Origin of the sequence: Rufibacter immobilis, from assembly GCF_003721565.1 — a bacterium.
Lineage (GTDB): Bacteria > Bacteroidota > Bacteroidia > Cytophagales > Hymenobacteraceae > Nibribacter > Nibribacter immobilis.
The window spans coordinates 1-56924 of the sequence record NZ_RJJE01000001.1 but is presented as its reverse complement, the minus strand read 5'-3'; the positions used below and the strand labels follow the sequence as shown (position 1 = coordinate 56924).

The window sequence follows — 56924 nt, the reverse complement described above, 5'->3', positions numbered from 1 at the left end:
AACCAGCAGCAGCAGGCAGAAATAGGCGATGATGATGCCCAGCGTGAGAAGTGGAGACATGCGTAATAACCTCAAACAAAGCTGGTCTGGAAAAGTGTGACCAACGCGCTGCAAAGGTACGGCCCAAAACCGAATTTGGCTTATTTAAAAAGGCTTGCGTTTAGGGGCTCTTTTTGGAAAAAGAGCCCCTAAACGCAAGCCTTTACATGTTCTTTATACCTGATTAAACAGGCGTGGTGGCGTCAAGCAGATCGGTTTTCTTGCGGGAGATGGAGTATAAGCCCATAAAGGTCAGGAATCCGTTCAGGATCAGGACCTCAAACCCGAACTCATACCCCCAGAACCAGTCTACGGAATTAAGGCTGATGATGTAGGTGAGCACCGGGGCCAGCACACAGATGAACGGCACGAGGTTGTCGCGCACCGGACGGTTAGAGAATACCCCGAAGGAGTAAAGCCCCAGCAGCGGGCCGTACGTGTAACCGGCCACTTTGAACACTGCCTGCACCACGCTTTCGTCGTTCACAATCCGGAAGATGATGATCACAATCCCCATCAAAAGAGAGAAGCCCAGGTGCACCCAGTTTTTGTATCGGATGCGCTGCGTCTCGGGCCGGTTCTTGAAATCCAGGAAGTCTACGCAGAAAGAAGTGGTAAGCGCCGTCAAAGCGGAGTCTGCCGAGGCATAGGTGATAGCGGTAATGCCCAGAATAAAGGCGATGGCCGCAAACGAGGAGAAGTGGTTCAGGGCCAGGAACGGGAACACGTTATCGCCTTTCTCCGGCAGGCCAATGCCCTTGGCTTCAGCGAAGAGGTACAGCAAAGCGCCCAGGCTCAGGAACAGGATGTTCACAATCATCACAATTACGGTGAACGAGAACATGTTTTTCTGGGCCTCCTTCAGGTTTTTGCAGCTCAGGTTTTTCTGCATCATGTCCTGGTCAAGACCCACCATCACAATGGAGATGAAAGCACCGGAAAGAAACTGCTTGAAGAAGTAACGCGGGTCCTTTACATCCCAGAAGAATACCTGTGAATATTTACTTTCGCTGATGGTGTCTACCATGCCTTGGAAGGAAAGGTTCAGCTCGCTGGAGATCATAGAGATACTGATGCCCACGCAGATGAGCATGGCCAAGGTTTGGAAGGTATCGGTCCAGATGATGGTTTTCATACCGCCTCTAAACGTATACACCCAGATAAGCGCGATGGTAATGGCCACAGAAACCTCAAACGGCACGCCCAGTTCGTCAAACACGGCCAGCTGCAGTACGCCTGCCACCAGGAACATACGCAGGGAAGCTCCCAGCGTGCGCGATAGCAGGAAGAATGCCGCCCCAGTTTTGTAGGACCAGAAACCGTACCGCTGCTCCAGATAGGTGTAGATGGAAACCAGGTTCAGGCGGTAATAAAGCGGCATGAGTACCATGGCCACCACAAAATACCCCAGCATGTTCCCCAAGATGAGCTGCAGGTAAGAAAACTGCGCTTTTTCCACCATGCCCGGAATAGAGATAAAGGTTACCCCAGACAGGGAAGTCCCAATCATCCCGAAGGCCACCACATACCACGGCGAAGACCGGTTTGCCAAAAAGAAACTGTCCGTAGATTCGCCTTTTTTACTCGTTATAAAAGAAATCAGGATGAGAATGCAGAAATAAGCGGCAATGATGCCCAGAATTAGGGTTGAAGACATGGGTGAGCTGGGAAGATAAGTTTTGTCTTGGTTAGGTGATGGGGCAAATATAACCAAAAAACGATATGCCCAATTTATAAAATTAGCAGCATGAGCGGCGGCAATGGGCGTAAAAAAGCCTTTCCGCCCACAAGCGGAAAGGCTTTTTTATGAAACAGATAAAGAAAGTCTCTTTTTATTAATAGCCCCACATAGAGTTAAAGCCGCTGCCCGGGTACCCGTACCCGTAGTGGCCGCCGTTGCCGTACCGCACCCCACCGGAGATGGTCACGTTGGGAGCCACCTGGTACTGCGCCTGGAACTGGAACCCTTGGTTAGGAAACCTACCGTACAGAAACGGGTTGGCATTCCATCTGTTGGTGGCGGAAGGGGTTAAGTCTTTCCAGACACTGCCGCTCAACTGCAGCCGTTCGCTCATGGCGTAAGTGCCGCCCACGTGCAACAGGTACTGCCGGTCTGGTGCCCCCGATAAGGTAGTGGCCGTTCCCTCTGGAGTAGTGGTTCTGAACGTAGGACCGCCCCAGGTCTGGAGCACCGTTAAACTGCTGAACACCTGAAACCGAGGGCTTACCCGGTACTGTACCCGTGGTTCCAGATAGGAAAACGAGCCCAAGTTGCTGAATGCCGCGCCCGCGTTAAGGCCGTAGCTCACACGTGGAACAAAGGGTGCGGTGTGGTGCAGAGAATCAGCCCCGGATGGTAAACCAGTTTCCAGTTCCTGCGCCTGACTCGTTAGCAGAGTAGTTGCCCAGATCAGGAGAAAAAGAAACGTATATCTATAAAATCGTTTTGCCATTTGTCTTACTTTGAAATGCCGTGCCTGAGAAACACAGGTGGCGGCACTACTAAGATAGTGTATTTCTACCTCTAACGAAACAACCGGCCGCTTAGTCTCTTGGTTCCATTCCGTTTAGGGGCTGTTTTTCCAAAACAGCCCCTAAACGGAAATCCTGCCTTGTATAAAGTCCATTGCTTTTAGAGCGTCCGGCAGAATAGGAACCTGAAAATTTACTTTGATTTACCGCTTAACCAAGCTTCCCGGCGGGCTTTTTCTGTTTTGGAAGCTTTTTCTAACGGCACCAGTTTTAGGTCAGGGTCTTGGGCTAAGGTAAGGGGCACCGTTTTCTTAGTGCCCTGCTGCAGAACCTCCAGTTGCACCTGGTCTCCGGGTTTGTGGTGGGTCAAGAGGCTATCCAGGGTTTTCTGTGAGGTGAGTTTCTGGCCGTTCAGGGTGAGGAGTGCATCGTCCCGGTCCAGGCCAGCTTTATACAACGGACTGTTGGCGAAGGTGCCCTGGGCAATAGTAGCCTGGTCGTTCTGGAATCTAAGTCCCTCCCAACCCAGCACGGCATTTTTAGAGGACTGTAACGCCAGCCCCATTTGGTTGGCCAACGCGGCGTACGGAATCATCTCCTTGCCATAAATGTGCCGCTTAAAGAAGTCCTGCGCGAAACCGGGGTCTTTGGTAAGGTCAGCGAGGGCTTTCTCCAGGTCTGGGAGCGTGTACGGTTTCTCCGGCTTGCCGTGGCGCTGCCAGAGCAGGCGCATGTAATCGTCTAGGCTCAGGTTTTTGAACTTGGTGCGTAGGGTGAAGTCCAGGCCAATGGCGATGGCGTTGCCGTAGGTGTAATAGGAGATGTAGGTATTGGTGCGGTTAGTTGGGTCTACGGAGCGGGAGGCATCCACGAACGGGGCCTGCATGCTCATCTCCACCGGCGAGAAATAGTCTTTCCCCGGAGAAACCGTTACGGCCAGAATTGGGTAACCGGCGCTTTTCAAATAATCGGGTTGGGAGGTAACGCCGGCCCGGGCCATCAACAAGGTGCCGTAATAACTGGTGAAGCCTTCGGCCAGCCACAGCTCGCCGCTCATGTTGGCGTCTGCGAAGTTAAACGGCTCCAGGCTCTGCGGCCTGATGCGCTCCACATTCCAGGCGTGGAAGAATTCGTGGGAAAGTGTACCTAGGTTAGAGTTCATGCCATTCTTGAGCGGGCGCGAACTGGTGATCACGGTGGAGTTGCGGTGCTCCATGCCGTCGCCGGGCGTGCCGGGAAGGTAGCAGGCAATAAAGGTGTACTCGCCAAAGTCAAAGGTGGGAAGTTCCCCGAAAACGGCCTGGGCTTCCTGCACAATGCGCTTGGCTTTCTGGGTGTACTCGTCCAGTTCCTGGGCGGTGCCGCCGTGGTGCATGCCAATCCTGATTTTCTGGCTTCGGCCTTTGTCCTGTACCGTCCACTCGCGCCACTGCAAATTAGCCAGTTCAATGGGGCTATCCATGAGGTACTGGAAATGCGGGGCCGAAAAAGTGAACGGCGCCGTCTCTGGCTTCAGCTGGGTGGCAGCGGTCCAGTTCTGTCCCGCCGGAGGCCGAAAGCTGATTTGCACCGGGGCCTGCTCCATGCCGTTGGCGTACATAAACGTAGCGGGCGCGTTGAGGTGGGCATGGGTAGGGCTTACGCCGGCGTAGGTACCGTCAGGGTGGTCAGCGAAGAGCGTATATTTCACGGTGACCGTTCCGTCATGGCCCGCCACGTTCCACTGGTGCAGGTTAGGCCGGTTAGGCGTCAGCGGTCGGCCCTGGCCGTCGGTGACCTGGATGTTGTACACGTTCTTGGCGAACTCATGCAGCGCGTAGCGGCCCGGCGAGGAGCGGGCCATGCGCACTTCCAGCACCGGGGCCTGCACGCCTTTGAAGGTAGCCGTGACAGAGGCCTCATGGTGGGCTGCGTTTTCAAAAGAAACTTGGTAATTGACGCTCTGCTGCGCCATAGCGGGAGAAATGAACGCCATCGCCCCAAGGGCGAAAGCTGCGAAGAGGGTTTTCTTCATGTAAAGGGAGAGTTTGGCCGCCCAAGATACACAGGAAAGCCAAAAACAGCTACTGGCCAGATAAATACTTCTGGCTTAGGAACCAAGCGGCTTCTGCAGCACCTGCGCCCTGATGAAGAAATGGAAGAAAAAGGCTTCCTGCTTGGTAACAAACCCCAACTGGGAGAACAGAGCCTCAAATGGAGGCAAGCCGGTGCCCGAAATGCCGCTCACCTGCCTGAAGAAACGGTACATGGCCCACAGCAGCGGTTTCTGCCAAATCTGTCGCCGTTTTTCCGGAGCCAGGTAAAAATCGGTGTGGAGCCAGAGGCCGCCGGGGAGCAGGGCCTGGGTTAGCCGTTGCATCATGTGCAGAGCCTGGGGGGCGGTGAACAGATCCAGCACGAAGGGCGTGAGCACCACGTGGAACTTCTCTTCTGGCAGCAGTTGGTCCTGGGTACCGTGCCGGAACTCCACCTCGGCCCCGGCCGAAGAAAAGTTTTGATATCTGGTGCGGGCTTGGCGCAGCATCTGGGAAGAGGCTTCCAGGTACAGCACATAAGCCGGGTTACTTTTTTGGAGGAGCCGGGCCAGAAGCCAGCCGCTGCCGCCCCCCAGCACCAGCACGCGCGCTCCCAGCGGGATTAGCTCCAAAAACTGCGCCTGCGCTTTTTGCTGCGCCTTGCCAAACACCAGTTGGGCCAGGGCGTCATACACGGGGGCAATGAAGTCAAAGTCTGGGGCGGGAGCAGTGGACATGGGCAGGCAGGGAGTTGAGCGTTTAGCGGCTGTTTTTCCAAATTAAGGCAAAAAACGCTAGGCCTGTACACGCCAACTCGCTACCGGTAAATGATGACAAATGGCTGGTTTAAGCCCGTTTTAGGAAAAACGGCCGCTAAACGGGAGGGTGAAGGGTTCTTCTCTTACTCGTGCTGGAAGTGCCGCTCCACGGTTTCCTGCAGCTTCTGGAAGATGAAGTCCTTAGCTTGGTCGCGCATCTTTTGGGCATCGCCTTTGAAGACCTGGCGGTACTCCTCCACTTTGTCTTTGAAGAGGATGGAGACGAAGGTGGTGCCCACGGGTTTTTCGGCGGTCTCTGAGCCGCCTTCGCCAAACAAGCCGGTCACGGCCACGCAGACATCGGCTTTGAGGAGCTTCTGGAGGCCCTGCACCATTTCATTGGTCACCTGCTGGCTCTCGGCGGTGTAGAGTTTGAGGGTTTCGTTCTTCACGCCCAGCACCTTGTTTTTGGCCACGGCGTTATAGGTGACCATGCTGCCCAGAAAGACGTCGGCGGTACCGGTGGCTTCGCTCAGGGCGGCGGCCAGGCTTCCGCCGGTGCAGCTTTCGGCGAAGGCAAGCGAGAGGCTTTTGTCTTTCAACTTCATCATCAGTTGGGTCAACTCTTCTGGTTTCATAGCATTCTGTTCTGGCTCTGAGAGGTCTTACTGGTTTTGGGGGCGCTAAGTTGTATGGGGCGGCATTTCCAACGCCAGGCGCGGGGGCTACGTATTTTAAGCATCTTGCCGTTTTGGGCCTGATTCCTGAAAAAGGGCCGCTAAACGGAAAGCTGTAGACAAGACACTATGAAAAAAGCAATTCGGAAATTTGTGGCGGCCTCTGCGCTGTTTACGGTGGAGCTGGTGGTGATATGGGCGGTGTTCCTGCTGTGCCTGGTCCTGTTTTTCTGGCTGGCCCGCGAGGTGCTGCCCGGCCGCGAGCTGCGCTTTGACAGCCTGGCCTTCGCCTGGGCCGATGAGCGGGCCAACCCAGCGCTTACAGAATTCATCAAGGGAATCACGTTCCTGGCTTCGCGCAATTTTATTACCGGGGCGGGCTTTATGCTCATTGGGTATTTCCTGTTCGTGAAAAAGCACAAGTGGTACTCGCTCAAAGTGCCGGTGATTGCGGTGGGCAGTATCTCCCTGAACCTGCTGCTCAAGTACCTGTTCAACCGGCCCCGGCCGCTGGTGCCGCACCTGGTAGACTCCTACGGGCTCAGTTTCCCCAGCGGGCACGCCATGATCAGCGCTTCTTTTTATGGGTTGCTCATTTACCTGGTCTGGAAGAACGTGGAGGTGCCCGCCTGGCGTTTTCTGCTCATTACGCTGCTCTCGCTCCTGATTCTGTTCATCGGCTTTAGCCGGGTGTACCTGCACGTGCACTACGCCACCGATGTGCTGGCCGGTCTGGCCGCCGGTCTGGGTTGGGTCATTCTGGCTATTTTCCTGCTCAACCGCATGGAGAAGTTCTCCAAACGCAACCTGCACCCGGTGGTGAAAGGGGAGCAGCCGCCCACCTCCTGAAATTTTTTTGCAAAAATTTGCCCCAGGTATTGCATAAAAATAAAAAGTAGTATCTTTGTGCACCCTAACGCAAGAAGGGGATAAATAATGCGCAGGTGGCGAAATTGGTAGACGCACTGTCTTCAGGCGGCAGCGCCTTCGGGTGTGGGAGTTCGAATCTCCCCCTGCGCACAAAAGGCCAGCTTCATATGAGGCTGGCCTTCTTGTTTTACTCCGGTCTGGAGCGCAGCAGCGGGTTCAGATTCAACGGGGTGAGGTACGCCTCAAAGTCCGGTTGCCGGGTAACGGCGCTAATTTTCTCCATCCGGTTCCTGGTCTGCGAGAAGTACACTTCGGCAAAGAAATTCTGGGTCCAATACAACTGCACTTCATACTCTCCTTCGTTTCTGGAAACCAGCCGGCGGCCGTGCGCCTGTAAAAACTGGGCGCGGCCCGCGAAGTCAAGGTACAGAAAGCCCAGCAGGTACAGCATAGTCAAGGTACGTTTTTAGCCTTAGTGTCGGATTTTGAGGAGGTTAGCCGCTGCCGGGTGCCGGCGGTGAATCTTTGGGGCTACTTTTTTGCGTACACTTCCCAGAATACAGAAAGGCGTATGCAGCAAGAAGTGAAGCAGGCGGGTAAAAAGGCGGGAATGGCGCTCACGGTGGTGTCAGGGCAGATGGTGGTGGCCTGGCTGGTGTTTGTGGGCTCGGCGCTGCTGTTTTTCTGGATGACCCGGGTGGTGTTTGTGGAACAGGAGAAAGAACTGGACCAAGCGGCGTTTGCCTGGGCTGACCAATTCGCCAACCCAGAGACTACCCAGGTCATGTACTTCATCACCTTCTTCGGGTCCAAGAATTTTCTCATCTACGGGTCTTTGGCGCTGGCGGCTTTTTTCCTGCTTTTCAAGAAGTGGCGGTTCTACTCGCTCAAGGTCATTGCCATCTCGGCCACTACCACGCTGTTCAACCAGACCATGAAGTGGCTGTTTGGGAGGCCCCGGCCCGAAACCGCCTTTCTGGAGCAGGGCGGCAACAGTTTCCCCAGCGGGCACGCCATGATTGGGGGCGCTTTCTGGGGACTTCTGGTGTACCTGGTCTGGACCAACGTGCCGCAGCGCTGGGCCCGGTGGCTTCTGTGCGGGCTTCTGGGGGCTTGGATTCTGCTCATCGGCTTTAGCCGCGTATACCTGAACGTGCACTACGCCTCAGATGTGCTGGCCGGTTGGGGAGCGGGTTTCTTCTGGCTCATGCTCTCCATTTTCCTGCTGAACCGGCTGCGGCAGCGCAAAGGCCGAAAAGCCGGGCAAGTTCTGGAAGAGTAGAAAGCTACTGCGCTAAGCTCTTATTTTTGCCCCTGAAAATAGCGGCTTTACCGCCTACAGGCGCCTAAACAGCGGCGGCAGGTATGTTTTGTTAAGAAAAATACCCAATTTACGACTGCAAATCTTACGATAGCCATACAGAGGTATTCTGTGAAAACCATTTGACATGATCATTACACCAAAAGTACGCGGGTTTATCTGCTTAACCGCCCACCCAGAAGGCAGCGCTAAAAACGTAGAAAACCAGATTAACTATGTGAAATTCAAAGGTTCTATAGACGGGCCTAAGAAGGTTTTGGTGCTTGGGGCTTCCACCGGTTTCGGGTTGGCCTCCAGAATCACCAGCGCCTTTGGAGCCAACGCCGCCACCATTGGGGTTTACTTTGAGAAGCCTTCGGCCGAAGGCAAACCGGGTTCACCGGGCTGGTACAACACCGCCGCCTTTGAGAAAAAAGCCCAGGAGGCCGGCCTCTACGCCAAAAGCATCAACGGCGATGCGTTCTCTGATGAAGTGAAACAGAAAACGCTGGACCTGATCAAAGCTGATCTGGGGCAGGTAGACCTGGTGGTATACAGCCTTGCCTCGCCGCGCCGGGTGCACCCTAAAACCGGGGTGATTCACAATTCGGTCCTGAAGCCCATTGGCCAGACCTTCTCCAACAAAACCGTTGATTTCCATACCGGCAAAGTGTCTGAGGTGTCCATTTCACCGGCCAACGAGGACGACATTGCCAACACCGTAGCCGTGATGGGCGGCGAGGACTGGGCCATGTGGATTGATGCTCTTAAAGCCGAGAACCTGCTGGCGCCGGGCGCGGTGACTGTGGCCTATTCCTATATTGGGCCGTCACTCACCGAAGCCGTTTACCGCAAAGGCACCATCGGCCGCGCCAAAGACCACCTGGAGGCCACCGCTTTCACCATCTCAGACTCCTTGAAGGATCTGGGCGGCAAGGCGTACGTCTCTGTGAACAAAGCTTTGGTAACCCAAGCCAGTTCGGCCATTCCGGTGATTCCGCTGTACATTTCGCTGCTCTACAAAGTGATGAAGGAGCAAGGCCTGCACGAAGGTACCATTGAGCAGATGGACCGCCTGTTCAGAGAGCGTCTGTACACCGGTGGCGAAGTAGCGGTAGACGAGAAAGGCCGCATTAGAGTAGACGATTGGGAAATGCGCGATGACGTGCAGGCCCAGGTGGCCACCCTGTGGGAGCAAGCCAACACTGAGAACCTCTCTGAGATTGGCGACCTGGCCGGTTACCGCACCGATTTCTTCAACCTCTTCGGGTTTGAGGTGGAAGGCGTGGACTACGAGAAAGACGTGAACGAAGTGGTAGAGGTACCGGGTCTGGTATAAACTGCTTTTGTTTCTAGAGATGACGGTGCATTCACCTGGCTCTCTATTCTAGACACATTACTATTACAGAGCATCTCGCCTGCGACCGGAAAAGCGATTCCGGTTACCGGCGAGATGCTTTTTTTATTAGATATCCAAAGTGCGTTTAGCGCCTCTTTTTCCCAAAACAGGCGCTAAACGGAAGAGGCACAAAGATCTAAGCAGCTCAGGGTGCTAACCTGTTTAGGGACTGTTTCTGGAAAAAGAGCCCCTAAACAGCTAACACTTCACTTTCACGCGCAGGGCTTTGAGTCCGCTCACTCCCTGAAGATCCTCAATCTCCAGCTGTTCCACGCCATCGGTTAAAATATTCTTGTTCTGGAGGTATTCTATGTATTCCAGGTACTCATTGGCCTCACGGGCCTGGGAGTAGACAATGGCGATTTTGCCGGGCTGGGTGAGGCGTTCCTCGGTGCCGCGCACCAGGGCTTTGTCTACCCGCTTCTTCACAATCTCATACCGGATGTTGTAGGCCCCGTCTACGTCAAACTTGCGCTCGTCTTGCCGGAACCGGATGGCCAGCGGCTGGCTGTGGATTAAGATGAGTTGCGTGGTTTCCAGGGGCACTTTGAGCTGCGGTTTGAGGGCGGCGGCACGGCGGGTCACCTCGCACATGACCATGAGTTGCCACAGGCGCAGGTTGCGCAGGAACATGATGTCAAAGGGTTGCCGCTCTTCCAGAGACGCGCCCACGTAGATGTTGAACTCCACGCCATCGGTCTTGAACTTCTCAAAGTAGTGCGGGTACATTTCCTGCGCGTTCTGCTCTTCCTGCTCTATGTACTCAGAAATGGTCTCATTGATGAGCGTGAGGCTTTCCTCAAAGGCCTTGCGGCGTTTGTACAGGATGCCCAGCTCAGGGTCCATGGCGTCACGGTAGTTCTGGATGTAGGGCAGCAGGTCTGGGTGGGTGGCTTCCAGAAACTCAAACATGGGCTCTACCTGCGTGCGCAGCATCTCAAAAATGAGGATACCGTCCTGAGACAGCAGCCCTTTCTTCAGTTGTCGCAGATGTTTGGACACCGAAAAGCGCAGTTCATCCAGAATGGGCAGCGAATGAACCTCAATGGCTTTTTTGAGAATGCGTTCGGCCAGGTGGAGGTGCTCCACCAGGTCGCCCAGAATGGCGGTATTCCGCTCAGTGCTGGAGCCGCGCACATCGGCGGCGGCGTAGAGTGGGTACACATCTGGGAAAACGATGGGCTCCATCTCCACGGGGCCGGTGTTGTTGTTGATTTTGTCCAGCATGTTGAGGGCCGCCTCCCTGAACCGCCACTCCAGCACCGGGTGAATGGCGGTGAATTTCTCCCTGATCACGGCCTGCACCCGCGCCTCAATCTCCTCTGAGTTTCGGTTTACCGCCACCGAGAAAAGCGGCAGGAACTGCTCCATCTTGGCCAGCGAGAAGTTATCCAAATCGCCGGGGTTGGGGGAGCCCAGTTCTAGGATGCCAATGGGTTCGTCGCCGTAGCGGAGCAGGGCCAGAATGATGTTCCGGATGCCCATGCCCAGCATCTCCTCGCGCACGCCGTCTGGTAACTGGTTTGTTTTGGCCACGTCTTTCACCACCAGCGGCTGACCGTCGCGCACCAGGGTGTCATAAATGGATTTGAAGCCCACGTAGCTGCTGCTGCCCGGCTCGCTCTGCAACAGAAAGCTGTGGTTGATCTTGTTCCCGAAGTTCACGAACGTGCTCCGGTTCTTATGGAAGGCGGCCACGCCCAACTGCAAATGCGGCCGCTTAAAGAAGATGCGCACTTTCTCCTGCAACTGCTCAAAGCGGTCGGGCGCCAGCATCACGTCACGCTCCAGCAGGTCGTTCTTGAGCGAAGACAAGACTTCCTGCACGGTCACGTCTACCAGGTGCAGCGTGTAAAACCCGTTGATCTCAAACAGCTCGGGCGGCAGGGCCTCCATCCAGACATCCATGTTCCGGATGTTGTCCAGTAGGTGCTGGAGGTCTGCCTCGCTCAGTTCGGGCAGCGGCTGGGTGTTGGTGATCTCCAGGAAATGCGTGTTGATCTCCACGTTGTAGTGCCGGTAAAGGCCCAACTGGTAATCTGGAACAGTGTAGATCAGGAATTCCTCATGCGGTACCTGCACCCCGTAGAATTTCTCTAGAATGAGGAAGTATACCATGCGCACCCGGTTGAAGAGCATACGTTGCTCATCTATGTTGAGCGGGCGCTTGAGATGGTTATGGTCATTGAGGATGATCTGCTTGAACAGGTCTGTGTGGTAGAAGCTCACGTCATAATTGGGCCCAACGGTGCCAATGGCTTCCACTTCACGGGTAGCCGCCGGAAAAACGGCCGTCATGAGCAAGTCAAGAATGCATTCGTGCTGTTGCAGAACACTAAAATCAATGATGGGCTCCAGGAGTTCAGGGGCCTGCTTTAACTGCTTGTTAATTTCCTTTGCGCACAAAAGCGCACTGGTTCTGCAGCCATCTTGCTGTTGTTGCCAATAGCGGATAATGGGGGCAAAACTCAAATGGGCTTTAAAGGGAAACGAGGTAACGCTGATCAGATGTTCTTGGGAATGCATACACGGCTTTTAACGCAAAAAGCCTCTGGCAGATACAAAAAACGGCAGGAAACGCACCACGGGAAACCAGTTATTTCTCCGCTGAGCGGAGCGGCCTACTAGGAAGCCTTTACGGTAAATTTTTCAGGACCAGCTCCCGCTGTTTTGGGCCTGTTTTCAGAAAAAGAGCCGCTAAACGGAAGACGCCTAACGCGTTTCAAATCTATTCCTGAAAAAGAATCAGCATTGACACCGGCGGAATGTGCACGGAACCGCTCACGTTGCGGCTACCCTTCAGGTGAATGTGTTCGCCCTCGGCGGCTACCGTCCAGGTGCCTTGCAGGGACACTTGTGTGGCGGATGGGCGACCGTTGTAGTACACCAGAATGTTTTTCCAGGAATCGCCGTTGGCATGGTCTTTCAGCAGGTAGCCCACCAAACCGGGTTCTGTGATCAGGAACTGGAGGTGTTGGTTCACCAGTTGGGTGGTGGGCATCCGGAAGGCGGGGTGGGCTTTACGGAGGGAAATGAGGCTTTGGTAGTAGCTAAATACGTCTTGGTGCGTCTCTTTCCAGCCCCAGTTGATCTGGTTGATGGCGTCTGGTTTGTTGTAGCTGTTGTGCTCGCCGTTTTTGGTGCGCATCATCTCCACGCCCGCGTGCAGAAAGGCAGTTCCCTGGCTGGTGAGCACAATGGCGTTGGAGAGCAGGTGCATCTTCTTCAACTGATCAGGGGAGGCGTCTGGGGCAGAGGCTTTCAGTTTGTCATACAGGGTGAGGTTGTCATGGCAGGAGACATAGGAGACCGCCTGCCACGGCTCCCGAGCCCAGAAGTCTTTAGAGTAATTGACCTTGCCTATGTTTACCTGCGGGTGCTGCACGCTGCCCACCACTCCAAACTTGATGGACTCTTCGGTGTCTGCGGCGCCGCTCACAAAACCTTTGGCTTTTTCGTCAAAAACAGAGCCTTTGATGGCATCCCGAAGGTCATCTGAGAAGGCAGCCGTATGGGTAAGCAAGCGGGTATTGGCTTTGAGCGCCTTGGCGTTGTCGGGCAGCGGACTGGTGCCGGCGGTCCAACCCTCGCCGTAAATGATGATGTTGGGGTTGATTTTCTTCAGCTCGGCGGTGAGAAGGTTCATGGTTTCCAGGTCATGGATGGCCATGAGATCGAACCGGAACCCGTCTATGTGGTATTCCTTAGCCCAGAACTTGCAGGACTCAATAATGAATTTCCGGGCCATGGCCCGCTCGCTGGCTGTTTCGTTTCCGCAGGCCGAGGCGTCTGAATAGGTACCATCTGGCTTCTGCCGGTAGTAGTAATCCGGAAACTCCAGGTTAAAGTTGGAGCCTTTGGTGAGGCCCGTATGGTTATACACCACGTCCAGCACCACGCCCAGACCTTTGTCATGGAAACCCTTCACCATCTGCTTAAACTCCCTGATGCGTACCTCGGCGCGGTAAGGATCTGAGGAGTAAGAGCCCTCAGGCACGTTATAGTTCTGCGGATCATAGCCCCAATTGAATTGCGGTTTATCCAGAGCGGTCTCGTCAATGGAGCGGTGGTCAAACGCAGGCAGCAGGTGGATGTGCGTTACGCCCAGTTCTTTCATGTGGTCAAGGCCTGTGGTCACACCTTTGGTAGTTTTGGTGCCGGGCTCCACCAAGCCTAAGAATTTGCCGGGGGCAGAACTACCTGAACTGAGGTGGGAGGTAATGTCGCGGACGTGGGCTTCCCAGAGTACCACCTCATTAGGCGTTTTCACGGTTGGACCTTTGTCCTGTGCCCAGCCGGTGGGGTTGGTAGAGGATAAATCCAGTACCATGGCCCGTTGCCCGTTTACTCCTACGGCGGTGGCGTAGATGCCGGGTGTCTCTTCCTGCCATTTCGTCCCAATCTTGACTTGGTAGGTGTAATAAACGCCTTGAAGATCTCTCTTTACGGTAAGTTGCCAGAGTCCTTTCTCACCTTTGAGCAGCGACAGCTTTTCCCGGGCGGTACCGCCGTTCCCTTTCTCATACAGCTTGAGCACCACTTCCTCCGCCACCGGCGACCAAATCCTGAACGTGGTGGCAGCGGGGCTGTACTCTACCCAAAGATTAGCCTCTACCGGGGTAGGGTACTGGTCAAATTTCTGAACGGGCATGGCCCAAAGGGTGGTAGAACTCATCAGGTACAGAAGGATAAGATACACAGAGAAGGTCTTACGGCGTTTCATGGCAATTGGTAAAGGGGGATGAGAACCCAAGGTGAATTCTTAAGAAAGTGGTTTTCAGCTAAGAAGTTAAACTTCCTCTGTTTTAATCCGGCTGGAGAGCAAGGCTACACTTATGCCCATCAAGGCGATCACGGCAAAAGACAGACGCAAGCTACTGATACCGGCCAGCAAGCCAATCAACGGTGGCCCCACCAGGAACCCGGCAAACCCAATGGTAGATACAGCCGCCAGCGCCATGCTGGGAGCCATGGTTTTGGTTTTGCCGGCCACGCCATACACCAGCGGTACCACCGCAGACACACCGGCACCCACCAGCAGAAACCCAAGGATGGCAGTCACCATGTGAGGGAACAAAACTGCAATTGTTAGTCCAACCGCCGTTACAAGCCCGCTGAACTGCAAGACACGTTTCAGGCCCAGTTTGGTGGTGAGCCAGTCGGCGATGAAGCGGGTGAAGGCCATGGTGCTCATGAAGGCGGTATAACCGGCGGCAATCCAGGCTTTCTCGGCCTGCACCACTTTCTGGAAGTACACGCCGCTCCAGTCAAACATGGCCCCTTCGCAAATAAGGGAGCAGAAAGCAATGAGCCCCAGCCCCATGAGGGCTTTGTCTGGTTTCACGAATATAGGCTGGTTGGCCGGGGTCGGAGCGTCTTTTGGGACAGCGAACTGATAGGCCACGGCCACGCCCGCCATAACCACGGCCGCCATGACCAGGAAGTGCTGCAAGGGTTGTACCTCCAGGCCAATCATGAGGGTGCCAACGGCGGCGCCCGCAAAGCCGGCCAAACTCCAGAGCCCATGGAAGGAAGCCATGATGGATTTCTTGTAGAGATTCTCTACGCCCACCGCCTGGGTGTTGACCGATATGTTGGCCATGTTGCTCGCAAAACCGAACAGGAACAAGGTACCCACCAACTGCGCAGTAGTTTGGCACAAGCCTATCAGTACTAAAGTGGTGCTGTACAGAAATAGCGCGATGGTCACTACTTTTCGGCTGCCAATTTTAGAGGTAAGCCAGCCGGTAAACGGAAGTGAAAGCATGAGGCCCACCGGCAAAGAGAAAAGGACTGCGCCCAATTGGGCCTCAGACAGGTGTAATTGTTGCTGAATAGAAGGAATTCGGGAACCCCAACTGGAAAAGCAGAGGCCCTGCAAAAAAAACAGAGCACCTACCGCTATTCTGTGGGTAGTTCTGGAAAGGGGGGAAGTAATGGAAAAAGTCATGTATTAATTGTAAATCAGACAAAAATAAACCATTCAGATGGAAGGAACTATTGTGGAACGGTATCTGTCACGCCAGTGAGCATTTCTGTCTGCCACCAGACTCTTTTGGAGCATTGGCTAGCTGAAGAATTTGCGTATATTTGATTGCCACCTACCTAGGATTTTTAAGTACTGAATGAACAAGCAGTTCCCTGCACAGACACACTCTACGCGGTTAGAGGAAATGAGCTCCACCACTGGCAAGGTATTTCTACAAATAGAACTGGAGCCCGGGCAACAGTGGATCTACGCTAACTGGATTGGGTACCCCACGCCAGATAACGTGGCCAAGGGAGCGTTCGCGTACCTGGACTGGATGCAGGCCAAAGGGTGCACTGCCGTCTTGAACGACAACCGCCAACTGGTAGGCCGCTGGGATCAGTCGCTGGACTGGCTGGAGAAGCAATGGATTCCCCACGCCTTGAAAACCGGCCTCAAACACTGGGCGCACTTAGACAACTTAGCCACTTTCTCTGCCAGTTCCGCTGATCAACTCCGCGAACGCGTGAAGGGACGGTTTGAGATACAGCTCTTTGATGACCAGGCCGCCGCTGAGGAGTGGCTGAGAAAGCATCAGAAATAAAGAGGAATAACCTCTGGAAATAAAAGTATCGGCGCTGGCGAACGCATTCTTCTTGAGCGTTCGCCAGCGCCGATCTGTTTCTCAATTTCCGTTTAGGGGCTCTTTTTCTAAAAACGGCCCCTAAACAGAAAGCTGTGTTACTTGGTGTCTCCTTTGAGGATGGTGAGCATGTTCATTTCCAGGGTAGGATAGGCGGTTTCTACTATGCGGCCCACCTCTTTGCCATCGCGGTACAGGATAAACGTGGGCACTGCGGTAATGCTATCCCCTTTTTCCTCTCCCTTCAGGCTGGATTTGTCTTCCCGCAAGCTGATCAGCTGCAAGCGGGAGTGCGGGAAGCGGGCCTGGTCAATGACCTTGAAGAGACGGGGCAGATCTCGCTGTGAGTCTAGGCACCAGCTGCCTATATAGCCTTTCACGGTCACGTTTTCCAACAAGGGTTGCAGCTCATCCATGATCTTCTGGTTAGGCTGGTAGCGCAGGTACGCCGGGTGGAACCATGTGTTGTACGGGGCGTTTTCAAAGGCTACCCGGGTGGTGGGGCCAATGAGGATATTCTCTGTGCCGGCGGCGTTTTTCTCCTCGCGGTTCTCGCTGGGGTCAAGCCCAGACTGTTCAGAAGCGGAATATGTAGCCCGGCGGGTGCAGGAAATGGCCGCAAACGCCAGCATCGCGATGATCAATAATCGGAAAAGCATCTTCTACAGTATTTTAACAATGGGTAACTAGGCAGGGTCCATGCAGGAGAAACGTAAAATAGGGGCAACAGGTATATGTGCCGCCCCAAACCGCTGCCTTTAGATAGACTCTATAGGCCGAGGCGCGTCCAGATCAACGAATTCACCTTCCCAGCGCGCAATAACGGCGGTAGCCAGACAGTTTCCTATCACGTTTACGGAGGTGCGGGCCATGTCCATTAGTTCGTCAATACCTAAAATAATGAAAATAGGTTCTACCGGAAGGTTAAAAGAGGCGGCCGTTCCCATTAGAATCACCAAAGAGGCGCGCGGTACCCCGGCAATTCCTTTGCTGGTGAGCATGAGCGTGAACACCATCAGCAACTGCTGTTCCCAGGGCATTTCAATTCCAGCGGCCTGCGCCACAAAGATGGAGGCCAGCGACAGGTAAAGGGTAGAACCGTCCAGGTTGAAGCTGTAGCCCATGGGCATCACGAAGGCCACAATCTTACGCGGTACCCCAATGGATTCCAGTGCTTCCATGGCCCGTGGCAGGGCGGCTTCTGAGCTGGTGGTGGCAAAGGCAATAGAAACCGGACCCGCAATGGCATTAATAAACATTTTGATGGGAATCCGGAACATGAGCGCCACCGGCAACAACACCAATACCAGGAAGGCGAGAAGCGCCACATACAGGGTAGCCAACAGCTTGAACAGGTTCACCAGAATCCCGAAGCCCATGTGCCCCACGGTGTAGGCAATGGCGGCCCCCACGGCTATAGGCGCGAAGAACATGATGATGTTGGTGAACTTGAACATGGTTTCGGCCAGGCTCTCGGTTACTTCCAGCAGCGGGCGGCGCTTGCGCTCGTTCAGCATGGCCAGGGCAATCCCGAAGAGCACACTGAAGACCACAATCTGCAATACCTGTCCTTCGGCCACTGATTTGGCAATGTTCTCTGGGAAAATATGCAGGATGATGTCTTCAAAAGTTTGCGCCGGTGGGGCGGTAATCTCGTTGCTGGCCTGTCCTTTGAGCACAATGCCGTCGCCGGCGCGGCTCAGGTTAATGGCCGCCAGACCAATGAACAGGGCAATAGTGGTTACTATCTCAAAGTAGATGAGGGCTTTTATCCCCATTTTGCCCACCTGTTTCAGGTTTGAGTGTCCGGCAATGCCCACCACCAGCGTGGCAAAAATGAGCGGCGCAATGATGGTTTTCACCAGTTTTAGGAACACCTTGCTCAACACGTTCAGGTGCTGGGCGAAATCTGGGAAGCTGTAGCCAATTTCGGCGCCAATGACCATGCTCACCAGAATCCAGGTGGTGAGGGATTTTTTCTGGGTGGCAAAGAGTACTAAGGCGGCGATGCCTGCCCAGCGGGTAGCCGTGAGCAGTATTTCCGGAAGAGTGAACAGGCCGTAGTTTTGGGCAAGCGTGAGCACAATAGCCACCGTGAGAATCACAAAAGCCAGAATAGCGAGCGTGGATTTTTTCATAAAAGAATCAACTTCCCTCCCGGTGAGGGAAAGGGAAACGCAAGGGTTTAGTTTGGTTGGGTAGAATGCCGCTTGGGCTGGTTAACGCATTGGAAAGAACAAATATAGGGTTTTCTTCCGGTTCCTGAAAGCGCCCTCTCCCTGGGCTTTGGAGCGAAAGAATAACTGCAAACTCGGTTTTTTATTGGCCTTTGCGTCTTTTTTAGTACACTTGGGGTTCCCAAACCCCACATTTTACTATGCTACAATGGAATCTGGAGGCGCTGGACCTCACCCTGCGCTATACCTGGAAAATCTCCCGCAACGCCTCTGATCTTAAAACCAACCTGTTTGTGACCGTAGGCGATGGCCGGGTGCAAGGCAGGGGCGAGGCCGCTCCCAACGTGCGCTACGGTGAAACCCCCGTGCTGCTGCAGGAGCAGTTTGCCGCGCTGCAAGCCAACGGAATAGACCAGGTGGCGTCTGTAGATGAGCTACAGCACCTGATGGGGCAGCACCGGGTACTGCCGGCCCTTCGGTTTGCCATTGAGTCTGCGTTTGTGCATTATCTCTGCCGCAAGAACAACCAGACCGTGACCGAGTTTCTGGGAGTTCAACCCGTATCTTCAGCTCCCACGGCCTATTCTTACCCTATTATGGAACCGGGCAAGATTGCCGCCTTTACCCAGGAGCACGGTCTGCACCGCTTTGAGTACCTCAAAGTGAAGGTAAACCAGGAGAGTGGCCTGGATATGATGACCCAGGTAGCCAAAGCCGCCCCGCAGCAGCCGCTTATGGTAGACGCCAACGAAGCCTGGCAAGACCCAGACGCCCTCATGCGGTTCTTTGAGAGCCTGAAGAAGCTCCCCATCATCATGATTGAGCAGCCGCTTCCCTCAGCCCTGCAAGACGAGTACCTGTACCTGAAGAAGCGCACGCCCTATGATTTGTACGCCGATGAATCTGTCACCGACCACGCCGACTGGGAGTTGCTGCAACAGCAGTTCCACGGGGTGAACATGAAACTGATGAAAGCCGGTGGCTACCTCAACGGGCTGTCCATTTTACAGAAGACCCGCGCCATGGGCCTCAAGACCATGATTGGCTGTATGATGGAAACATCCATGGGTATCTGGTCGGCGCTGCAACTGGCGCATAACGTAGACCTCCTGGACCTGGACGGAATGCTGGTGGTGAAAGACGAGCCGTTTAAGTTGGTAAGGGAAGAAGCCGGCAGGTTATATCCGGTGGAGCAGCCGTAATGTCAAAAAGCGTTTAGGGGCTCTTTTTGGAAAAAGAGCCCCTAAACGCTTTTTATTTTGTAGAACACGCCTCGCCTATTTTCGGCGCGAAGCCCTAAATCCTACTGCCACTGAGCAAGCGGAGCGAATATCCTGCTCCCCAGACTTCGGCGCCTGTGATTACTGTTTTTTCTACTCCTGGGCAGCTATCTGTTTTTGCACAGCGGAGATGTCTGCGTCTAGTTTCTTGAGAGAAGCTGCGTCTGGTTTGCTTTGAACGGTTTGTTGCAGCAGTTCGCTTTTGAGTTGCAGCACGCGTTGTTTCTCTTGCAGAAGCTTGAGCCGCTCGTTCATCTGTTGGGCCTGCAACAGCTGTTTGCCAATGCCGGTGGTGTCTCCGGTCACGGTGCTGCTGCGCTGGACCACCACGGGAGAACGGGTCAGGTTGCCCTGCAGGTCCATACGGTCACCTTCGTTGAGCTGGAGGACCTCGCCGCCCGTAACCGTAAGGGTGCCGTTTGGTTGCAGCGTAGAGCCGTTGGGAAACGTTCTGGCCTTGGTGAGGGGCGCATAGCCTTTGCCCTGTATTTCCATCATTTTCCCGTTGCGCATGAGCACGCCCTGCCTGACCGGGGTGACGCTGGTAGTGGTGGTACGGCCACTTTCTCTTTTCTCAACAGACCCGCTTTGGGCTTGGCTCACCGCCGGCAGCAGCATGGCGGCAAAAATCAAAAGACCGATAAGGTGAAAACGCTGGCGCATCTTTTATAGGGTTAAGGTAATTGCTGGTTTTACGTTATTTTCAGAAAAAGAGCCCCTAAAGGGAAACTGCCTAGGCATGCGCTTCTTTTTTCCGCTCTTTCAGGTACTGGATGATACCCGGCAGCACCGACAGGAAAATTATGGCAGGAATGGCGTAGTGCAGGTAGTCTTTCATCTGCGGGAATTGCTGCCCCAGGAAATAGCTGGCCAAAACCAGCGAGCAGATCCAGAGAGTGGTCCCTATCACGCTCAGCAGGAAGAATCTTCCCAGCTCCATACCGGTCACACCCGCCAGCAGCGGGTTGAACGTGCGCACCACCGGCACAAATTTGCCCAGTACTACGGCCAGTTTCCCTTTCTCGCGGTAGAACTTCTCGGCGCGTTCCAGGTTCTTGCGTTTAAAATACCAGGTGTCTTTTTTGTGGTACAGCCTTTTCCCCATTTTCTTGCCAATGCTGTAGCCCAATAAGTCACCGGCAATACCGGCGGCCACCATGCTGGGCAGCAGTACGGGCAGCGGAACGGTGAAGACATCGGCGCCAGCCAATAGTCCAGTGGTGAGCAAGAGGGAGTCGCCGCCCGGGATCACCAGGCCAATGAGAAGGCCGGTTTCCACAAAAACCACCGCCAGAATAAGGGTCAGGCCGCCGTACCGGATCATGTTCTCTGGGCTGGCAAACAGCTCTGACCAGGAAACCAGAAAAATATCTGTCATTGTGTATAGAAGCTCGTTTCAGGGTGGATACGCACAAAAGAACTTGTATGTTGGTTGTATCTTTGTAGCAGGTTGTCTAAAAACCGTTTGTATGTTGCTGATTTTACGGTAGGTACATATCTTTGAGTATCCCCCACGTTTTTTAGTTGAAACATGAAGATTGAAGAAGAAATAAAACAGAGTGCCTTTAAAGATCCTTTCCAGAAAGCGTTTATCAATGTGGTGTTCACGGCTAACTGGGTGCAGCAGAAGCAGTCTGCCTTGTTTAAGCCCTACGGGGTCACTTTGCCCCAGTACAACATCCTGCGTATTCTGCGCGGGCAGTATCCCAAGCCGGCCACGGTGAACCTGCTCATTGACCGCATGCTGGACAAGACCTCCAACGCTTCCCGCATCGTGGACAAACTGGAGGCCAAAGAACTGGTTACCCGTAAGCAATGCCCCACCGACCGCCGCACCGTTGACATCCTGATCACGGAGAAGGGGCTGCACCTGCTCCAGGAGATGGATGCCCTGGGAGGCGGTAACCAGACCGGTATCCAGAACCTAAGTCCCCAGGAGGCCGAGCAGCTCAACAACCTCCTGGATAAGATCAGAAGTTAACCTTTTCATTCTCTATTTTTACCGCTGTAACTCCTACATCTTTAACCAGAATATACCCATGAAAAAATTGTTTCTTTCTGTTGTGGTAGCAGCCGCTTTAGGAGCTTCTGCCTTTAAAACCGTTACTTCCACGCCAGAGCATACTGCGCCTGCCGCGGTGGCGTATGCGGTTCAGACATTCAAGGTGAACACGGAGGAAAGCAAAATCACCTGGATTGGCCGTAAAGTAACCGGCGAACACAATGGCAACATCAAGCTAGCCAGCGGTACCATCCTCATGGAGAAGAATAGCCTGCGCGGCGGTACTTTTCTCATGGACATGACCTCCATTACCTGCAATGATCTGCAAGGCAACTCCAACAAGAACCTGGTGAATCACCTCAAATCAGATGATTTCTTCTCTGTGGAGAAAAACCCTACGGCGGTGTTTGCCATCACGAACCTGACCCCGAAGCAGAACGCCAAATCCGGGGCCGCCAATTACACCATTACCGGTGACCTCACCATCAAAGGCATTAAGCACGAGATTTCTTTCCCGGCCATGGTGAACCTGAAAAAAGGCGTGGTAACCGCTAAGGCCAACCTCAAGTTTGACCGTACCAAGTGGGACATCAAATTCCGTTCTGGTAACTTCTTTGAGAACTTAGGCGACAAAGCCATTCAAGATGATGTAGAACTGAATCTGGAGTTGGTGGCTAGGGAAGAGGCCGTGGCTAAAAAATAGTTTCAGGATAAACGCTCCTGCAGAAACAGGTTGGTGCCAAACATCAACCTGTTTTTTTATGCCTGTATAGTTTCTAAACAAGAAGCCCGGAAACAGCGTGGTGCTGCTTTCCGGGCTTCTTGTTTACGGAAATGGGAGCTACTAGACCAGGGGAGTAGTCTTTACCCGTGGCGAGCTGTAGTCAGGTTCCCAGTCATTAATGGGCAGGCAAATGCCTGGTGGGAGGTCAAGGTCGGGCAAACCATCGTTCAGTGGCTCGCCGCCGTCGTCGTCATTGTCGTCATGCGGGGGCACACTTAGTTTTTTCCGCGGGGCCAGCGCTAGAAAAGCGATCAAGGCAAACATGGCCAAAGCGTATACAATCATCATAAGAACAGATGCATTAGAAGTCTCACATCACATCCACAGCCACGCGGGCGTCTCTTCTTGTTCAACGTATAGCAGCCTTTCGATGTTAGCCCTATTCTGAAAAAAATAAGCAGGTTCTTGAGAACCGGTTGGTTAAGAACATTGGGGGGTGTAGCTTTGCCTCAGTTTAGGGGTGCCTTAAGATAACGGGCTGAGATCATACCCATTGAACCTGATCCGGGTAATGCCGGCGAAGGGAAAAACAAGGGAAACAAAACAGAGTGGGAGCACCGGCCCCGGGTGGCTTCTGTATGTTTTACCATTTTCGTCTTTTTTTCACATGAAAAAAGTTCTGGCCCTCTTGCTGGGCTGCCTGCTGCCGTGGTATGCCATGGCACAGATCACTTTGTCTGGCCGTGTCATAGACGCCGCCACTCAATCACCGCTTACCGGAAGTACCGTTACGCTTACCGCGGGCAACCGCGCCACCCTCACTGATGCCGCCGGCCGTTTCACTTTCCCTAACCTATCTGCCGGCGAGTACACCGTGCAAGTGAGTTACCTGGGCTACGCCAATGCTACGCAAACCATTGCCTTGGAAGCCTCGCAAACCTTAGACTTTGCCCTTACCCGCACCAGTGTGGCTACCAAAGAAGTGTTGGTGACCGCCACCCGCGCCAATGAGAAAACCGGGACCGCGTTCACCAACGTGGGCAAGGAAGAACTGGAGAGCCGCAATTTTGGGCAGGACCTGCCGTATCTGCTGGAAAACACGCCTTCATTAGTGACCAATTCAGATGCCGGGGCCGGGGTAGGCTATACCAACATGCGCATAAGAGGCTCAGACATCACCCGCATCAATGTCACCGTGAACGGGATTCCGGTGAATGACGCCGAGAGTCACGGGGTGTTCTTCGTGAACATGCCAGACTTTGCTTCCTCCTTGCAGGATGTGCAGATCCAGCGCGGGGTGGGTACTTCCTCCAATGGGCCGGGTGCCTTCGGCGCGAGCCTGAACCTGCAGACCCAGGATGCCAGCCCCGAAGCCTATGCCCGCACAGACAACGCCTACGGCTCTTACAACACCTGGAAAAACAACGTGCAGTTTGGCACCGGTCTGTTGGGCGGCAAATTTGCCGTTGACGGACGCCTTTCCCGCATCACTTCAGACGGGTACGTAGACCGCGCCAGCTCCAACTTAAAGTCCTTCTACCTGTCTGGCGGATACTATGGAACCAAAAATTTCCTGAAAGCGGTGGTGTTTGGGGGACATGAGAAAACCTACCAGGCCTGGAACGGCGTGGACGAGGAGACCCTGAAAACCAACCGCCGCTATAACTCAGCGGGGACTGAGATGGGCGATGACACTCCCTACGGAAATGAGGTAGATGATTACCAGCAGTACCACTACCAATTGCACTACGGCCACGAGTTCAGCCCGCTGCTGTCTCTGAGCGCGGCCCTGCACTACACCCGCGGTTTCGGGTTCTACGAGAATTATAAAGCGGGCGAGGATCTCTCAGATTACCTTATTCCGCCTGTAACCATTGCAGGAACTGCCGTGGAGGAAACGGATCTGGTGCGTCAGAAATGGCTGGACAATCATTTCTACGGAACTACGTTCGCGTTGCAGTACCGTGGCGCGGGCAAACTTTCGGCCGTACTGGGCGGAGGGTGGAACCGGTACACCGGCGCGCATTTTGGGGAGGTGATCTGGGCGCAATATGCAGCCACTATTCGGCCGGGGCACCGTTACTATGACGGCGATGCCCGCAAAACCGATTTCAACGTGTACGGTAAAGCCACCTGGCAGGCCACGGAGAAGTTGAGCTTCTTCGGGGATGTGCAGTACCGTACCGTGGACTACAGACTGGACGGCACCGACGATGACCAGCGTGATGTGACCACCCGCGCCGACTATGGGTTCTTCAACCCAAAGGCCGGGGTAACGCTGGCGCTCTCAGAGGTGCATCAGTTGTACGGATCAGTGGCGGTAGGGCACCGCGAACCCACCCGCTCCGACTTCACCGACCGCCCGTTGAACGACCAGGCCAAAGCCGAGCGCATGGTAGATTATGAAGCCGGTTACCGGTTAAATCAGCCTTTGGGCGAATGGAACGGCCTGCCATTGCGCCTCACCGCCGATCTCACCTACTTCTACATGGATTACAAAGACCAACTGGTACTTACCGGGCAGGTTAATGACGTAGGCACCGCCCTGAGAACGAATATCCCCGACAGCTATAGAACCGGGGTGGAACTGTCGGCCGGCATTGGCTTAGGTCAATTGGCCCGTTTCACCAGCAACCTATCTTTGAGCCGGAACCGCATCGAGAACTTCGGGGAGACGCTTTACCGCTTTGATGAGGACTACAATCCGGTGGAAGAACTGCGCACTACCTATCAGGAGACCACCATCTCTTACTCGCCCAGTGTGGTCACGTCTAACCAAATAGAGGTGCAGCCGGTGAATGGTCTTCGGTTCCAGTTCCAGTACAAGACAGTGAGTGAGCAGTTCCTGGACAACACGGCCAGCCAGGAGCGCCGCATTAAACCCTATGAAGTAGGCGATGTTAGGGTGTTTTACCGCTTCAGACCCGTGAACTGGATGAAGGAAGTGGAATTAGGCTTGCTGGTGAACAACGTGTTCAATGAAGTATACGAGGCCAACGGCTTCACTTTCTCTGAATACTACGTAGGTGATGACACCCGCTACCACTACAACTATTACTTCCCGCAGGCACCCCGCAATTATATGGCCCAAATCAGCCTGCGTTTTTAAGCTTTTTTGAGAAAAACGGCCGCTAAACAGAAGCCAACAGTTGTACGCTGTTGGCTTCTGTTTTTTCAGGAAGTAACTTAAATAGCAGTGTTTAATTATACCATCTGAGCTGGGCCACCCTGCCTTTCCCCAAAGAGAAGTTCCCCTGCTCCTGTTGCAGATGATTCCCCTCCTGGGAGGGGTAGGGGTGGGTTACAGACAGCTCAAGTCGGCAGATCGCAAATAAAGCTAATTAGTGCATGGGCGGTGACGGCTGCCGTTTAGGGGCTCTTTTTCCTAAAACGACGCCAAAATAGAAAAATGGCCGCTGGGAATGCATAAGGTTTTGGGAGATGTGCTTGGCGCATGCCGGGTTTCTTGTTATGTTTGGCTAAAGACATCTAACCTACAAACTATGGCTGTAGATAACTCCGGCGCACCAGATTATTTCAACGTAGATGACCTTCTCACCGACGAGCACAAGCTCATCAGGCAGACCATGCGGGACTTTGTGAAGCGTGAGATTTCCCCCAACATTGAGAAATGGGCGCAGGACGCGCACTTTCCGTCTGAGATTGTTCCCAAGTTCGGCGACGTAGGAGCCTTCGGGCCAACCATTCCCACCGAGTACGGCGGCGGCGGCCTGGATTACATCAGCTACGGCATTATCATGCAGGAAATTGAGCGCGGCGACTCTGGTATGCGGTCTACGGCTTCGGTGCAGGGTTCTCTGGTCATGTACCCCATTTACGCCTACGGCTCAGAGGAGCAGCGCAAGAAGTACCTGCCCAAACTGGCCAGCGGCGAGTGGCTGGGCTGCTTCGGGCTTACGGAGCCAGATTTCGGGTCTAATCCCGGCGGTATGGTCACCAACATCAAAGACATGGGCGACCATTATTTGCTCAACGGCGCCAAACTCTGGATCTCCAATTCGCCGGAGTGCCAGGTGGCCGTGGTCTGGGCCAAGAACGAGCAAGGCCGCATCAAAGGGCTTATTGTGGAGCGCGGCATGGAAGGTTTCACCACCCCCGAGATACACAACAAATGGAGCCTGCGCGCGTCTTGCACCGGCGAGTTAGTCTTTGACAACGTGAAAGTGCCCAAAGAAAACCTGCTGCCTAACGTAGACGGCCTGCGCGGTCCGCTGGGTTGTCTGGACTCGGCCCGTTACGGCATCGCATGGGGAGCCATCGGCGCAGCCATTGACTGCTATGAGAGCGCGCTGAACTATGCCAAACAGCGCATCCAGTTTGACAAGCCCATTGCCGGTTTCCAGCTCATCCAGAAGAAACTGGCCGAAATGGTCACTGAGATTACCAAGGCTCAACTGATGGTGTGGCGTTTAGGCGTACTCAAAAACGAAGGCAAAGCCACCACCCAGCAGATTTCCATGGCCAAGCGCAACAGCGTAGACATGGCCCTGCACGTGGCCCGCGAGGCCCGTCAGATTCACGGCGGTATGGGCATCACCGGTGAGTACCCCATCATGCGCCACATGATGAACCTGGAGAGCGTGATCACTTATGAAGGTACCCATGATATTCACCTGCTCATCACCGGGGCAGATATTACCGGTATTCAGGCGTTTAAATAGAGATCAGTCATCATCAGATGGAAGAAAGTCAAACCCATGTTTCCTCACCTTTTGAAGCATTACAGGAGACAAAAAGTAGAAGACGTGATCTGTTGCCCTGGTGGATAAAGACCTTTACCTGGCTTTTCATGTTGATGGCGGCGGTAGTGCCTATAGGAGTGGTCATGGGCTTGATGGGTCTAAGCTTTACTATGTCTTTATATGGTTTTGAGACCACCAACCCCATCTCGCCCACAGGTATTGCCCTAACGTTGCTGATCTTATTTAAAGGAGTAACTGCCTATGGCTTATGGACCGAAAAAGATTGGGCCGTCAGACTAGGAATTATTGATGCCATTATTGGTCTTGTGGCTTGTGGGGTTGCTATGTTTGTACTTCCGCTGGTGGATAGGTCCGAGGGGTTCGTGCTTAACTTCAGATTAGAGCCTATACTTCTAATTCTGTATCTGTTGAAGCTGCAAAAAATAAAACCTACTTGGGAGGCGCTTTAACGGCTGAATAAAGTATGCCATAGTTCTACTTAAAAGACAGTCAAACAATATCAAGAAAAGCAGTTGCGGAAACGTAACTGTTTTTTGTTTAATGTCGATTTTCGAGAAATACGCCTAGTATGTTATTGCTAAAAGAATTGGTTATCTGTGAGGCTGCTGGTAAAAATAATAGCAAAAAGGGAGCTTTTTACAGCTGTTCAAGGACCGTTTTTAGCCCCGCATGTGTTATCTTTACGATTGAATCTTTGCTTCACGCCAAGAGAGTTTACACATGAGAGAAGACTATTTAAACGGTTCCGCCGACCATCTGTCGCCCACAGAGCGTGAGATAGACCGTGCCCTCAGGCCGCTGGATTTCGGTGACTTCACCGGGCAGGAGAAGGTGGTGGAGAACCTGAAAGTATTTGTGGGCGCGGCCATTATGCGCGGCGAGGCGCTGGACCACGTGCTGCTGCACGGGCCTCCCGGTCTGGGCAAAACCACGCTGAGCCACATCATCGCCAATGCGCTGGGTTCTAATATCAAGATTACCTCCGGTCCGGTGCTGGACAAGCCCAGCGACCTGGCGGGCCTGCTCACCAATCTGGAGCGCAACGACGTGCTGTTCATTGACGAGATCCACCGGCTGAACCCTATTGTGGAGGAGTACCTGTACTCGGCCATGGAAGATTACAAGATTGACATCATGCTGGATTCTGGGCCTAATGCCCGCTCCGTGCAGATTTCACTCAATCCGTTCACGCTCATCGGGGCTACCACACGGTCTGGCTTGCTGACCTCGCCGTTGCGCGCCCGCTTTGGCATCAACTCGCGGCTGGAGTACTATGACTCCAAACTGCTCACTACCATTGTGCAGCGGTCATCGGAGATTCTGGGGGCGCCCATCCATGAGGATGCCGCCTTTGAGATTGCCCGCCGTAGCCGCGGAACGCCTCGTATTGCCAACAACCTGCTGCGCCGTACCCGTGATTTCGCTCAGATTAAAGGCGACGGTACCATTACCGTAGAAATTGCCAAGTTTGCGCTCAATGCTCTGGACGTGGACCAAAGTGGTCTGGACGAGATGGACAAACGTATCCTGAGCACCATCATTGACAAGTTCAAAGGAGGTCCGGTTGGTCTTTCCACCATTGCCACCGCCTGCGGCGAAGAGGCCGAAACCATTGAAGAAGTCTATGAACCGTTCCTGATTCAGGAGGGATACATCAAGCGCACCAGCCGCGGCCGCGAAGCCACCGAAGCCGCCTACCGCCACTTAGGCAGAATTGCCCCTAACCACGTGCGCAGCGGCACCTTGTTTGACCAAGCCGAGTAATTGCGTTTAGGAGCCGTTTTTCTGAAAACAGGTAAAAAGCGGTAGGCATTTGCAGAAGCTGCGCACACTGCGAGGTCATAGAAGTAAACCTCACAGGTTTTAGAAACCTGTGAGGTTTTTTGTTTCTCTAAAAACTGGCGCGAGTCTCCAGACTCGTGCCGCTGGATGGATGGAGTCTCCAAACTCCAGAGATTAAGAATTTGCTCTTGGTTTCCGGCGAGTCTGGAGACTCGCAGCATCCTTTGTCACGAGACGGAAGTCTCGCGCCAGTTTCCTTTATTAGTAGATTCAGATAGCCAGCTCAAAACTCCTTCCTGCTTTGCACATGTTTTTCCGTTTAGGGGCTCTTTTGGGAAAAACAGCCCCTAAACGGAAAAAATGCTTTATGTGAAATTCTTTTCCCCCAATTTTGTTCTCTGGCTACAGCCTCACGCAAACCCATGTTCAACCTCGCCCCAAAGCATACACAACTCATCAAGCAGAAAGCCCAGGAGCTGGGGTTTATGTACTGCGGGGTATCCAAGGCCGATTTTCTGGAGGAGGAGGCCCCGCGGCTGGAGAACTGGCTCAATCAGAACATGCACGGCCAGATGCACTACATGGCCAATCACTTTGACAAACGCCTGGACCCGCGGCTGCTGGTAGACGGGGCAAAGTCAGTGGTGAGTTTACTGCTGAATTATTATCCGGAGGAAACCCAGCCTGAGGATACCTTCAAAATCTCTAAGTACGCTTATGGGCAGGACTACCACTTCGTGATCAAAGACAAGCTCAAGACGCTGTTCCAGTACATTCAGGAGGAGATTGGCGAAGTGGGTGGACGTGTGTTCGTGGACTCGGCGCCGGTCATGGACAAGGTGTGGGCCAAGAAAAGCGGCTTGGGCTGGGTAGGCAAGAACAGCAACCTCATCAGGCCGGGGGTGGGCAGTTTCTTTTTCATCGCGGAGCTTATTCTGGACCTGGAACTGGAGCCGGACGGACCTATCAAAGACTACTGCGGCACCTGCACCAAATGCATGGATGCCTGTCCCACAGACGCTATTTCAGAGCCCTACGTGGTAGACGGCAGTAAATGTATTTCTTACTTCACCATTGAGTTGAAAGACCAGATTCCGCAGGAGGTAGAGGGGAAGTTTGGGAACTGGGTGTTTGGCTGCGATATCTGCCAGGATGTGTGCCCCTGGAACCGGTTCAGCAAACCGCACCGGGAGCCGGCGTTCGCGCCCCATCCGGAGTTGCTCCACCTTTCCTCTTCAGATTGGCTGGAGCTAACTCAGGAAGTTTTTGGGCATATTTTCAAAAAGTCGGCCGTGAAACGGACAGGCTTCGCGGGCTTAACCCGCAACCTGCAGTTTGTGGCAGAGGAACCAGCGGCCTTAGGCGGCCATCACGTTCCCGAAGACCTTGTCTAGAATGTTGTTGTATGAACCGGAGAAGCGCTTGTAGCACCACTCACGCAGCGTTACTAACTCCTTCCGTACCAACATGCGCAGGCTTTTTCTCAGTTCTTTCTCAAATAAGTTTGAGTCAAAGCTTACTTTATCTAAAATCAGTTTAACGTACTCTAACATGGTTGTAATAGGAATAAGTGTATGTGTTTCTGTAAGGATTAACATATACGCAACGGACCTATTTTTGATGCCTGTTTTTATACTGATTTTATAAAATAATTGCACGAAAAAAGGCAATCTGTTAAAGATTGTCCTTTTCTGTTCTATATGAGTGAGTTACGCCAGGAACGGAGCTACAATGGCGTTCACCTGAGCCACGGTGAGCGGCTCATCAAAGGCCTCAGAAGCGGCATTGGCATCTATGGCCACCCCGCCAAATGTACCCGTAATAGTGACGCTCGCCTGTGAAACCGCCTCTTCCCCGTCATAGATCCCCTGAAATTCGGGAGGAATGCCGCCCCGGTCTTTCATGGTGATCCACGGTTTCAGGTTGGCTACGCCGCTGGGCATGTCTCGGCGCATGCGGCGCAGGTGGGCGGCGTGGCGTGCTTCCACAGAGTGAATCTGCAGAGCTGCCTGCAATACGTCATTGTTGCTGATGAGGGCCGGGGCTGCACCTTTGTACGCGCGTACGCCGGTGTCTTCAAAAGCCTGGGCCACGGCCAGCATGGTGGGGTAGTCAGTGAAGGTGTTGTTGCCCAGGAGGCCGTCGGCGGTCCAGTCAAAGTTAGCGTCTGTATATGAAGTAGGGGCTGCCCCACCCAAACCGGTAATGGCCGTACGCAGGAAGTTGACGTGGTCTTCCTCATGGTCCCTGATGACCCCAAAAGCAGTTTTGCCCGCCGGGGTAGGGAAAATATTGGTATCGGCGGCGCGTTTATAGAAGTAGTATTCCAGGTTTTCCAGCTTAAGGGCAAATTCCAGCACCTCGCGCACCGAAGGGGTAGTGCCGCTTTGGCCGTAAGCTTTGTTCAGCATGGAGCCAAACGCCAGCGGAACCGCTGCTGCTACCAACTTTTTGCCGAAGCCCCCAAAATGCTTGAAAACAGCCCGGCGCGGGTCTAGACGGTCAAATACGTTTTCATCTACTTTTTCTATTTCTTTGAGTATGTGAAAAATATTCATGGCTTTCTGGAGGTTAGTTAGTTGGTAAGTTGTTGCCGTTAATGGTTTCCCTGATGAAAGGCTGGGCGGCGGCAAGTACTTGGGTTGGCGTTAAGGCTACATCCAAACCGTTGGCGTCTACAATGTTACCAGCCGTGATGCCGGCGGCCCCGCTGGCGAAGGTTCCGTTCTCAATCATGTCTCTGATCTCGGCCGCATGGCGGGCCTCCACAGACACAATTTTACCGGCTATGCCCAGATAAGTAGGATTGGTGATGAGTTTGCCCGCTCCGTTGTACGCCGCTACGCCTAAGTCTTCAAATGTTTTAGCCAGGTTCAGGATAGAGGCACGGCTGGACAGGGCGTTGGCTGGCAGGTTAGGGGTGAGGCTGGGAATAATCTGGCTGGCGGCGGCGCCGGTAATGGCGGCCTTGAAGAACTCACGGTGCGCAATCTCGTGGTTCCGGATGTCGGTGAGTACTTGTCTTTCAGTCGCGCTGGTGAAAAGCGTGGAGAAATTAGGGAGCGCCACAACGGCGGTGTAGAAAGCGGCTTCCAATTGTTCCAGCGCATACGCATAGTTAAGTACGCCTACATCGCCAGAGCCCAAGTTCACGGCCCCGGGCATGTTGTCTGTCACGGTGCTGTCATCGTCGTCATCGCAGCCGGTGAGCAGAATAGCTGATGCCGCAACTCCTGCCCCGGTGTATCTCAGAAAAGAGCGGCGGTTCAGGGGATTCTTCCAAGCTTGCAGTACCTGCTGCTCAGAATCAGAATTTAAGTTTTTTGCCATAGTTTTAAAATTGAGGGTGAACATTCTTCGCCGCCGTAAGCCACCAGTTCCTGATAAAGTCTCCCAAAGCGGCGCAATCAGCGAGACCTACGACGGGCACTGGGCAACCGGATTTTGGCGGTGAGAAAAAAGTGCAAATATTCTGTGGTTAGGAGCTCTGTGGGCGTTACTTGAAAGAAGATGGAGGGCGCTTGGCTGCTTCTTTGTACTTTTGAAAAATCATGCGGGCCGTTTAGCGCCCGTTTTTCTGAAATCAGATGAAAAACACGGTGGTTCTCTTTTTGTGCTTTCTGTGCTGGGCGGTAGGTGCACGCGCGCAGGAGCACACCATAGAATACGGCCCCACCACTATTCCCATAGAACAATACTTCACCATCTCCCTGAAATCAGGGGGGACTAAACCTACTAAGGTGGAAGGTTTCCCAGAGATTGAGGGAATGCAGAAAAGCACCCAGAAATCATTCACCACCACCTACACCCGGGGAACGAAGAAGTCTGTGGTGTACACGCTCACCCAACAGTATGCGCCCCTGCGCGAAGGCGAGTTCACGGTGAAGCCCTTCACCTTGACCGTTGACGGGAAAAGCATCCTGTCGCCGGGCATAAAAGGACGCGTGGGGGCTACACCGCCAGCCGGCGCAACCCCCGGAGACAGTTTACCAGTGGTCCCCGGAGGAGCGGGCGCCCCAGAATTTGTGGAGGTGAAGGAAAATGCCTTCTTAACGCTGCACGTACCCAAACAACGCGTGTATGTGGGGGAGGCAGTACCGGTTTCACTGTGGTTCTATGTGGCAGACTCTGATTTGGGCTTGCTGGATTTCTATGAGTTCAATACCCAGATCAGCGGCATTATTGGGCAGCTGAAACAGCGGAGTACCTTGGAGGAGGTGGTGCAGCAGGACGAGATTACCCCTGAGAAGCTGAAAATTGGCGGCAAAGATTTTACCCGGTACAAGTTACACGAGGCGGTTCTTTTCCCAATTACGCCGCAGCCGCTCCGTTTCCCTACCGTTGGCCTCCGGATGATCAAATACAAGATCGCCAAAAATCCTTCTTTGCTCACCCAGAACCGTTTGCCGGAGTACAAAACTTATACTGCCAAAGGCAGCGAGGTAACCGTGAGGCCGCTGCCCCCGCATCCGCTCCGCGATCAGGTGGCGGTAGGCGCATTCCGGCTGGAGGAGCAGGTGTCACGCAACACCATTTCCCTGAACCAGAACCTGGTCTATCTGCTCAAGATTGTGGGCGAAGGAAACATCAGGACGCTGCCCACCCCGCAGCACATTGCGGTTTCCAGTGAGCTGGAAATCTATACCCCAGAGATACGGCAGAACGTGCAGGTGCAGCAGGGAAGAATGACCGGGCAGAAAACCTTCCGGTACTTTATGGTGGGGCACCAGGCCGGGGGATATCCGCTGCGCGAGCTGTTTCAATGGGTATATTTCAATACCGTTACCGCCCGCTATGACACCCTTCGGCCTGCCTTTACGGTGCGGGTGCGGGGGCAGGAAGATCAAAATACCTTCATAAGGGCCCAAGATGTGGGCGAATTTTACAATATTGCCGACACAGAAAGCAACCAGCTAGTGGGCTTGGACCAATTCAAGGAGGTGCGCCTCTACATAAATGTGGTTCTGGCCGTGATGCTGGGGGTTGCTTTAGTTATTTTCATAGTAAACAGGAAATGAGCAATTCGTACGGGTCCATCTTCCGGATCACCACCTTTGGGGAATCGCACGGTACGGCCGTAGGCGTTATTATAGATGGCTGCCCCGCCGGACTCCCTATCACCGTTGAGGAAATTCAGGCCGCGCTAGACCGACGCCGCCCCGGGCAATCAAAGATCACCACGCCCCGTGATGAAAAAGACCAGGTGCAGATTCTTTCGGGTATCTTCAACGGCCACACGCAGGGCACGCCCATTGCGCTCTCGGTGTTCAACAAAGACCAGGCAAGCCATGACTATTCACACATAGAAAAGGCGTATCGGCCCTCGCACGCAGATTATACCTATACCGCCAAGTACGGCTCCCGCGACCACCGCGGCGGCGGAAGAAGCTCGGCCCGCGAGACGCTTGCCCGGGTAGCGGCCGGCGTTTTGGCCCAGAAATTTCTGGCCTTGCAGGGTGTTCAGATCACGTCCTATGTGTCGCAGGTGGGTAACATCTATGCCCCGGCAGATTATAGTCAATTAGATCTGAGCCAGGTAGACAGCACCATTGTGCGGTGTCCGCACCCAGAAACTGCCGAGGCCATGATCAAGCTCATTGAGGAAACCCGCGACCGACTGGATACCATTGGCGGGGTGGTTTCCTGCGTGGTGAAAGGCGTGCCGGCGGGCTTGGGCGAGCCGGTTTTTGACAAACTCCACGCCGAGCTGGGCAAAGCCATGCTCAGCATCAACGCCGTGAAAGGCTTTGAGTACGGCAGCGGCTTTACCGGCGTGAGCATGTACGGCTCCCAGCACAATGATGTCTTCTACACCGATGAAGACGGCCACGTGAGAACCCGCACCAATCACTCGGGCGGCATCCAGGGCGGCATTTCCAACGGGCAGGACATTTATTTTAAGGTTGCCTTCAAGCCCGTGGCTACCATTTTGCAGCCCCAGACCACCATTGACCAGACCGGCGAGGAGGTTACCTTGCAAGGCAAAGGACGGCATGACCCCTGCGTGTTGCCGCGCGCTGTGCCTATTGTAGATGCCATGGCGGCACTGGTACTCGCTGATTTTGTGCTTCGGCAACGGGCTAATAGAATTGACTAGTGCTTTTGCGTTTAGGGCCTGTTTTTCCAAAAACAGGCCCTAAACGTTTTTTAATTGGCTGTTGCCTGGGCTTTGCGGTTGTCTATGACTTCATGAGCCTCTTTGTTCCATCTTATCCGGTAAGCGCTCACGGCCGCGAGGCCCCGTCTTCCCCTCTCGCACTGCCCTTGCGGCCAAGCCAGTGTAATTCTCTCTTAGTTTCTTGCTTGCTTGGCCACAAGCGAGGCGCTCGAACGAAAGACTGGAATAGGTGCGGGTAGTAAGGCCGTTGTCGTGTCTCAGTGAACTTAGTAAATCAAGGCCGATGAGAATCAACGGTATCTAGCACGCATTTCGTCCCCCTTTGAAGGGGGTAGGGGGATGAGCACCTGTGGAGAATCTAGGAGCAATGCGTTACTATCAGAAATAGAAAAGCCGTTTAGGGGCTCTTTTTGAAAAAAGAGCCCCTAAACGGCTTTTCGTTGGGACAAAGTGGGGAAGCTACCGGATCACGATCAGCCAAATCAAGGCAAGTACCGGGAGCAGGTACACCACAGAGTATTTGAACATGTACTGGAAGAACGGCGGCATTTTAACGCCCGCTTGCTCGGCAATGGCTTTCACCATGAAGTTAGGGCCGTTGCCAATGTAGGTCATGGCGCCAAACAGAACAGCTCCCACCGAGATGGCTTCCAGCACCAACAGCGTTTCGGGAGATTGAGCCAATCCATAGGCGAAATCGTGCACCTGGGCGGTGTCTGCGTAGTTGAGGTGGTATTTAGCCATGCCCAAAGACAGGAAGTTGGCGTAAGTGGGCGCGTTGTCCAGCACTCCGGAGAGCGAACCAGTTACCCAGTAAAATACGGTGGGCGTGAGTTTGGCCGCAAATTCCGGCGAGGAAGCCAGCTCCGCTGAAAGTTGCAGGGCGGGCATCATGGTGAAGAAAATCCCGAAGAACAGGAACACCACCTCCATGATAGGGTCAAACGAGAAGTGATTACCGTTGAGGGCGGTGCGGCTGGCAAATTTGAAGCACAGCAGCGCGGCCGTCAGCTGCACTAACTCGCGCACAAATGATACCTTGATGCCACCTTCCAGGGGAATGTACGGCAGCCAGTCAAAAGAAGCAGGGTTCAGGAACGTGGCCCCAATGATCACAGACAGCCACAGCAGGTTGCGTTTTCCGGTAAAGAAGAACTCCGTCTTAGCCTCAATTTTGGCCTTCACTTCGGCTTTAGGCGTAAATCCTTCCTTGTTGCGGCTGTCCAGCACAAAGAAGATAAGGCAGAGTGTTCCCACGGCAATTGCCCAGGGCGTGAACAGGTGCTGGAGGGTCCAGAAGAACGGCACGCCCTTCAGGAAGCCGATGAACAGCGGAGGATCGCCCAAGGGAGTCAGCATGCCGCCCGCGTTGCTCACAATGAAGATGAAGAACACGATCTGGTAAGGCTTAATGCGGTGGTTGTTGAGCCTAATGAACGGCCTGATGAGCAGGAGCGAAGCCCCGGTGGTACCAATCACGTTGGCAATAATAGCCCCGAAGATCAGAATTCCCACGTTGATGAGCGGGGTGGCATTGGCGTTGGCGTTAATATAGATGCCGCCCGCGGCGATGTAGAGCGAACTGAGCAAAATGGCGAAAGAGGCGTACTCGGCCAGGGTCTCGGCGGGCAGGTGGGTGTCCTGCAAGACAAACAGGTAATAAGCCAGCACCAGCAGGCCCAACCCCACCGAAATGGTCTTGAAGTATTTGTGCCAGAAGTGGGGGAAAAAGATGGGGCCGGTGGCAATAAGGCCAATCAGCAACGCGAAAGGGGCAATCAAATAGCCCGGTACGCTATGGGGCGTAGAGGCTAATAAGACAGTGGCTTGTAGCATAGAGGCATGGTTGGTGAAAAAATCAAGCAGGGTAAAGTTACGTTTTCTGTTTTAAAGCACGGGCGTTTTGGCCCCGGTTTCAGAAAAACGGCCGCTAAACGCAAGAGGCGCAACGGTTCCCCCAAGGGAACTAGAACGTATTGGATTTTTACCTAATTTTGGAAACTTAAACCCTAGGCAGTAGGTTTTTACTATAAATCAAGAATAGCCATGACTGAAAATACAACTAAAGCCGTGTCGGTGTACGCAGAGGCGAACCCCAATCCGGAATCTATGAAATTCGTGCTCAACACCACCTTGTTGGGCGAAGGCGGCAGCGTGGACTACCCAACTCTGGAGAGCGCGGTGGAGTCTCCGTTTGCGCAGGAGTTGTTTAATTTTGACTATGTGTCCAGAGTGTTCATCGCGAGCAACTTTGTGACCGTGACCAAAAACAGCCCGGTACAGTGGGCGCAGCTCATCCCAGAACTCAGAACGTTCATCAAATCCTATATTGAGGCAGGCGGTCCTATTTTCCTGGGAACCCCTACCACGTCAACGGCAGCATCGGCGGCCGCCGAAGTGCCCGCAGACCTTTCGGCCGAAGACACTGAGATCTCCCAGAAAGTAATTGACCTGCTGGAGAACTACGTGCGCCCGGCGGTGGAGCAGGACGGCGGTAACATTACCTTTAAATCTTATAAAGAAGGCATTGTGACTGTGAACCTGCAAGGTTCCTGCAGCGGTTGCCCCTCTGCCACCGTTACCCTCAAAGCCGGTATTGAGAACCTGCTCAAGCGCATGGTACCGGAAGTACAGGAAGTCGTTGCTGAAGGCGTGACTCTGTAATTGATCCCATATCTAGATAAAAAAAGGCTTTGGCTTTGCGCCGAAGCCTTTTTTTATGCCCCTACGGCATGGATGGAGGTGGGAAATCCATTCGGGAGAGGCAGAGTCAGGGCAGTTCAGATATAGCAGTTCCAATATTTTTTGCTACTTTCAAAGCTGACTAAACAAGAATACCTGAATGTCTACATCAACTTCCAAGCACCCTAAGGGCTTGTATTTCCTTTTTCTGGCAGAAATGTGGGAGCGTTTCGGCTATTACCTCATGATCGGGATTTTCTTCCTGTACATGACAGATACCCAGAGCGGCGGCATGGGCTTGCCCAAAGACCAAGGCTCTGATATTTATGGCACCTTCATCGCGCTGGTGTTTTTAACGCCTTTCATTGGCGGCCTTTTGGCCGATAGATTATTGGGTTACCGGCTGTCCATCACCATTGGCGGATTGCTCATGGGGCTGGGGTACTGTGGCTTGGCGCTGCCCGGCAATACTTTCTTCTTCATTTCACTGGCGCTCATCATCATTGGGAACGGTTTCTTCAAAGCCAATATCTCTACGCTGCTGGGCAACCTGTACTCAGAGCCGCAATACCTGCCCCAGAAAGACGCGGGCTACAACATCTTCTACATGGGCATTAACGTGGGGGCGTTCATCTGCAACTTTGTGGCGGCGTACCTGCGCAATACCTACGGCTGGGGCTTCGCGTTTCTGGCCGCGGGCATTGGGATGTTCATTGGCCTAATCATTTTCTGGGCCGGCAACAAAACCCACCGCGACTATGACATCCGGAAGCCCGCGCAGCCGCACGACATGCCTCTCTGGAAAGTTTTCGGGTTGGTGATTGTACCGGCCGTTCTGGTAGGTATCCTGAGCTGGGTGCTTATCCCCGGCGATGTGTTCGGGTCAGACTCTACAGACGCGTTCATCTTCGGCTCCATTCCCATCATTCTGTTCTACGTGAGCCTTTGGGCCAAAGCCTCTACGGAAGATAAAAAACCCATTGCCGCCCTGCTGTCCATTTTTGCGGTAGTAATTGTATTCTGGGGCGTGTTCAAGCAGAACGGTACTGCCCTCACCACCTGGGCCGAGTATTATACAGACCGCGGCCTGCCCGAATCTCTGGAGAAACCCGCTGCCTCTTTGGGAATGGTGCAGAGCATAGACACCACGCCTAAAACCGTAGCCGATTTTGACGCCGCCTTCCGTACCCGCACCGACGCCGAGGGGAAAGTGGTGACCAAAGAAGGCGTTGACCCTTACTTCAACAACCTGCCGCAGGAAGAATGGCCGCAGGAAGGCAATTCACTGTCTCTTATCTCCACGGAGCTCTTCCAGTCTATTAACCCATTCTTCGTGATTATCCTTACCCCGCTGGTGGTGGGTGCCTTTAGCCTGTTGCGGCGCAAGGGCAAGGAGCCCAGCACGCCGGCTAAGATGGCCTGGGGGCTGTTCATCACGGGTTTGTCCACGTTGGTGATGGTAGGTGCCGTGTGGGCCGGCGATAACGGTCAGGATAAAGTTTCCAGCCTGTGGCTAGTGGGTACTTACTTTGTGGTGACCATTGGCGAGCTGTGCCTCAGCCCTATGGGACTTTCCCTGGTGTCTAAGGTGAGTCCGCCGCGGTTAACGGCTTTGCTCATGGGCGGCTGGTTTATCGCCACTTCCATCGGGAACAAACTGTCCGGGATTCTGGCCAGCCTCTGGGATACCTATGATGACAAGCAGTTCTTCTTCTGGGTTAACTTCGCGGTGACGGTTTCGGCGGCTCTGGTGCTGGTGCTCATGCTCAAGTGGCTCCGCCGAATCATGGAGAAACCGGTTGTCTAGCGGCCAATAGTTTCTTCTTGCTGTAGAGTGCGTTTAGCGCCTGTTTCTGGAAAAAGAGCCGCTAAACGCACTTGCATCAAAGAGAAATGAACGATGCCTTAGACAACTAACTTAGAAATAAATAGAGTGCCCGTTTCCGTTTAGGGGCTGTTTTTGAAAAAGCAGCCCCTAAACGGAAACGGGCACTCTTGCATAGAAGCGGTGCTGCTACATCAAAATACCGGCCAGCGTAGCCGATAGATAAGAGGCCAAGGTTCCGCAGGTCAACGCTTTCAGGCCTAGTTTAGCCAAATCCTGTCGCCGCTCCGGCACCAACTGACTGATGCCGCCCACCTGAATGGCAATGGAGCTGAAGTTCGCGAAACCGCACAGGGCGAAGGAGGTAATCAATAGGGTTTTGGGTTCCAGAGTGCCTTTGAGAGCCGTCAGGTCCAGATACGCCACAAACTCGTTCACTACTATTTTAGTGCCCATCAGGGAACCGGCCGCGAACATGTCTTTGGCAGGTACTCCCATCGCCCAAGCGAACAAGGAGAAGACGCTGCCCAGAATGCTCTTCAGGCTCAGGTGCTCCAGCGGAATGCCCACGGCGTCCAGGGAAAGCCCCAGTCCGGCCAGAAAGCCGCCCAGATACCCCAGGAAATAATCTACCAGGGCAATGAGCGCGATGAAGCCAATGAGCATGGCCACCACGTTGAGGCCCACGCGCAGGCCGTCTGAGGCGCCGTGCGAAATTGCGTCTACCAGGTTGGCGTCCTGCTTTTTCACCTCCAGCGCCACCTTGCCTTTGGTCTCTGAGACCTCGGTCTCCGGGAAAACGATTTTGGAGATGACCAAAGCACCCGGCGCGGCCATGATGCTGGCGGCAATGAGGTACTCGGCGGGTACGCCCAACGCAATGTACACCGCCATCACGCCACCCGCAATACAGGCCATGCTGCCGGCCATGGAAGCCAGGAGCTCTGAGTTGGTCATGGTTTTGAGGTAAGGCTTGATCATGAGCTGAGCCTCCACCTGGCCCACAAACACGCTGGCCACATTGGAAACTGCCTCGCTGCCGCTTACCCCCATCAGTTTATGCACCCCGCGGGCCATTACGGCCACCACGCGCTGCATGAGGCCAATGTGGTAGGCAATGTTCACCAGTACCGCCACAAAAATGATGGTAGGCACAATCTTGAAGAAGAAGATCACGTCATTGCCCACGCCAAAAGCCCGGTCCATTTTCTCCTTGTTCACCAGCGCGCCAAAGACAAACTCCGCCCCCCGGTCAGAGAAGCTCAGGATCTGGGTGATGAAGTGCCCGAACTTCTGGAAAATCATCTGCCCGAAGGGAATCTTCAGGATGAAAACCGCCATGACCAGTTGGAGCAGCAGCCCCACGGACACGAGCCTCAGATTAATGGCTTTCCGGTTGTTAGAGAGCAGGAAGGCAATGCCCAGGATCAGTACAATGCCAATCAGGCCGGTAAATCGGGTCATAAAAGAAAGAAAGGGTTTAGGTGAGTGTTAATTCGATTTCTCCGTGGCGATGACCATCTGGAGCTTGTTCCGGTTGATGATGTCCACCACTTTCACCAGCTCGTTCACCTGGATGGTGCGGTCTACCCGCAGCACCACGGTAGGTTTGGCAGGCGCGGAAGCGTACCGCTCCAGAGATTCCTCCAGCCCCGCGAACGAAAGCGGTTCCTTCTCCAGAAAATAGTCCAGCTGGGCATTCACAGAGATGTTCAGGATCTGTTTAGGGATGTTCTGGGTGTGTTTGGCCTGCGGCAACAGCAGCTTAATGGCGGTGGGGCTGGCCAGCGTGGAGATGATCAGGAAGAACAGCATGAGGAAGAACAGAATGTCTGAGAGCGAGGCCGCCTCCACCGCGGCCGCGTGCCGCTTAGTTTTCCTGAAGTTCATACTGCGGTACTTTGAAGAGTAAATCCATGAACCCGATAGACACCACTTCCAGCTTGTTCACGGTCTTGTCAATCTGGGCGTGCAGCAGCGTGTGGAACACGTAGGCCAGCATGCCCACCACCAGACCCGCCGCCGAAGTGATCATCTTCTCATAGATTCCCCCGGCAATAATGCCGATGCTGATGTTATCGGCGAGGGAGATGTGGTAGAAGGCCTTGATCATGCCCGTAACGGTGCCCAGAAAGCCCAGCATAGGCGCAATGGCCGCAATGGCTGAGAGGTAGCCCATGTTCTTCTCCATGCTGTACACTTCCACGTGGGCCGTGTTTTCAATGGCGCTTTCAATGTCACGGGTAGAGGAACCCACGCGGCTCAGGCCCTTGGCCAGCAGGCGCCGGGGTAGGCGTTACCTCGCAGAGGGAAGAGGCCTCGCGCAGCTGGCCCTGCAGGATTTTCTGCTCTATGGTCTTCAGGAAAGCAGGATCAGTTTTACCCGCCGACTTCAGGTAGAGCATGCGTTCTATGAATATATACAGCGCCGCCAAAGACAAAAGGGAAATAGGAATCATGACCATGCCCCCCTTCAGGAGCAGATCAAGCAAAGACATGCCGGCCTGGCCCGGTTCTGTGGCCGGTACCTGGGCTAAAACGAATAATGATAACATCTTGAACTAGAATATAATGAGATAACAGGTGGCGGGTGCCACCGGAATAAAATGACATAGGAGAACCTTACGCTGCCGCCCGGCACCAATAGGTGCCAGCAACAGGTAATGCGCAGGGGAGGTGGCTCTGTGGGCCACAGGCTTTATTGGCGTTTAGCGGCTGTTTTTCTGAAAATTAAGCCAAAACGCACCGGCTCTCACCTCTGTTCAGCACTTGGCTAAACCAAAGAAAGCGTAATGATGAGCCGAAAAGGAAGGGGGAAACTAGGGGGCGTTGGGGAGAATCCTGAAGAAATCAAAGATTTTGTAGGTGCTGCTGGAATAGGTTACCCTGGTGTTCTGAAGGATGGGGAAAAACAGCAGGGCTACGAAGGCAAAAAGCAGAGGGAGCAGCGAAAGCTCCGCCTCATGCAGAATCCCCGAAGGATCCAGGGGTTCGCTCGCTTTCCACACGTAAGGAGCCGCGGGCGTTTGGTCTGTCCCGGTAGTCAGCACCACTTTTTCCGCCTTTGGCGAATAATGCACCTTATGGACCGGAGTGGCCGAGAAGAAGCACGCAAACAGATACAGCAGGGCCGCCACCGCGAACGAGGCTTTGAAAGACGGGCCGTTGAATCTGCTCATTGTCATAGGCACAAAAATAATGATATTTTGCCTGACAGGTACTTCGGGCATAAAATATTATATATGCGCTCCCGGCACTAGGATTTTTGGAAGAGACCTTTATCTTTAAAGAAACTTTCCTGTAAACATGAGCAATACAAAGCAGCTTCATAGGTCTCTGGGCCTGCGCCTGGTGGTAGTGGTGGTGATTGGAAACATCATTGGGTCTGGGGTTTACAAGAAAGTGGCGCCCATGGCCGCCGAGCTGCACTCACCGGGCTGGGTGCTGGTGTGCTGGGTGCTGGGCGGCATCATCACCTTGTTTGGGGCCTTGAGCAACGCCGAGGTGGCCGGTCTCTTAGCCGATACCGGCGGAGAATATTCCTATTACAAGCGCATTTACAACCGGTTCTTCGCCTTTATCTATGGTTGGTCTCTGTTCACGGTTATCCAGACGGCGGCTATCTCTTCTTTGGCGTACGTGTTTGCCCAGTCATTGCACAGTCTGGCGGCGGTGCCTCCTTTGCTCAGTTCCTGGGCCGAGGTGAGCATTGGCGGGGTGTTCTATCCCTTCGCCGATTTCAGTGTGAAGCTCACGGCCATCCTGCTCATCCTTTTTCTGACCTGGATCAACAGCCGGGGCATTAAAGCGGGCGCAGGGCTGGGCACGGCTATTCTCCTGTTGGTGTTTGCCGGTATTTTCCTGATCATCTTCTTCGGGCTGGGCAGCGGGCAGGCCAACCTGGGCCAGAGCTTCAGCTTACAGACCACCAACAACACACCTGTTACCTTCAGCGCGATTTTCACGGCCATGCTGTCGGCGTTCTGGGCGTACCAGGGCTGGGCGGCCATTGGGTTTCTGGGCGGCGAAATCAAAGATGCCAAGCGCACCATTCCCAGGGGCATCACCATTGGAGTTCTGACGGTGATCAGCATTTATCTGTTGGTCAATGCCACGTATCTCTCGGTGCTGTCGGTGCCGGCTTTGGAGGAGCTGTACCAGGCCGGGAACAAGATTGCCGCCATTGAGGCTGTGAAAAGCTTCTGGGGTGCCGGGGGCGGCTTCTTCATGTCTGTCCTGATCCTGATCACCACGCTGGGCTGTACCAACGCCACGGTGCTGGCCAGCTGCCGCACGTATTTCGCCATGGCCCGCGAAGGGCTGTTCTTCAGGAAAGCAGCCAATCTCAACGATGCTCAGGTACCGGGCAGCTCCCTCGTTTTCCAGGGCGTTTGGGCCTGTGTGCTGGTACTTTCTGGCACGTTTGACCAACTCACTGACATGATCATCTTTGCGGTGTTCATTTACTATGGGGCTACTACGCTGGGCGTTTTCATTTTAAGGAAGCGCATGCCAGAGGCGCCGCGGCCGTACAAAGTGTGGGGCTATCCGGTGGTGCCTGCCATCATGATTCTGTTCTGCGCCGTGCTGTTCTGCAACACCATAATGGTGCGTCCCCGCGAAGCAGCCATCGGTATGGGGCTCATGCTCACGGGTATTCCCATGTACTGGTGGTTCCTCAGAAAAAACAAACCAGACAATGCTCCCGTGGAAGAAGCAGAACCCAAAGCCATGGTCAATTCCTGACGGTTACCAGTTGAAGATAAAAAAGAAGGGTTTTGCATTTAGGGGCTGTTTTTGGAAAAACGGCCCCTAAACGCAAAGCCCTTCGGCATAAAAAGAGGAAAAGGTGGTTAGTGCAGTGATCTTCGTTTCACCATGCCGCCATCAGTATCATCTATGCTCTGCTGGATGAGGAAAGCGTGCGGATCAATGAGTTTCACTTCACGGCGCAGGGCGGGTATCTCCAGCCGGGTAACTACGGTGAAGATAATGTCAATCTCGCCGGTTTTTTCGCCCCGCTTCCCAAAGCCCCGCTTGCCCTGGTAAATGGTCACGCCCCGGCCCAGTTTCTCCGTAATGGCTAGTCTTATCTCCTCGCTGTGCGTGGAAACCACCGTTACCCCCGTGTACTGTTCAATGCCGTGCAGAAGGAAATCTATCATTTTGGAGGCCGAAAAATAAGTAAGGATGGAGTAAAGGGCCACGTCTACGCCCAGAAAGAGGGCGGCGGTGCAGAAGATGATAATGTTGAGGAGCAGGATCACGTCACTCACCTTGAGCAGCGGGTAGTTTTTACTGACCAACACGGCGGCCACCTCAGTTCCGTCCAGCACAGAGCCGCCGCGCATGGCCAGGCCTATGCCCAAGCCAATGAAAACCCCACCAAAGATAGCCGTCAGCATTTTGTCAGTGGTCACGTCTGGGTAGGAAACAAACACCAGGCAAAGCGATAAGCCCACAATGGCCAAGGCGCTCTTGATCGCGAACAAATGGCCTACGTAGCGGTAACCTAACACCACAAACGGCAGATTGATGAGCACAATCAGCAAAGAAAGCGGTATCCCGAAGATGTGGGTGAGCAGCATGGAGATGCCCGTTACTCCGCCGTCAATGAAGTGGTTGGTGAGCAGGAATCCCTTGAGCCCGAAACCTGCCGAGAGGATGCCGAGCAGGATATAAATTATGTTTCTAATTTCGGATTTGAGTACAATCGCATTGTCGTTGGCTGGGTGCATAGACAAAGAGCAATAGGTTTAGTTGGACTTTTCAAAAACAAGACAAGAAGCAATATAGCTAAAACTATTTTCTCTGTGTCGGCGGCGTCCTAAAACTTTGCGCGGCAGGAAGCCGTTTAGCGCCCGTTTTTCTGAAAACAAGCCTAAACGGCTGTTAAAAAGTGCAACTAAGGAAACCACCGTTGCCAGATGAACCTCTGAAAATGAGCTAGACCGGTGAAGAATATGGACGCTATTGCCGTGAGAATATATCATTTATGGCAGAAAAGCTATATTTTTGTAGATATGCTGAAAAAAGTATCTCATGTGATTCAACACCATCTCAAGTACCCGCTTATGTGGGTGATGTTGCTCTGGGCACTTACGTTGCCGGGGCAGGAGGTGGAGGTGTATCGCTTCTTATTTGGAGATACATCATCGGCTACGCCGCGCCTGCACCTGGGCGCAGCAGACCATCAAGGCAAGGGCGCATCCATCAAGGCCGAAGGGCTGCATGTTTTCCAGGATGCCAAGGCCTCTTCGTATCTGGTCTTAAGCCTGCCACAGAATCTATCCGTTTCGGCGGACTATATCCTCCCTGCTTTTTCCCCGGCGTATGACGAACCGTCTGTTTCCTATGCCGTGGTTCCGGTTGCCCTGCTGCGCCTGGCCCAGCTTTTACCCTCTTGTCTGCAGCCTAACGCCCCTTAGAGGCTACTTTTTGCGCTTATTTTCTCTGGCTTCAGAGAGGCTTCTCCCAAAGAAGACAAGTAAACCGGCGCACCAACCTTTTGCGTATTCTAGAACAGGTAATGCAGCTTATGGGCTGTTGGGCGATCACGCGCTCGCCGCCGCCTCTTGCGTACCTGAGCAGAGATAAGACACCATCAGACTAGTTTGTTTTCCGTTTAGGGGCTGTTTTCTGAAAAACAGCCCCTAAACGGAACTCATTTGCGTGTGGCGCTTCACCAGTGACATTTAACAGACCAGGTCTGTCTCCTTGTTCAGGACCCTTTTCCGTTCATCGGGCTCACATTCATCATTTCAGGTTTTTCAAGAACCTCAACAGATACATACATGACACACTTACCACACTTAGTCACTGATCTAGGGCTGATTCTGGGGGCTGCCGGCCTCATGACCTTAATCTTTAAGAAACTGAAGCAGCCCTTGGTATTGGGTTACATTATTGCAGGGTTACTGGTGGGCCCTCACTTTTCGCTTTTCCCCACCATCATTGAAATAGAAAATATTAATATCTGGGCCGAGATTGGCGTGATTTTCCTGCTGTTCAGCCTGGGGCTGGAGTTCAGCTTCAAGAAGCTGGTGAAGGTGGGAGGCGCCTCTTCGGTTATGGCTCTCATAGAAGTAGTAGTCATGCTGCTGCTGGGCTATCTCACGGGCAAAATATTGGGCTGGTCTACCATGGACAGCATTTTCCTGGGCGGTATTCTCTCCATCTCCTCTACCACCATCATCATCAGGGCTTTTGACGAGCTGGGCGTGAAAACGCAGCGGTTCGCGGGGCTGGTGTTTGGCGTTCTCATTGTGGAGGATCTGGTGGCCATTTTGCTGATGGTCTTGCTTTCCACGTTGGCGGTAAGCCAGCAGTTTGCCGGTTCAGAGATGCTGGAAGCCGTACTGAAGCTGGCTTTTTTCCTGCTGCTCTGGTTCCTGGGCGGCATCTTCCTTATTCCTACCTTCCTGCGCAAGGCCAGCAAGCTCATGAATGACGAGACTCTGCTCATTGTGTCGCTGGCGCTTTGCCTGCTCATGGTCATTCTGGCGGCGCAGGCTGGTTTCTCCCCGGCCTTAGGGGCATTCATCATGGGCTCTATCCTGGCTGAAACCACCAAAGCCGAAAAGATTGAGCATTTGATTTCCTCTGTGAAAGACTTGTTCGGGGCTATTTTCTTTGTGTCAGTGGGGATCTTAATCAACCCGGCCATGATTGTAACTTATGCCGGGCCTATTGCGCTTATCACGGTGGTGACGCTGCTGGGGAAAGCCCTCAGTATTACGGGCGGCGGATTGATTTCGGGCCAGGGCCTGAAAACCTCTATCCAATCGGGGATGAGCGTTTCGCAGATTGGGGAATTCTCCTTTATCATCGCCACGTTGGGGCTCACGCTTAAAGTAACCAGCGATTTTCTCTACCCGGTAGCGGTGGCGGTGTCTGCCATCACCACTTTTACCACTCCGTACATGATCAAGCTGGCGGAGCCCTTATATCGTTCTGTGGAGCGGGTGCTGCCAGAGAAGTGGCAAAAGTCCCTGAACGAATACAGCTCCGGCACCCAGACCATTGGCACCACCAGTGACTGGAAACTGGTCTTGAAATCGTATGTCATCAACCTGGTGGTGTACTCTGTTGTGATCATCGGGATTGTGCTGTTGGCGGCCCGTTACCTGAACCCGTTCATTACAGAAAACGTGGTAAACGGTAATTTAGGTGACATAGCGACCACCGCCGTTACCTTAATATTCATGGCGCCGTTCCTGTGGGCTCTGGCGGTGCACCATCCGCAGAAAGAAGCGCAGGGGCGTATCTGGGCTAACCGCAATTACCGCAGCCTTATCATTGTGCTGGGATTTGTGAGAATTGCCGTTGCCATTCTGTTTATTGGGTTCTTGCTCAACCAGTTCTTCTCGGCGCAGTTGGCGTTCCTGGTGGGCTTGGTGATCATGGCGTTGATGATTGTGTTCTCCAAGAGAATCCAGCGGTTCTACATCCGGATTGAGAACCGGTTCGTCCGGAACCTGAACGCACGTGAATTGAATGAAGCCGCCAAAATGCACCATACCCTCACGCCCTGGGATGCGCACCTTTCCAGCTTTGACATCTTGCCAGATTCTGTCATTGTGGGCAAGAGCCTCTTTGACTTGCAGATTAGGGAAAAATACGGCATTAATGTAGCGGTGATTGAGCGCGGTGATAGAACCATTATGGCCCCCACCCGCAACGAACTTGTTTTCCCGAACGATAAGCTGTACGTTTTTGGCTCAGATGAACAGATGGAGGGCTTTAGGCAGTTTATTCAGACCACCATTCCAGCGGCTGCCAACGGTGAAGGGGAAAAAGAAGAAGTACGCTTGCAGAAACTACAGATCAAATCTACCTCCGCGCTGCTGCACAAATCCATCAGACAGTCTGGGGTACGGGAAAAGACCAAAGGTCTTATTGTAGGTGTGGAGAAGAACGGCAACAGAATTCTTAACCCAGACTCTGAACTGGTTTTTGAAGAAGGAGACATTGTCTGGATTGTGGGAGTACCCAGACGCATTAAACAACTGGAAGGAAACACAGTAGAAGAAGTCCTCCAGAGTTGAAACTCATAAAGCACCCTAATAAAAAAGCCGGACCATTTATTTGGTCCGGCTTTTTTATTAGATGAAAGTTATTGCAAATTATCTGGAGGCAACTGTTGGAGTTACCGCCACTAATTTCTCTTTATCAATTGAGGTAGTGTCCACTACAATTGGTGCCGCAATGAACAGGGTAGAGTAAGTACCGGTCAAAGAACCAACCAACATCGCGAAGGAGAAGCCTCTCAGGGTCTCGCCACCAAACACGAAGAGCACAATCACTACCAGTAATACCGTTAAGTTGGTGATGATGGTACGGCTGAACGTGCTGTTCAAGGCCGGGTTCACAATATCACGGAACTTGATGCGTGGGTTCTCGTGCGTGTACTCCCGGATACGGTCAAACACTACCACGGTATCGTTGATGGAGTAACCAATGATGGTTAGGATGGAGGCGATGAACACTTGGTCCATTTCAAAAGAAACTCCAAACAGGTTAGCGATTGTGAAAGCTGAGAATACCACCAATACGTCGTGAATCAAGGCGATTACCCCACCCAAGCTGTACTGCCAGCGGCTGAAACGGAACGCCAGGTAAAGGAAGATACCCGCAAAAGAGAGCAACACGGCAATAACGGCAGTCTTCTGAATATCATCGGCCATGGTGGCTCCTACTTTAGCAGAGCTTACGATAGTTGGGTTCTGTGCTGAGTATTCTTGCAGACCTTTTACCAGCGCTGCCTGTACTTTCTCATCGGCTTGGGTTGACTCATCTTCGGCAATGTAGCTGGTGGTAACGCGCAGGCGGTTGGCCGCTCCGTACGTTTTCACTTCGGTACCGGCACCTTCAAATTCATCATCCAGGGCAGATCTCACATCAGACGCAGGAACCGGGGCGTTGAAGTTCACCACGTAAGAACGACCACCTTTGAAGTCAACGCCCAGAGGCAATTCTCCTTTGATGAAGATTGCCGCAATCCCGAACAGGATGAAGAGAGTTGAGATAATGTAAGCTTTCTTGCGGTTGCCCAATACATCAAACTTGATGTTCTTGAACCAGTTTCTGGAAAGCGGGGTCTCCAAAGACAGCTTCTTAGGATCTTTACCAGAGGTCATCCACTCTACCAACAGACGGGAAATGAAAACCGCCGAGAAGAAAGACGTGGCAATACCAATCATAAGGGTAATGGCGAAACCTTTCACCGGACCGGAACCGAAGAAGTACAGAATAATACCGGCCAGTAAAGTGGTCACGTTGGAGTCAAAGATAGAGCTGAACGCTTTGCTGTATCCTCTCTGAATGGCTTCTCTTATGCCTAAGCCAGCGGCCATCTCTTCCTTGATCCGCTCAAAGATCAGTACGTTCGCGTCCACAGACATACCCATGGTCAAAACCATACCGGCAATACCAGGTAAGGTAAGCGCTGTCCCGAACTGGGCCAGAATACCAATAATAAAGAAGATGTTAAAGAACAGGGCAATGTTAGCCACTAAACCACCTTTGCTGTAGTAGGCAAACATGAACAGTACCACCAAGGCCATACCGGCCAAAGAAGAAACCAAACCTTGGTTGATGGCTTCCTGACCCAAAGACGGACCTACAATGGCTTCTTCCACAATACGGGTAGGAGCAGGCATTTTACCGGCTTTCAGGATATTGGCTAAGTCTTGGGCTTCTTCAATGGTGAATGAACCAGAGATAGAAGAGTTACCGCCGGCAATCTCACTCTGCACTACCGGGGCAGAATAAACGTAGTCATCCAGAACAATGGCTACCTGGCGGCCAATGTTATCGCCGGTTAAACGCTGCCACTTCTTAGAACCGGCGGCATTCATGCTCATGGTAATCTCTGGGCGACCGGTCTGGTCGTAATCCTGGCGGGCGTCTGCAATGTATTCACCGCTCAATGGCGCTTTGCCATCACGGCCTTTCTTAATGGCATACAGTTCCAGGAACTCAGCGCCATCATTGGCTACAATTGGCTTCACGCCCCACAGGAACTTCAGGTTTTGCGGGAAAAGCGCTTTTACTTCTGATTTGGCAAATAAGGCATTTACCTTAGCGGTGTCACGTACGTTGGTTCCTAAGCCACCTGGAAGAGTGGTGAACAAACGAGCCAGAAGAGAGCTTTGATTAGGATTGATGGAGTCGTTCTTGGCAGCGGCGCTGTCGGCTGGTTTGCTCAGTTGAGCCGCTAAAGCAGAGGTGTCTGCCCCGGCAGCACCGGTTAAAGCGTTGGCAGAAGTATCTGCGGCCGAAGCTAGAGTAGAAGAAGGAGCAGTGCCTTTCAGTTTATCAGCGGCCTCTTGCTTCACCAGGTAATCATTTAACTGAGTGAAATAAGGTCCAAACTCCTGCACGTTCCATACTTCCCAGAACTCCAGGTTGGCAGTTCCCTGCAACAATTTCCGAACCCGCTCTGGATTGTCTACCCCTGGCAGCTCAATCTGGATACGGTTGGTGCCTTTCAGGTGCTGGATGTTAGGCTGGTTTACCCCAAACTTATCAATACGGGTACGCAGAATGTTGAATGAGCGGGCCACGGCATCGTCAACTTCCTTGTTGATCACTTTCAAAACATCCTGGTCAGAGGAGTTGTAGCTCAGGTTACGGGTGGTGCTGTTCGCGAAAAGTGTAGCCAGCTTGCTGTTAGGCTGAATTTCACGGTAAGAACGGTAGAACAGGTCTACAAAGCTCTCCTGGCTGGTGGCCTGTAGTTTCTGGGCACGGGCAAGAGCCTGCTCAAAAGCAACGTCTTTGCGGTTACCGGCCATCGCGCGGATGATTTCCACCGGAGAAACTTCCAGCGTTACGTGCATACCGCCTTTCAGGTCAAGACCTAAGCCCAGCTCGCTTTCCTTGATTTCCTGGTACGTGTACTCGGCACCCAGGAAATTGAATACCGGGGTTTTCCAGACCGAATCCAGGTAAGCCTGTCTTCTGTAATGGTCTACATTGCCATTAGCGGCGGTGGCAAACTGAGTAGCGTCTTTTTCAACGCCTCTGGAGACCAGAGAGAGCGATAGATAGTAAAGGCATAGCGCCGATACTATCACCGTAAGGGTTAATATAAAACCTTTGTTACGCATTGGTGATTAAGATGAATAATAAATGAAATTACTGAATGAAAATGATAGGTAACGCACAGGAGCCAATGCTTTAAAAGCAAAACTGTGTAAAATTACCTGCTAAAATAGAGAGCCTCCCTAAAGGGATGACCGTGTTTCTTAGGTTTCCGGGAAGAAAATAGAGACGCTAGGGAGCGTTGGGTGAGATAGCCAGCGTAGCCAGTTGCTGTAGATAATACGTCCAATAGGCAGCTTCTACCGGAGGAGTGTTTTCTTGTGGTGCCGGCGGCACCAGCGTGAAGTGCGGGAAAAGGGTGGGTTCCGCCGCCTGAAAGTCAACATAGGACGTGGTGGCCTCAAAAGAAACCTTTTGCTTGACCACAGAGGAGTCTGCGTCACGGCCTTGTTTCTTTACCTCAGTGCGTTCTACCGGTAGGGCGGAAGCATAAGCAGGTAAGGCTCTGTGGTTCACAGTAAGCACCAACAGCAAGGCAATGCTTGTGCAAAGCAGCCGCCAATTACGTTGTATGTAGTGCCCAGGTTTCATCTCTATAAGCAAAGATAACGGAATCTTAAAATAAAACAAAAGCCTCTGCCGGGTAACAGCAGAGGCTTTTACAAAGTGCCCTGGGAGCAGCATTGTTTATCTTTTGATCTTTGAGTTCAGGTAGGTTACCAGCACCTCCAGCCCCACTTCAAAGTTGCGGTTGTTGGGGATGATCACATCGGCCTCGTTCTTGAACGGCTTTATGTACTTCTCGTAGGTAGGTGCCACGTGGTTGGTGTAGCGGTACAACACATCGTCCAGGTCATAGCCGCGTTCCACTTTGTCACGCAGGATGCGGCGCTGGAGCTTGATGTATTCTTTGGCGTCTATGTACACCTTCATGTCCAGCAGTTTGGCTACTTCCTCAAAGTAAAACACAAAGATACCTTCCACCACCACAATAGGGGCCGGTTTAAACTCCAGTTGGCGCGGAACAACGTTAGGGTTGTTAAAGGTGTACTCCTGGCGGTAAACGGTTTCCCCTTTGCTTAATTGCAGGATGTCATGGGCGTAGGCCGCGCTGTCAATGGAAGAGGGCAAGTCAAAGTTATGGATCCCGTTCTCATCCCTGATTTGTTTGTCGCGGTCATGGTAATAGTTGTCCTGTGAAATGAGACAAATATCTTCCGGTGCATACGAAGCCAGTAGTCTGCTCAGGAACGTGGTTTTTCCCGAAGCGCTTCCTCCCGTAATTCCTACAATAAATGGCTTTTGATGCATAAATAGGTGTGGTTTACGGGGTGCAAAATTAGCTATTTGTAGGTATGCAGCCTAACGCCCGGGCAAAAGAATTTAGCCCAACCATTTATCTAATTTTACTTTGCGCCAACGGTTTATGCGTTTAGGGGCTCTTTTCCCAAAAACGGCCCCTAAACGCATAATGGCTCCTGGAGATTTAGGCAAGACTCAGGTGCCGGTCTGGATGTACCGGTGTTGCAGAAAGGAAACCAGTTGCTGTACCGCCCGCCCGCGGTGGCTGATCTGGTTTTTCTCCTGGCTGTCCATCTCAGCGAAGGTGCGGTCATGGCCTTCCGGAACGAAAATTGGGTCGTAGCCAAAGCCTTTCTCACCCCGCCCAGACGCTGTAATATGTCCTTCCACAATGCCATCAAATAAATGCTGCTCACCCTCTTCCAGAATAAGCGCGATAGCGGTTCTGAAACGGGCTTTTCGGTTGGTCTGGCCTTGTAGTTTCTCCAGTACTTTCTGCATGTTGGCCTGGTTGTCTCGGGCGGGCCCGGCGTAACGGGCAGAGTACACGCCTGGTTCATGGTGTAAGGCCTCCACTTCTAGTCCGGTATCATCGGCGAAGCAAAGCACTCCGTACTTCTCCCAGACATAGGTGGCTTTCTGCAAGGCGTTTCCCTCCAGCGTGTCCTGGTCTTCGGCCAATTCCTCGGTGCAACCAAGCTGCTCCAGGCTGATCAGTTCAAAAGGAGGGCCCAGCAACTGCTGAATTTCCTGTAGTTTATGGGCGTTGTTAGACGCGAAACAGATTTTCATAGCTATATAGTATGGTAGTAAGGTGCGGCAATGATACTATGCGTCTGCGGCAGATCAAAATAGCGTACCCAGCTAAAATGCGTTCTAAAGCCATTCTTGCAGCCTGCACAAAAGCGGTTCTATAGGTTGTACTCCGGTAAACCGGAAGAGTTTACATATGGGCCCTTGGAAGTACTGGATGTTTTTGATAGGTCATCAGGCTTTTTGATGTAATTTTGCCTGCCTTGGCCTTGGGTTACGGTTGCCACCGCTGAGGCAGGTGAGGCCTCGCTTTCTGGTTTAGGCGTATTTTGGGAAAAAGAGCCCCTAAACGGCAATGCTGTCTGCGCCCCTCGTCCCGGTGCTGGAGAAACTAAGGGGCAGGTGTTTCAGTAACAGCTATGGGGCCAATAGCCGTACAAGAGTGAAGGTTTATGCAGAACCGGTGGTGCCAATGGGCACGTGCCAAAGACGTTAGTGACCAACCTATATATATAAGAGTAGGTTTGTTGCCGAAAACAAAGACTGTAGATGAAATTTCATAATGAGGATGAAAAGCCGCCCAGACGGCCCCGCGCGCAGGTGATTTCCCGCCGCATGGACCGTGTGTTTACGGAACTGGCTAATATAGCGGCGTTTATTGGGCGCTTCTTTCGGGAGGTGTTTTTGCCGCCTTACGAGTTCAAGGAGATCATAAGGCAGTGCTTTGAGATTGGTGTCAAGTCATTGCCGCTCATCTCGCTCACAGGGTTTATCATAGGGATTGTGTTCATGAACCAGTCAAGGCCCTCCCTGGCCGAGTTTGGTGCCACTTCCTGGTTGCCTTCGCTGGTGTCTTTGGCTATTGTAAGGGCCTTGGCCCCCTTGGTAACGGCGCTCATTGGGGCAGGCCGTATTGGTTCCATGATTGGCGCTGAGCTGGGTTCCATGAAAGTGACCGAGCAGATTGAAGCCATGGAGGTGTCTGCCACCAACCCTTTCAAGTTTCTGGTGGTAAGCCGGGTGCTGGCCACCACGTTCATGATTCCGGCGCTCATGATGTATACTATGCTGGTGGCGCTTTTAGGAGCCTACCTCAACGTGAATGCTAATGAGGGCACCAGCTTTACCACGTACTTTACTCAGGTCTTTGACGCCATCACCTTTCTTGATATTTTTTCCTCGGTATTAAAGTCCAGCCTTTTTGGGTTCACCATTGGAGTGGTGGGGTGCTATAAAGGGTATCATTCATCAAAAGGAACCGAAGGCGTGGGCAAAGCGGCCAACTCTTCCGTAGTAACGGCTATGTTTCTGGTGTTTATTGAGGAGCTGCTGTCCTTGCAGGTCATTACCGCGCTCCGCTAACCTTTTCGTGTCCTTATGAAGAAGAACAAGCCAATCATAGATACCTCCAACAGCGTCATCAACATCAGAGGACTTGAGAAATCCTTCGGTGATCTGGATGTGCTGCGCGGGGTAGACCTTGATCTATATAAAGGAGAGAACCTGGTGGTGCTGGGGAAATCCGGAACCGGGAAATCGGTTTTGATCAAAATCATTTCCGGTTTGCTCAAGCCAGATGCCGGGGTGGTGAATGTGCTGGGGCAGGAAGTAGACAAATTGAAGGGCCGTACCTTAGATGAATTGCGCCTCAAGATTGGGTTCTCGTTCCAGAACAGCGCCCTTTATGACAGCATGACCATCCGGCAGAACCTGGAGTTCCCGCTGGTGCGCAACCGCCGTGACATGACCCGCGGCGAGGTAGACCGTATGGTGGCAGTGGTGCTGGATGCCGTGGGGCTTTCACAGACCATTAACCAAATGCCTTCTGAACTGTCCGGTGGGCAGCGCAAACGCATTGGGATTGCCCGTACGCTCATCCTGCAGCCCGAGATCATGCTGTATGATGAGCCAACCGCCGGTCTAGACCCTATTACCTGTATTGATATTAATAACCTGATCAATGAAGTGCAGAGCCGCTTCCATACCTCCTCTATCATCATCACCCATGACCTCACCTGCGCTAAAGATGTGGGAGACCGCGTGGTAATGCTCCTGGACGGGAAATTCCAACGCCAGGGTACGTTTGAGGAAGTGTTCAACACAGATGACGAGCGGGTGAAACTATTTCATGATTACAATTTCATAGACTAAATGAGTGCAGCAGAAAATAAGCGAACTGTTATTGTCGGAATCTTTGTCTTTCTGGCGCTGGTGATTCTGGTAGTGGGCATCTTTGTGCTGGGCGGCCAGCAGAAACGGTTCACCAAAACCATTCAGATCTCCGCCGTTTTTGATGATGTCACCGGGCTGAAGACGGGAAACCACGTTCTGTTCTCCGGCGTACGGGTAGGCGTAGTGAAGCAGATCAATTTCAACGGACCTTCCCAGGTAGCCATTCTCATGGATATTACGGAGGAGTCTCAGAAATACATTAGAAAAGACGTAAAGGCCAAGATAGGTTCTGAAAGCCTGATCGGGAACAAAACCATAGTGCTTTACGGCGGAACCCCGCAGATGCCCGTGGTGCAGGAAGGAGACCGAGTGTTCACTGAGACGCAGCTGAGCACAGAAGACATGATGCAGACCTTGCAGGAAAACAATAAAAACCTGCTGGCCATCACCAACAACTTCAAAGACCTCAGCTCTGGTTTAGCCAAAGGCGAAGGGTTGGCCGGGGCGCTGCTTACAGATGATCAATTGGCAAAGAACTTCCAGGCCATCTTAGCCAATCTGCAGAGGACATCGGCCACCAGTACCCGCGTTAGCCAGGAACTCGCAAGGTTCTCTACTAAACTCAATACCCAAGGCGGCCTGGCCGATGATCTCCTTACGGACACTGTCACGTTCAATAAACTGAGAGCAACCATGGCGCAGTTGGAGCAGGTCATGGCTTCTACCGCTAATTTGACCAACAAGCTCAACAGCACCACAGACAAACTCAATAATAATAACAATGCCTTGGGCGTGCTGCTGAACGACGAGCAATTTGCGATCGACTTGCAGCTTACCATGCAAAATCTGGAGGCGGGGACTGATAAACTGGATGCTAATATGGAGAGCCTGCAACACAGTATTCTGCTGAACGGCTTCTTTAGACGAAAGGCCAAACGTGATGCCAAGCAAAAAGAAAGAGAACTGCAGCGCCAAGAACGCTTACAGAAGCTAGAGGAGAAGCAGGGTATAAACAAACAGTCTCCGGTAGGTCCAGCAATGCAGCCAACCCAGCGTCAAACTCCAGCAGATTCATTAGCTCCAGCAAATTAAGATTGCTGGAGCACCACATAGAGGCGGGTGGGGTTTAGGGGCCGTTTTCGGAAAAGCGGCCGCTAAACGCCACCCGCCTCCCTTTTATGGGTCGGGAGGCCC

General features: G+C 53.1%; 51 protein-coding genes, 1 tRNA gene and 1 riboswitch (1 of these 53 running past the window's edge). Of the genes, 23 read left to right on the top strand and 29 right to left on the bottom strand.

Going from position 1 to position 56924, the window contains the following annotated elements:
• The 6 genes from EFA69_RS00260 to EFA69_RS00235 all read right to left on the bottom strand — a co-directional run.
• Positions 1-60, bottom strand: partial view of a sodium:solute symporter gene (locus tag EFA69_RS00260; protein ID WP_123131092.1) — the start only. The gene continues 1389 nt to the left of window position 1, outside the view; the window shows 60 of its 1449 coding nt (coding positions 1-60); it begins with the start codon at positions 58-60; its stop codon lies off the left edge, out of view.
• A gap of 163 nt (positions 61-223) precedes the next feature.
• Positions 224-1696, bottom strand: a complete 1473-nt coding sequence (locus tag EFA69_RS00255; RefSeq protein ID WP_123131091.1) for a sodium:solute symporter — start codon at positions 1694-1696, stop codon at positions 224-226.
• Positions 1697-1874: 178 nt separating this feature from the next.
• Positions 1875-2492, bottom strand: coding sequence for a hypothetical protein (locus EFA69_RS00250; protein WP_148041211.1), 618 nt, complete (start codon positions 2490-2492; stop codon positions 1875-1877).
• Between the two features lie 212 nt (positions 2493-2704).
• Positions 2705-4525: a M61 family metallopeptidase gene (locus EFA69_RS00245; RefSeq protein WP_123131089.1), complete on the bottom strand. Its 1821-nt coding sequence runs from the start codon at positions 4523-4525 to the stop codon at positions 2705-2707.
• A gap of 75 nt (positions 4526-4600) precedes the next feature.
• Entirely contained in the window at positions 4601-5263 is a 663-nt protein-coding gene (locus EFA69_RS00240) for a class I SAM-dependent methyltransferase (RefSeq protein ID WP_123131088.1), read from the bottom strand.
• A 164-nt stretch (positions 5264-5427) separates the two neighbouring features.
• A complete protein-coding gene (locus EFA69_RS00235) occupies positions 5428-5922 on the bottom strand; it encodes a CinA family protein (RefSeq protein ID WP_123131087.1) in 495 nt (164 codons plus the stop codon).
• 168 nt (positions 5923-6090) lie between these two features.
• On the opposite strand from EFA69_RS00235, the gene EFA69_RS00230 reads away from it, so the two are divergent.
• Together EFA69_RS00230 and EFA69_RS00225 are read left to right on the top strand one after the other, a co-directional pair.
• Complete coding sequence (locus tag EFA69_RS00230) at positions 6091-6810, top strand: phosphatase PAP2 family protein (protein ID WP_123131086.1); 720 nt, start codon at positions 6091-6093, stop codon at positions 6808-6810.
• An 89-nt stretch (positions 6811-6899) separates the two neighbouring features.
• Positions 6900-6981: transfer RNA gene (locus tag EFA69_RS00225), tRNA-Leu, on the top strand.
• 37 nt (positions 6982-7018) lie between these two features.
• Here EFA69_RS00225 and EFA69_RS00220 read toward each other — a convergent pair.
• Positions 7019-7282 (bottom strand): hypothetical protein, encoded by a 264-nt coding sequence (locus EFA69_RS00220; RefSeq protein ID WP_123131085.1) that lies wholly within the window; start codon positions 7280-7282, stop codon positions 7019-7021.
• A gap of 120 nt (positions 7283-7402) precedes the next feature.
• On the opposite strand from EFA69_RS00220, the gene EFA69_RS00215 reads away from it, so the two are divergent.
• Positions 7403-8113 (top strand): phosphatase PAP2 family protein, encoded by a 711-nt coding sequence (locus EFA69_RS00215; RefSeq protein ID WP_148041210.1) that lies wholly within the window; start codon positions 7403-7405, stop codon positions 8111-8113.
• A gap of 166 nt (positions 8114-8279) precedes the next feature.
• Positions 8280-9470, top strand: coding sequence for an enoyl-ACP reductase FabV (gene fabV / locus EFA69_RS00210; RefSeq protein ID WP_123131083.1), 1191 nt, complete (start codon positions 8280-8282; stop codon positions 9468-9470).
• Between the two features lie 258 nt (positions 9471-9728).
• Here the strand turns inward: fabV and EFA69_RS00205 are convergent, their stop codons facing one another.
• The 3 genes from EFA69_RS00205 to EFA69_RS00195 all read right to left on the bottom strand — a co-directional run bounded on the left by EFA69_RS00205 (position 9729) and on the right by EFA69_RS00195 (position 15480).
• Entirely contained in the window at positions 9729-12056 is a 2328-nt protein-coding gene (locus EFA69_RS00205) for a GAF domain-containing protein (protein WP_123131082.1), read from the bottom strand.
• Between the two features lie 202 nt (positions 12057-12258).
• Entirely contained in the window at positions 12259-14253 is a 1995-nt protein-coding gene (gene pulA, locus EFA69_RS00200) for a type I pullulanase (protein ID WP_221175641.1), read from the bottom strand.
• A 66-nt stretch (positions 14254-14319) separates the two neighbouring features.
• A complete protein-coding gene (locus EFA69_RS00195) occupies positions 14320-15480 on the bottom strand; it encodes an MFS transporter (RefSeq protein ID WP_123131081.1) in 1161 nt (386 codons plus the stop codon).
• A gap of 175 nt (positions 15481-15655) precedes the next feature.
• Here EFA69_RS00195 and EFA69_RS00190 point away from each other — a divergent pair, with 175 nt between their 5' ends.
• A complete protein-coding gene (locus tag EFA69_RS00190; protein ID WP_148041209.1) occupies positions 15656-16102 on the top strand; it encodes a hypothetical protein in 447 nt (148 codons plus the stop codon).
• Between the two features lie 137 nt (positions 16103-16239).
• On the opposite strand, the gene EFA69_RS00185 is transcribed toward EFA69_RS00190, so the two are convergent.
• Both EFA69_RS00185 and EFA69_RS00180 read right to left on the bottom strand, forming a co-directional pair.
• The gene (locus tag EFA69_RS00185; RefSeq protein WP_148041208.1) at positions 16240-16800 is read right to left on the bottom strand and encodes a thioredoxin family protein; all 561 of its coding nucleotides are present in this window, start codon (positions 16798-16800) and stop codon (positions 16240-16242) included.
• Positions 16801-16899: 99 nt separating this feature from the next.
• Positions 16900-18279 (bottom strand): dicarboxylate/amino acid:cation symporter, encoded by a 1380-nt coding sequence (locus EFA69_RS00180; protein ID WP_123131078.1) that lies wholly within the window; start codon positions 18277-18279, stop codon positions 16900-16902.
• Between the two features lie 239 nt (positions 18280-18518).
• Between EFA69_RS00180 and EFA69_RS00175 the strand changes: the two genes are divergently transcribed.
• A complete protein-coding gene (locus tag EFA69_RS00175) occupies positions 18519-19520 on the top strand; it encodes a dipeptide epimerase (protein ID WP_123131077.1) in 1002 nt (333 codons plus the stop codon).
• Between the two features lie 171 nt (positions 19521-19691).
• Here EFA69_RS00175 and EFA69_RS00170 read toward each other — a convergent pair whose 3' ends face one another.
• Positions 19692-20261 carry a DUF6799 domain-containing protein gene (locus EFA69_RS00170; protein ID WP_123131076.1) on the bottom strand — a complete coding sequence of 190 codons (570 nt, stop codon included), beginning with the start codon at positions 20259-20261 and terminating at the stop codon, positions 19692-19694.
• A gap of 70 nt (positions 20262-20331) precedes the next feature.
• Positions 20332-20976, bottom strand: a complete 645-nt coding sequence (locus EFA69_RS00165; protein WP_123131075.1) for a DedA family protein — start codon at positions 20974-20976, stop codon at positions 20332-20334.
• A gap of 153 nt (positions 20977-21129) precedes the next feature.
• Between EFA69_RS00165 and EFA69_RS00160 the strand changes: the two genes are divergently transcribed.
• Complete coding sequence (locus EFA69_RS00160) at positions 21130-21579, top strand: MarR family winged helix-turn-helix transcriptional regulator (RefSeq protein ID WP_123131074.1); 450 nt, start codon at positions 21130-21132, stop codon at positions 21577-21579.
• Positions 21580-21637: 58 nt separating this feature from the next.
• Entirely contained in the window at positions 21638-22303 is a 666-nt protein-coding gene (locus EFA69_RS00155; protein WP_123131073.1) for a YceI family protein, read from the top strand.
• Positions 22304-22444: 141 nt separating this feature from the next.
• On the opposite strand, the gene EFA69_RS00150 is transcribed toward EFA69_RS00155, so the two are convergent.
• Positions 22445-22672, bottom strand: a complete 228-nt coding sequence (locus tag EFA69_RS00150) for a hypothetical protein (protein ID WP_123131072.1) — start codon at positions 22670-22672, stop codon at positions 22445-22447.
• Positions 22673-22830: 158 nt separating this feature from the next.
• Positions 22831-22928: riboswitch (TPP riboswitch) on the top strand.
• A gap of 63 nt (positions 22929-22991) precedes the next feature.
• Here EFA69_RS00150 and EFA69_RS00145 point away from each other — a divergent pair.
• The 5 genes from EFA69_RS00145 (at position 22992) to queG (ending at position 30224) form a co-directional block, all read left to right on the top strand.
• Positions 22992-25433: a TonB-dependent receptor gene (locus tag EFA69_RS00145; protein WP_123131071.1), complete on the top strand. Its 2442-nt coding sequence runs from the start codon at positions 22992-22994 to the stop codon at positions 25431-25433.
• 394 nt (positions 25434-25827) lie between these two features.
• On the top strand, positions 25828-27006 hold the full coding sequence (locus EFA69_RS00140) for an acyl-CoA dehydrogenase family protein (RefSeq protein ID WP_123131070.1): 1179 nt from the start codon (positions 25828-25830) through the stop codon (positions 27004-27006).
• 17 nt (positions 27007-27023) lie between these two features.
• Positions 27024-27497 (top strand): hypothetical protein, encoded by a 474-nt coding sequence (locus EFA69_RS00135; protein WP_148041207.1) that lies wholly within the window; start codon positions 27024-27026, stop codon positions 27495-27497.
• Between the two features lie 271 nt (positions 27498-27768).
• Entirely contained in the window at positions 27769-28812 is a 1044-nt protein-coding gene (gene ruvB / locus EFA69_RS00130; RefSeq protein WP_123131068.1) for a Holliday junction branch migration DNA helicase RuvB, read from the top strand.
• A 440-nt stretch (positions 28813-29252) separates the two neighbouring features.
• Positions 29253-30224 carry a tRNA epoxyqueuosine(34) reductase QueG gene (gene queG / locus EFA69_RS00125; RefSeq protein WP_123131067.1) on the top strand — a complete coding sequence of 324 codons (972 nt, stop codon included), beginning with the start codon at positions 29253-29255 and terminating at the stop codon, positions 30222-30224.
• Here the strand turns inward: queG and EFA69_RS00120 are convergent.
• The 3 genes from EFA69_RS00120 to EFA69_RS00110 form a co-directional block, all read right to left on the bottom strand.
• The gene (locus tag EFA69_RS00120) at positions 30189-30383 is read right to left on the bottom strand and encodes a hypothetical protein (protein ID WP_123131066.1); all 195 of its coding nucleotides are present in this window, start codon (positions 30381-30383) and stop codon (positions 30189-30191) included. The two genes, queG and EFA69_RS00120, sit on opposite strands and share 36 nt — an antisense overlap.
• A gap of 156 nt (positions 30384-30539) precedes the next feature.
• The gene (locus EFA69_RS00115) at positions 30540-31388 is read right to left on the bottom strand and encodes a ferritin-like domain-containing protein (protein WP_123131065.1); all 849 of its coding nucleotides are present in this window, start codon (positions 31386-31388) and stop codon (positions 30540-30542) included.
• Between the two features lie 13 nt (positions 31389-31401).
• On the bottom strand, positions 31402-32160 hold the full coding sequence (locus EFA69_RS00110) for a ferritin-like domain-containing protein (protein ID WP_221175640.1): 759 nt from the start codon (positions 32158-32160) through the stop codon (positions 31402-31404).
• Between the two features lie 257 nt (positions 32161-32417).
• Between EFA69_RS00110 and EFA69_RS00105 the strand changes: the two genes are divergently transcribed.
• Both EFA69_RS00105 and aroC read left to right on the top strand, forming a co-directional pair.
• Positions 32418-33848, top strand: a complete 1431-nt coding sequence (locus EFA69_RS00105; protein WP_123131063.1) for a BatD family protein — start codon at positions 32418-32420, stop codon at positions 33846-33848.
• The gene (gene aroC, locus EFA69_RS00100; protein ID WP_123131062.1) at positions 33845-34927 is read left to right on the top strand and encodes a chorismate synthase; all 1083 of its coding nucleotides are present in this window, start codon (positions 33845-33847) and stop codon (positions 34925-34927) included. The genes EFA69_RS00105 and aroC overlap by 4 nt, the downstream gene beginning before the upstream one ends.
• Before the next feature lie 480 nt (positions 34928-35407).
• On the opposite strand, the gene EFA69_RS00095 is transcribed toward aroC, so the two are convergent.
• Complete coding sequence (locus tag EFA69_RS00095) at positions 35408-36784, bottom strand: sodium:proton antiporter (protein ID WP_123131061.1); 1377 nt, start codon at positions 36782-36784, stop codon at positions 35408-35410.
• A 210-nt stretch (positions 36785-36994) separates the two neighbouring features.
• Here EFA69_RS00095 and EFA69_RS00090 point away from each other — a divergent pair, with 210 nt between their 5' ends.
• Both EFA69_RS00090 and EFA69_RS00085 read left to right on the top strand, forming a co-directional pair.
• Complete coding sequence (locus EFA69_RS00090) at positions 36995-37612, top strand: NifU family protein (RefSeq protein ID WP_123131060.1); 618 nt, start codon at positions 36995-36997, stop codon at positions 37610-37612.
• Positions 37613-37790: 178 nt separating this feature from the next.
• Complete coding sequence (locus EFA69_RS00085) at positions 37791-39437, top strand: peptide MFS transporter (RefSeq protein ID WP_123131059.1); 1647 nt, start codon at positions 37791-37793, stop codon at positions 39435-39437.
• A 207-nt stretch (positions 39438-39644) separates the two neighbouring features.
• On the opposite strand, the gene EFA69_RS00080 is transcribed toward EFA69_RS00085, so the two are convergent.
• The 5 genes from EFA69_RS00080 to EFA69_RS00060 form a co-directional block, all read right to left on the bottom strand.
• Positions 39645-40919 (bottom strand): NupC/NupG family nucleoside CNT transporter, encoded by a 1275-nt coding sequence (locus EFA69_RS00080; RefSeq protein ID WP_123131058.1) that lies wholly within the window; start codon positions 40917-40919, stop codon positions 39645-39647.
• 27 nt (positions 40920-40946) lie between these two features.
• Positions 40947-41345 (bottom strand): ExbD/TolR family protein, encoded by a 399-nt coding sequence (locus EFA69_RS00075; protein ID WP_123131057.1) that lies wholly within the window; start codon positions 41343-41345, stop codon positions 40947-40949.
• On the bottom strand, positions 41326-41712 hold the full coding sequence (locus EFA69_RS00070; RefSeq protein ID WP_183906636.1) for a MotA/TolQ/ExbB proton channel family protein: 387 nt from the start codon (positions 41710-41712) through the stop codon (positions 41326-41328). The genes EFA69_RS00075 and EFA69_RS00070 overlap by 20 nt, the downstream gene beginning before the upstream one ends.
• The gene (locus EFA69_RS00065; RefSeq protein WP_123131055.1) at positions 41693-42010 is read right to left on the bottom strand and encodes a MotA/TolQ/ExbB proton channel family protein; all 318 of its coding nucleotides are present in this window, start codon (positions 42008-42010) and stop codon (positions 41693-41695) included. The genes EFA69_RS00070 and EFA69_RS00065 overlap by 20 nt, the downstream gene beginning before the upstream one ends.
• A 264-nt stretch (positions 42011-42274) precedes the next feature.
• Positions 42275-42634 (bottom strand): hypothetical protein, encoded by a 360-nt coding sequence (locus tag EFA69_RS00060; RefSeq protein ID WP_123131054.1) that lies wholly within the window; start codon positions 42632-42634, stop codon positions 42275-42277.
• Positions 42635-42761: 127 nt separating this feature from the next.
• On the opposite strand from EFA69_RS00060, the gene EFA69_RS00055 reads away from it, so the two are divergent.
• Positions 42762-44201, top strand: a complete 1440-nt coding sequence (locus tag EFA69_RS00055) for an APC family permease (protein WP_123131053.1) — start codon at positions 42762-42764, stop codon at positions 44199-44201.
• 107 nt (positions 44202-44308) lie between these two features.
• Here the strand turns inward: EFA69_RS00055 and EFA69_RS00050 are convergent, their stop codons facing one another.
• Positions 44309-45193, bottom strand: a complete 885-nt coding sequence (locus EFA69_RS00050; RefSeq protein ID WP_123131052.1) for a YitT family protein — start codon at positions 45191-45193, stop codon at positions 44309-44311.
• Between the two features lie 285 nt (positions 45194-45478).
• Here EFA69_RS00050 and EFA69_RS00045 point away from each other — a divergent pair, with 285 nt between their 5' ends.
• Entirely contained in the window at positions 45479-45883 is a 405-nt protein-coding gene (locus tag EFA69_RS00045; protein WP_148041206.1) for a hypothetical protein, read from the top strand.
• A 366-nt stretch (positions 45884-46249) separates the two neighbouring features.
• Positions 46250-48502: a cation:proton antiporter gene (locus tag EFA69_RS00040; protein WP_123131050.1), complete on the top strand. Its 2253-nt coding sequence runs from the start codon at positions 46250-46252 to the stop codon at positions 48500-48502.
• Positions 48503-48580: 78 nt separating this feature from the next.
• On the opposite strand, the gene secDF is transcribed toward EFA69_RS00040, so the two are convergent.
• The 4 genes from secDF to EFA69_RS00020 all read right to left on the bottom strand — a co-directional run bounded on the left by secDF (position 48581) and on the right by EFA69_RS00020 (position 53597).
• Positions 48581-51568: a protein translocase subunit SecDF gene (gene secDF, locus EFA69_RS00035; RefSeq protein WP_123131049.1), complete on the bottom strand. Its 2988-nt coding sequence runs from the start codon at positions 51566-51568 to the stop codon at positions 48581-48583.
• A 166-nt stretch (positions 51569-51734) separates the two neighbouring features.
• Positions 51735-52019 (bottom strand): hypothetical protein, encoded by a 285-nt coding sequence (locus EFA69_RS20085; protein WP_148041205.1) that lies wholly within the window; start codon positions 52017-52019, stop codon positions 51735-51737.
• A gap of 171 nt (positions 52020-52190) precedes the next feature.
• On the bottom strand, positions 52191-52814 hold the full coding sequence (locus tag EFA69_RS00025) for a uridine kinase family protein (protein WP_123131047.1): 624 nt from the start codon (positions 52812-52814) through the stop codon (positions 52191-52193).
• Between the two features lie 186 nt (positions 52815-53000).
• A complete protein-coding gene (locus EFA69_RS00020) occupies positions 53001-53597 on the bottom strand; it encodes a non-canonical purine NTP diphosphatase (RefSeq protein WP_123131046.1) in 597 nt (198 codons plus the stop codon).
• A gap of 510 nt (positions 53598-54107) precedes the next feature.
• On the opposite strand from EFA69_RS00020, the gene EFA69_RS00015 reads away from it, so the two are divergent.
• Genes EFA69_RS00015 through EFA69_RS00005 form a run of 3 tightly spaced genes read left to right on the top strand, consistent with a single transcriptional unit; the run spans position 54108 to position 56822 of the window.
• Positions 54108-54920: an MlaE family ABC transporter permease gene (locus tag EFA69_RS00015; RefSeq protein ID WP_123131045.1), complete on the top strand. Its 813-nt coding sequence runs from the start codon at positions 54108-54110 to the stop codon at positions 54918-54920.
• Positions 54921-54935: 15 nt separating this feature from the next.
• Positions 54936-55709 carry an ABC transporter ATP-binding protein gene (locus EFA69_RS00010; RefSeq protein ID WP_123131044.1) on the top strand — a complete coding sequence of 258 codons (774 nt, stop codon included), beginning with the start codon at positions 54936-54938 and terminating at the stop codon, positions 55707-55709.
• Positions 55710-56822: an MlaD family protein gene (locus EFA69_RS00005; RefSeq protein ID WP_123131043.1), complete on the top strand. Its 1113-nt coding sequence runs from the start codon at positions 55710-55712 to the stop codon at positions 56820-56822.
• The last annotated feature ends 102 nt before the right edge of the window (positions 56823-56924 follow it).

What these genes read in the sequence shown, in the direction of transcription:
- EFA69_RS00235 (WP_123131087.1), bottom strand. Translation starts at nt 5,922, where the DNA reads ATGAAACCAGAAGAGTTGACCCAACTGATGATGAAGTTGAAAGACAAA.
- EFA69_RS00120 (WP_123131066.1), bottom strand. Translation starts at nt 30,383, where the DNA reads ATGTTAGAGTACGTTAAACTGATTTTAGATAAAGTAAGCTTTGACTCA.
- aroC (WP_123131062.1), top strand. Translation starts at nt 33,845, where the DNA reads ATGAGCAATTCGTACGGGTCCATCTTCCGGATCACCACCTTTGGGGAA.
- EFA69_RS00205 (WP_123131082.1), bottom strand. Translation starts at nt 12,056, where the DNA reads ATGCATTCCCAAGAACATCTGATCAGCGTTACCTCGTTTCCCTTTAAA.
- EFA69_RS00175 (WP_123131077.1), top strand. Translation starts at nt 18,519, where the DNA reads ATGCTACAATGGAATCTGGAGGCGCTGGACCTCACCCTGCGCTATACC.
- EFA69_RS00140 (WP_123131070.1), top strand. Translation starts at nt 25,828, where the DNA reads ATGGCTGTAGATAACTCCGGCGCACCAGATTATTTCAACGTAGATGAC.
- EFA69_RS00020 (WP_123131046.1), bottom strand. Translation starts at nt 53,597, where the DNA reads ATGAAAATCTGTTTCGCGTCTAACAACGCCCATAAACTACAGGAAATT.
- fabV (WP_123131083.1), top strand. Translation starts at nt 8,280, where the DNA reads ATGATCATTACACCAAAAGTACGCGGGTTTATCTGCTTAACCGCCCAC.
- EFA69_RS00075 (WP_123131057.1), bottom strand. Translation starts at nt 41,345, where the DNA reads ATGAACTTCAGGAAAACTAAGCGGCACGCGGCCGCGGTGGAGGCGGCC.
- EFA69_RS00090 (WP_123131060.1), top strand. Translation starts at nt 36,995, where the DNA reads ATGACTGAAAATACAACTAAAGCCGTGTCGGTGTACGCAGAGGCGAAC.
- EFA69_RS00040 (WP_123131050.1), top strand. Translation starts at nt 46,250, where the DNA reads ATGACACACTTACCACACTTAGTCACTGATCTAGGGCTGATTCTGGGG.
- EFA69_RS00230 (WP_123131086.1), top strand. Translation starts at nt 6,091, where the DNA reads ATGAAAAAAGCAATTCGGAAATTTGTGGCGGCCTCTGCGCTGTTTACG.
- EFA69_RS00250 (WP_148041211.1), bottom strand. Translation starts at nt 2,492, where the DNA reads ATGGCAAAACGATTTTATAGATATACGTTTCTTTTTCTCCTGATCTGG.
- EFA69_RS00190 (WP_148041209.1), top strand. Translation starts at nt 15,656, where the DNA reads ATGAACAAGCAGTTCCCTGCACAGACACACTCTACGCGGTTAGAGGAA.
- EFA69_RS00005 (WP_123131043.1), top strand. Translation starts at nt 55,710, where the DNA reads ATGAGTGCAGCAGAAAATAAGCGAACTGTTATTGTCGGAATCTTTGTC.
- secDF (WP_123131049.1), bottom strand. Translation starts at nt 51,568, where the DNA reads ATGCGTAACAAAGGTTTTATATTAACCCTTACGGTGATAGTATCGGCG.
- EFA69_RS00095 (WP_123131061.1), bottom strand. Translation starts at nt 36,784, where the DNA reads ATGCTACAAGCCACTGTCTTATTAGCCTCTACGCCCCATAGCGTACCG.
- EFA69_RS00245 (WP_123131089.1), bottom strand. Translation starts at nt 4,525, where the DNA reads ATGAAGAAAACCCTCTTCGCAGCTTTCGCCCTTGGGGCGATGGCGTTC.
- EFA69_RS00165 (WP_123131075.1), bottom strand. Translation starts at nt 20,976, where the DNA reads ATGACAGATATTTTTCTGGTTTCCTGGTCAGAGCTGTTTGCCAGCCCA.
- EFA69_RS00155 (WP_123131073.1), top strand. Translation starts at nt 21,638, where the DNA reads ATGAAAAAATTGTTTCTTTCTGTTGTGGTAGCAGCCGCTTTAGGAGCT.
- EFA69_RS00115 (WP_123131065.1), bottom strand. Translation starts at nt 31,388, where the DNA reads ATGAATATTTTTCACATACTCAAAGAAATAGAAAAAGTAGATGAAAAC.
- EFA69_RS00170 (WP_123131076.1), bottom strand. Translation starts at nt 20,261, where the DNA reads ATGCGCCAGCGTTTTCACCTTATCGGTCTTTTGATTTTTGCCGCCATG.
- EFA69_RS00150 (WP_123131072.1), bottom strand. Translation starts at nt 22,672, where the DNA reads ATGATGATTGTATACGCTTTGGCCATGTTTGCCTTGATCGCTTTTCTA.
- EFA69_RS00185 (WP_148041208.1), bottom strand. Translation starts at nt 16,800, where the DNA reads ATGCTTTTCCGATTATTGATCATCGCGATGCTGGCGTTTGCGGCCATT.
- EFA69_RS00180 (WP_123131078.1), bottom strand. Translation starts at nt 18,279, where the DNA reads ATGAAAAAATCCACGCTCGCTATTCTGGCTTTTGTGATTCTCACGGTG.
- EFA69_RS00060 (WP_123131054.1), bottom strand. Translation starts at nt 42,634, where the DNA reads ATGAGCAGATTCAACGGCCCGTCTTTCAAAGCCTCGTTCGCGGTGGCG.
- EFA69_RS00045 (WP_148041206.1), top strand. Translation starts at nt 45,479, where the DNA reads ATGCTGAAAAAAGTATCTCATGTGATTCAACACCATCTCAAGTACCCG.
- EFA69_RS00010 (WP_123131044.1), top strand. Translation starts at nt 54,936, where the DNA reads ATGAAGAAGAACAAGCCAATCATAGATACCTCCAACAGCGTCATCAAC.
- EFA69_RS00195 (WP_123131081.1), bottom strand. Translation starts at nt 15,480, where the DNA reads ATGACTTTTTCCATTACTTCCCCCCTTTCCAGAACTACCCACAGAATA.
- EFA69_RS00105 (WP_123131063.1), top strand. Translation starts at nt 32,418, where the DNA reads ATGAAAAACACGGTGGTTCTCTTTTTGTGCTTTCTGTGCTGGGCGGTA.
- EFA69_RS00050 (WP_123131052.1), bottom strand. Translation starts at nt 45,193, where the DNA reads ATGCACCCAGCCAACGACAATGCGATTGTACTCAAATCCGAAATTAGA.
- EFA69_RS00080 (WP_123131058.1), bottom strand. Translation starts at nt 40,919, where the DNA reads ATGACCCGATTTACCGGCCTGATTGGCATTGTACTGATCCTGGGCATT.
- queG (WP_123131067.1), top strand. Translation starts at nt 29,253, where the DNA reads ATGTTCAACCTCGCCCCAAAGCATACACAACTCATCAAGCAGAAAGCC.
- EFA69_RS00055 (WP_123131053.1), top strand. Translation starts at nt 42,762, where the DNA reads ATGAGCAATACAAAGCAGCTTCATAGGTCTCTGGGCCTGCGCCTGGTG.
- EFA69_RS00085 (WP_123131059.1), top strand. Translation starts at nt 37,791, where the DNA reads ATGTCTACATCAACTTCCAAGCACCCTAAGGGCTTGTATTTCCTTTTT.
- EFA69_RS00135 (WP_148041207.1), top strand. Translation starts at nt 27,024, where the DNA reads ATGGAAGAAAGTCAAACCCATGTTTCCTCACCTTTTGAAGCATTACAG.
- EFA69_RS00220 (WP_123131085.1), bottom strand. Translation starts at nt 7,282, where the DNA reads ATGCTGTACCTGCTGGGCTTTCTGTACCTTGACTTCGCGGGCCGCGCC.
- EFA69_RS00015 (WP_123131045.1), top strand. Translation starts at nt 54,108, where the DNA reads ATGAAATTTCATAATGAGGATGAAAAGCCGCCCAGACGGCCCCGCGCG.
- EFA69_RS00255 (WP_123131091.1), bottom strand. Translation starts at nt 1,696, where the DNA reads ATGTCTTCAACCCTAATTCTGGGCATCATTGCCGCTTATTTCTGCATT.
- EFA69_RS00110 (WP_221175640.1), bottom strand. Translation starts at nt 32,160, where the DNA reads ATGGCAAAAAACTTAAATTCTGATTCTGAGCAGCAGGTACTGCAAGCT.
- ruvB (WP_123131068.1), top strand. Translation starts at nt 27,769, where the DNA reads ATGAGAGAAGACTATTTAAACGGTTCCGCCGACCATCTGTCGCCCACA.
- EFA69_RS00240 (WP_123131088.1), bottom strand. Translation starts at nt 5,263, where the DNA reads ATGTCCACTGCTCCCGCCCCAGACTTTGACTTCATTGCCCCCGTGTAT.
- EFA69_RS00025 (WP_123131047.1), bottom strand. Translation starts at nt 52,814, where the DNA reads ATGCATCAAAAGCCATTTATTGTAGGAATTACGGGAGGAAGCGCTTCG.
- EFA69_RS00065 (WP_123131055.1), bottom strand. Translation starts at nt 42,010, where the DNA reads ATGTTATCATTATTCGTTTTAGCCCAGGTACCGGCCACAGAACCGGGC.
- EFA69_RS00160 (WP_123131074.1), top strand. Translation starts at nt 21,130, where the DNA reads ATGAAGATTGAAGAAGAAATAAAACAGAGTGCCTTTAAAGATCCTTTC.
- EFA69_RS00215 (WP_148041210.1), top strand. Translation starts at nt 7,403, where the DNA reads ATGCAGCAAGAAGTGAAGCAGGCGGGTAAAAAGGCGGGAATGGCGCTC.
- EFA69_RS00145 (WP_123131071.1), top strand. Translation starts at nt 22,992, where the DNA reads ATGAAAAAAGTTCTGGCCCTCTTGCTGGGCTGCCTGCTGCCGTGGTAT.
- pulA (WP_221175641.1), bottom strand. Translation starts at nt 14,253, where the DNA reads ATGAAACGCCGTAAGACCTTCTCTGTGTATCTTATCCTTCTGTACCTG.